Genomic DNA, 56,020 nt, shown 5'->3' with positions numbered 1-56,020 from the left:
AACGTCCGCTCGTCGTTGGTGTCCACGGTGAGCACCGTGGAGGCGAGCTTTCTCAGGTCGGGGGGGATCTCGCAGTCGCCCACGTCCTGCGAGGCGATCACGACTGTCATGCCGAGGTGGTGCGCGAGCCGGGCGACGTCTGCGCCGCCGGAGACCGGTTCTACGACGAGGACGGACGAGCCGACCGGATCGAACACGGACTGACCTCCACTTCCGGGTTCATGACTGCTTGGCCGTAGTGTTGACTACCAGCTCCCCCTCTCCGATCACTATCCGTACGTCGATCGAGGCCAGCTCGCCGAGAGTGCCCAGGTGGGTGCCGCCGCAGGGGAGCCGGGCGTGACCCGGGGGCAGCTCGCAGCTCCACCAGCGGCGGGAGTTGATCCAGGGCCCGTCGGTGTCGATCGCGATCCGCCCGCCGCCGGCGATCCACTCCGCCAGCCGGGCCGTGACGCCCTCGCGCACCGCGTCGAGCCGCCCGGAGAGGGCTTCGGCGTCGAAGCCCGCCTTGCGGAGCGACTTGCCGAGGCGGTAACGGTCGACGCTCTCCCAGGGGGTGATGCTCGACCGGGTGATCGCCGTCTGGTCGAAGTCGGGGCTGCCGAGACAGTCCGTACGCGGGACCTTGCGCCACAGGTCGCGCAGCTCCGTGTTCAGGGCGAGGGACATCAGGTGGCAGGCGGTGTGCGCGGCGCTCAGGCTCGACCGCCGCGCCACGTCCACCGCCAGGCCCGCCTGTTCGCCGGCGAGATCCGCCGGGTCCCCGTCCGGCGGCGTCTCGAGGACGTGACCGACCAGGAAGGACCAGCCCGGGTCCGTACGGCGGGCGGGGATCGCCTCCGCCCGGTACAGCGTGCCGTCCGGCCCGGCCGCCATCGTGACGGCGTCGACGACGGCGTGCTCCCGGCCCCCGAGCGTCAGGGTGCCCCGGTCGCCCGGCTGGTCGGGCCAGGTGTGGTCGAGCGGGTGGAACGGCGTCCGGTCGGTGACGATCACGAACGGGCCGTCGTCGCCGGCCGCCTCCGCGAGGACGACGGTGGCCTCACAGGCGCTCACGCCCTGCGGGAACAGGGCGACGGTGCTCGGGGCCGAGGTGGTTTCGCCCATGGCGCGGTCCTTGTCCTTACACGAAAGGGATCAGACGGCGAACGCGGTGTCGATGATACGGCCGCGCATTCTCCGGTGTCCGGCGGACGGAACGAGGTCCCGGACCACGCAGACGCGCTGGAGCCATCGGTCCCGGCCGTCGTACCTGGGGGTGAACTCCGAGCGGCCGTGGACGGCCCTGCGGTTGTCGACGATCAGCAGGTCTCCCGTGTCGAGGCACACCCACCGCCTGACCTCGTGGAGCACCGCGTGCAGCCGCTTCAGGGCGGCGTCCGCCTCGGGCACGATCCCCATCATGAGGTCGGGGTCGACGGTGAGATAGGGATCGAAGGGGTCGCCGTAGAGCACCCGCAGCAGCGGCCCGTTGCCCTTCGTGCCGTGGGAGCTGCCGAACGAGTAGTCGATCCCGGTCCGGTAGAGGGGCTCGCTGAGGATCGCCCGCTCGCGGAGGCTCAACCGGGGCAGGGCCATCCGCAGGCTGGCGCTGATCGTCCTGGCCGCCCCGTCGTGGTCGGGCCGCAGGCAGTGCAGCAGCACGTAGTCGGGCATGAAGGGGTGGAACGCCGTCTCCGTGTGGTAGTCGAGCAGGATGGCCGAGCTCTCGGAGGAGAGCTTCGCGGCGTTGTGGGGCGTCGGCACCACATTCTGGAACAGCAGGCCGTTCTTCTCCTGCCGGTAGCCGATGGGCTCGCCCAGCGCCTGCGCGAAGGCCGCCAGCCACAGCTCGCTGAGCGGGTTGGCGAAACGGACGCGCGCCTTCGGGTCGGCGGGGGTGGGGGGCAGCCCGGGGTCCACGGGCAGGCCCTTCACCAGCAGGACGCCCGAGTCGGTGCCGTGCTGGCGGAACCGGCTCACCGCCTGCCTGACTACGCGCGGCATCTCGTGGAACCGCAGTTCGGCCTCGCGGAGGAACGCCTCCTCGTCGGTCTCCGAGTCGGGCAGGAACCCGTCGGCGAGCCCGGTGAACAGGTGGGCGTAGACACCGGCGTCGACGACGTGCGGCCCGGGCTCGTTCTTCAGGTTCTCCGTGGAGGAGAAGTCCCGGCCGGAGAACCGGTAGGCGCCGGTCACCTCGGCCGCCCGGTCGGCGGCCGACCCCTGGTGCCGGCCGTCCAGCAGCCAGGAGAGCAGGTTGAGCAGGAGCCGCGCGTTGTCCTCGCGGCCGAGGAAGGGACGCGCGAACATCTCGGCGTTGCCCACCGCGGCGACCCTGCCCGCCCCGTGACGCGCCGTCCCCAGGAAGATCTGGCCGTCCTTCTCCACCAGGCCGGTCAGCGGGAGGCGGGCGCCGACGGGCTTGGGCCGGTAGAGGTACGCCCGGGAGACGCCCTCCAGCGCGGGGTGCGTGCCGGTGACCCCGGCCGCGAACTGGTAGGGCCGCACATGGGGCTGCGCGGGATCCGCGGGGTCGCCGATCGCCAGATGGCCCGAGACGAACCCGAACGGGGCGGGGCCCCGAGGCGGCCGCGGCCACTCCCCGTCCCCGAGGATCAGCACCGCGCCACCCTCCTGGACGTACCGGTCGAGGGCCTCGCACTCCCCGGGAGTGAACACCGCTCCGTCGACGCCCGGAGCGGGAATGAGCACGAGGCCCAGGCCCTTGAGCGCGTCCCCTTCGAAACCGTTCTCGAGAGCGGCCACCGTTCCGCCGAGGAGGTCGACGGCCAATTCTCCGAGGTCGGCGACGACACTGACCTCGGAGAAGTCGGCGGCCCGGCCGGCTCCCGATTTCCGCTGAATGTCGAACCTCCACACCGCAGCGTGCACCAGATCGATACCGATCACCATGTCGGATCCTCCAGGTGAGACTTCGCGAGGTGAGACTTTCGCGTCCATCGGAGAGGCTAGAGGACGAAGTTCGGATTTCTGTACATTCCTCGTATAGTGGCGGGAGCTTTCCGGGCCTGTCCGGGGCGGTAGGCATCGCGACCGTGCGCGCCGCCTATACGGCGCTTATACAACGGCCGCCTAGCCTCATGTCCCAGCACGTCGCCCGGAGGAAACCGTTGATGTCGATCGAAGAGCCCGCCGCGCGGAAGACGGACGCGCAGGCCGCATGGATCGCCGAGTCGGGTCTCGTCGTGGTGGCCGCCGTTTTCGGGCTTACTTTCGTGGTAATTCAGGACGCCATAGAAAACGTGCCGCCGTGGTCGTTCGTGGCTCTCCGTTTTCTGCTGGCGGCCGGTGTGGTGGCCGTTCCGTACGCCGCGCAGATCGCCCGGCTCTCGCGTTCGGGATGGGGCGCCGGGGCGGGCCTGGGCCTGCTGCTGGTCGGCGGGTACGCGTTCCAGACGATCGGTCTCGTGTACACGACCGCGTCCAACTCGGGCTTCATCACCGGTCTCTACATCGTGTTCACCCCGCTCATGGCCGCGTTGCTGCTTCGTCAGCGGGTCACCCGCTGGAGCGCCCTGTGCATCGCGACCGCCGCCGTGGGCCTGCTGCTCCTCTCGGGGTACGGAGGGGCCTTCCACCCGCTGGGCGACGCGCTCACCCTGGCCTCCAGCCTCTGTTTCGCGCTGCACATCATCGCCATGGACCGGGCGGTCCGCCTTTTCCCCACGGGAGCCCTGGTCGCGGTGCAACTGGCGACGTGCGGAACGCTCGCCCTGTGCATCGCACTGATCAAGGAGGATTTCCGCCTGCCCGGCGAATGGGACGCCTGGGGCGCGATCGCGTTCACCGGGCTGGCCGCCAGCGCCTTCGCCTATTTCGTTCAGGCGTACGCGCAGCGGCGTACCTCGCCGACCCGGGTGTCCGTCATCCTCGGGATGGAACCCGTCTTCGCCGGCGTCTTCGGATATTGGCTCGCGGGAGATCGTTTGACGCCGCTGGGCTGGGCGGGCGCCGCGACCATGGTGATCGGCGTGCTTCTCATGGACGTCAAGCCGTCCCGCATGTCGCTGAAGTGGGGGCGAAGCGTTTTCACAGGCCGCCCGCAGGCTTTTGACATAGTATTTACCCGCCATGGCCGGGGGAGAGCAGCATCCAGATCTGCGGTTCCGCATACTCGGACCGCTGGAGCTGACGGCGAATGGCTCCCAGGTCACCTTGAAGGGCCAGAAGGTGCGAACGCTCCTGGCCCTTCTGCTCTGTTATCCGAACACGGCCGTACCGGATGACCGGCTGATCGACGGGCTGTGGCCGTCGGACCCGCCGGCGTCCGCGGCCGCGAACCTGCGCGCCTACATCCGCGGCCTGCGGACGACGCTGGGCGACCCGCGCCGCATCACCCGAGTCGATCGCGGCTACCTCCTCCACGTACGGCCTCCCGAGGTGGACGCCCTGCGGTTCTCCGCCCTGGTCGCCGGGAGCGAGGAGGCGGCCGCCGGCGGCGACGTCGCGCGGGCGGCGGAGATCCTCCGCAGGGCGCTGGACGAGTGGACCGGCGTGCCCTTCGCGGGGCTCGACGACTGCCCCGCGCTGCGGGCCGAGGCCGCGGTGCTGGAGGAGCAGCGGTTCACGGCGGTCGGCCAGTGGGTGGAGCACGAGCTCGCGCTCGGCCGGCACGCGGACATGATCCCCGTCCTGGTCCAGCTCGTCGAGGAGTTCCCGCTGCGTGAGTCGCTGCGCGGCCGGCTGATGGAGGCGCTGCACCGGTCGGGCCGCCAGGCGGAGGCGCTGCAGCTCTATCGGGACACGCGCGCCCTCCTCGTCGAGTCGCTCGGCATCGAGCCCGGCCCGCAGTTGCGGGAGCAGGAACAGGCGATCCTGCGAGAGGCCGTGGCGCCGGGCGAGGAACCCGCCGCCGCCTCCCCGCGCCCGTGCAACCTCCCGGCCGACACCCCCGACTTCACCGGCCGGGCCGAGGAGATCGCGCGGATCACCCGCTGGCTGACCTCCGAAGACCGGGTCGGCCCGTCGATCGTGGCGGTGTCCGCCCGCGGCGGCGCGGGCAAGACCACCCTGGCCGTACACGTCGCCCACCGGTTGCGGGAGGACTTCCCGGACGGGCAGATCTTCGTGCCGCTCCGCGGGGCCGAGGCGGCGCGCCGCATCCCGCCGGGCGTCGCGCTGGCCGGCTCGCTGCGCACCCTGGGGGTGCCCGACCACCGGCTGCCCGAGCACATCGAGGAACGCAGCGCGATGCTCCGGGAGGTGCTCTCGGAGCGACGTGCGCTGCTGATCCTCGACGACGCCGCGGACGAGAGCCAGGTGATGCCGCTCATCCCGGGCACGAGCGGGTGCGCCGTCCTGATCACGAGCCGGCACCGCCTCACGGCCGTTCCGGGCATCCGGCGGCTCGAACTCGAGTCGTTCACCGAGGAGCAGGCGATCGACTTCCTGCAGCGGATGCTCGGCGACGACCGCATGAGGAGCAGCCCGGAAGCCGGCGCGCGGCTCGTCCGCCTGTGCGGGCGTCACCCGCTCGCGCTGCGCATCGCGGGCGCGCGGCTCGCCGCCCGGCCGCACTGGCCCGTGCGCCGCATGGTCGACCGGCTGGCCGGAGAGCACCATCGGCTCGACGAGCTCGTGCACGGCGAGCTGGACGTGCGCGCCAACCTGATGCTCTCCTACGCGGCGCTGGGGCCCCGGGCGAGGCTCCTGCTCATGCTGCTCGGCAGTCTCGACCTCGTCGAATACGAGGAATGGGCGGCGGCGGCGCTGCTGGACTGCCCGCTCCGGGAGGCCGAGGACCTCCTGGACCAGCTCGCCCACAGTCACCTGGTCACCGTGGCGACCGGAGACCACAGCCAGCCCCGATACGGCCTGCACGATCTGGTCCGCATCTTCGCCCGGCAGCAGGCGCAGGCGCAGCTTCCCTGCGAGGAGGTGCGCGCCGCCCTGGAGCGGGCCGTCGCGGCCCTGCTGACGGTGACCGAGCACGCCCACACCCAGCTCGCCGGCCACGACCATCTGGTGCTGCACAGCACGGCCCGGCGCCGGCCGATGGCGGAAGAGCACCTCAGGGAGATCGTCACCGATCCCGTGACCTGGTGCGAGGCCGAGCTGCCGAACATCCAGGGAGCGGTCCGGCAGGCGGCGCACCTGGGTTTCGACGACCTCTGCTGGGATCTCGCGGTGACCGCCGCGCCCCTCCTGGAGGTCCGCAAACACCACGACGAGTGGGAGCAGACGCACGAGATCGCCCTCGACGCCACCAGGGCCGCCGGCAACCGCCGCGGCGAGGCGGTCATCCTCGCCGAGCTTGGCGAGCTCAGCCTGCACCGGCACGACTACCGCGCGGCGGCGAACTTCATCGGGCAGGCCGCCACGATCTTCACGGCGTTGCGCGACCGGCACGCCGAGGCCATCACCGAGCACAAGCTGGCCGTGCTCGACCGTCTCGGGGGCCGGCTGCACGACGCCCTCTCCCGCGCCCGGCGCAGCGCCGCCGCCCTGAGCGCGCTCGGCGACGTCGGCAACGAAGCGCTCGTGCTCCGCCAGGTCGGGCAGATCCATCTCCAGCTCGGCAACCACGAAGAGGCCCGGATCAACCTGGAGCAGGCCCTGCAGATGGCGCAGAAGGCGCAGGGCGCCCGCCTGGCCCAGCAGGTGAACTACCGGCTCGGCGAGCTCAACCTGGAGTGCGGCGAACCGGCCGAAGCCCTCCCCCGGTTCGAGCGCGTCCACGAGTTCTGCCAGACCATCGAGGACCAGGTCGGCATGGCCCACGCCCTGTACGGGATGGGCCGGGCGTGGGCCGCCCTGACGCGATGGGACACCGCGCACCGCACTCTCACGCTCGCGCTGGCGCACGCGAGGGCGGCGGGCGAGCGGGTCGTCGAGGCCGACGTGCTCCACCACCTCGGACGGGTCGCCCGCAGCCGGGGGAGAACGGAGGAGGCGGCCGAGTCCTTCGCCCTCGCCGAGGCCATCTGCCGGAACCTCGGCATCACCCCGACCTGGCTCGGTGAACCCGAGGCGGCGTTCCGTACGTGACGGGAGCGCCTGGCCGAGTGGGGGACGTCCGGCTGGCCGGGTTCTCGCCCCCCCAGGGCAGGTCGCAGGACAAGTCGCAGGACAAGGAGTCTGATGTCACATCTTCTGTCGCTCCGGGAGTTCACCGGCGAGCAGCTCGACGCGCTCGTCCGCAAGGCATTGGAGATCAAGCGGAATCCCGAGGCGTACCGGAGCGCACTGGCCGGAAAAGGTCTCCTCCTGCTGATGCAGAAGACCTCGACCCGCACCGTCCTCGCGTTCACGGCGGCCGTCCACCAGATGGGCGGCTACGCCGTACGGCTCAACTGGGACGAGAGCAACTTCGCCATCTCTCCGCTGGACCTCGAAGCCAGATACATCTCCACCACGGCCGACGCCGTCATGGCCCGCCTGCGGAGCTTCGACGACATCGCCGCGCTGGCCGCCAGCAGTTCCATCCCCGTCGTGAACGGCTGCTGCTCCCGCTACCACCCCTCCCAGGTCGTCGCCGACTGCCTCACGGTCCTGGAGACGGCGGGCCGCCTGGAAGGGACGCGGCTCGCGTACGTCGGCGTGCACAACAACGTGACCAACTCGCTCCTCGCCGGCTGCACCAGGCTGGGAATGCGGGTCAACCTGGTCACGCCGCTGCGGCACGACGGCGCGATCGACGACGAACTGGTCGCCGAAGCCGAGGCCACCGGGCTGGTCGGCAGGTTCGACACGGTCGCCGCGGCGGCGGCCGAGTCCGACTTCGTCTACACCGACACCTGGGTCGACATGGAGCACTTCGACGACCCGGACTACCAGGAGGAGAAGCGGCACCGCATCAAGCTGATGTCGTCGTTCCAGCTGAACCGGGAGAACCTGGGCGGAGCGGACCCGTGGATCATGCACGACATGCCGATCCATCCGGGATACGAGATCTCCAGGGACCTCGTGGACGCCCCGAAGTCGGTGATTTTCCAGCAGGCGGAGAACCGCCTCTACGCGGCCAAGGCGATCCTGCACGAACTGATGACCACGTGACCCGCGCCGCCGGCATTTAAGCGGTTTAGTGAGTGGCCGAAAATGCCTTGTGTTCCGAATAGTTGTCGCTTACGTTAAAAAAAACCCCTTGTGTGCAGCGATCCCGGAGGGGAAGTGGCAGTGCAGACGAGAAGGTTATTCGCCACCGCGGCCATGCTCACCGCCGCGTGCGTGCTTGCCGCCTGCTCCTCGGACGCGGGGAGTAAAAGTGCGGCAGGTGCGAGCGACAGCGGAAACGACACGACCGGAAACAAGGCGAGCAACTGCACGAACACGATCGGCAAGAAGAACCTGCCGGTCGTGACCTTCTGGGGCTGGTATCCCAACATGCGGCTCGTCGTCGACAACTTCAACAAGCAGAACAACGAGGTGCAGGTCTGCTGGACCAACGTCGGCCAGGGCGGTGACGAGTACGACAAGTTCCAGACGGCCATCTCGGCGGGCACCGGCGCACCTGACGTGATCATGATCGAGGCGGACCGGATCCCGACCTTCCAGATCCAGAAGGCGCTCGTCGACATCAAGAAGTACGGCTACGACGCCGTCAGGGACAACTACGGCCCGGGGGCGTGGAAGGACGTCTCGATCGGCGGCGTGGTCTACGGCGTGCCGGTCGACGGCGGGCCGATGGCGATGATCTACCGCAAGGACGTCTTCGACAAATACAAGATCACGCCGCCGAAGACGTGGGCCGAGTACGAGCAGGCGGCGCAGAAGGTGAAGGACGCCGGGGGCCCGCTGTTCGGCGACCTCGGCGCGAACGTGCCGGCCGTCATGATGGCGCTGCAGATCCAGAAGGGCGCGAACCCGATCACCTACGACCCGGCGCGGCCCGAGTCGATCGGCATCGCGCTGAACGACCAGGCGTCCAAGGACGTGCTGGACTACTGGGGGAACCTCGCGCGGAAGGGCCTGGTCGGGACGCAGGACCAGTTCACGCCGGAGTACATCTCCGGTGTGGTCAACGGCAAGTACGCGACGTACATCTCGGCGGCCTGGGCGCCCGGATATCTCACCGGCGCGGGCGTCGGCAAGGGCAAGGACACCGGCAAGTTCGCGGTGGCGCCGCTGCCGCAGTGGGATCCCGCCAACCCGGTGCAGGTGAACTGGGGCGGGTCGGCCTTCTCCGTGACGAGCCAGGCGAAGAACCCCGAACTCGCGGCGAAGGTGGCGTACGGCCTCTACGCCGACGACGCGTCGCTCACCGACGGCTGGACCAACCAGATCATCTTCCCGCTGAACCTCAAGGCGCTGCGCGATCCGGAATTCGTGGATCTGAAGGTGTCGTTCTTCGACGGCCAGCAGGCGAACAAGGAGGTCTACGTCCCCGCGGCGAACGCCTACAAGGGCATGACCTACAGCCCGTTCGGCCAGTACTACTTCGACGCCTTGACGAAGCAGATCGGCGCGGTCATCGAGGGCTCGGTCACCGGTGCGCAGGCGGCCGACCGCGTCCAGGAGGACGTGGCGAACTACGCCAAGGAGCAAGGCTTCACCGTCCAGTGACACCACGGGCCGACCCGCCGTCCTCGACCTCCCGGAGCCCACGATGACCCTGCTGATCGAGGAGAGCGCACCGAGCACCCGAGAGAAAACGCACAAGGCTCGCGGCACGGTGCGTCTCCGTGAGCACCTGATGGGGTGGCTCTTCGTCGGGCCGTTCGCGCTCGTCTTCCTGGCGCTTCTCATCGCGCCGCTCGCGTACGCGCTGTATCTCAGCCTCTTCCGCAAGAAGCTGATCGGCGGCACCAGTTTCGTCCTGTTCGACAACTACGTGAAGGCGTTCACCGACCCGAGTTTCCTCTCGGGGGCGTGGTTCGTGGTCCGCTTCTCCCTGGTCGCCATCCCGCTGCAGATCGTCGTCGCGCTCGCGATGGCCCTCATCCTGGACGCCGTCACATCCGCGTTCGCCCGGTTCTCGCGGTTGATGATTTTCCTTCCGTACGCGATTCCCACCGTCATCGGGGCGGTGATGTGGGGGTTTCTGTACAGCAGGAGCTTCGGGCCGCTCTCCGACGTCTTCGGGTTGTTCGGCGCCACCGCGCCCGACTTCCTCGGCGGCAACCTGATCTTCTACGGCCTGGTCAACGTCGTCACCTGGCAGTGGGCCGGTTACTACATGATCATCCTGTACGCCGCGCTGCAGGGCATCGACCCGGCGCTCTACGAGGCGGCCCGCATGGACGGCGCCGGCAGACGGCAGATCGCGCTGCGGATCAAGATCCCGCTGATCGCCCCCGCGCTGCTCCTGATCCTGGTCTTCGCGCTCATCGGCACGCTGCAGTTCTTCAACGAACCACAGTTCCTGCGATTCCTCGCGGCCGGCACGATCGGACCGGACTTCACCCCCAACATGTACGCCTACCAGCAGGCGTTCGCACTCGCGAACTTCAACTACGGGTCGGCGATCTCCTTCGCCCTCGGCGGGATCGTGTTCGCCGGCGTCTACGCCTTCCTGTTCTTCACCCGCAAGCGGAGGAGCTTCCTGTGACGACCGGCCGCTCCCGCGCACGCCGCGCGCCACAACGCCACCTGCCCCTGCAGGTGCTCCTCGGCTTCCTGGTCGTCTACTTCCTCGTGCCGTTCTGGTGGGTCGTCGTCAACAGTTCCAAGGACGCCCCCGGCCTCTTCGGCGGCGGCAACACCCTGTGGTTCACCGACCGGATCGACTACTTCGGCAACCTCAGGCAACTGTTCACCTACGACGGCGGCATCTACGGCAGGTGGATCCTCAACTCCACGCTGTACGCGTTCGCGGGCGGGATCGGCGCCACGATCCTGGCCGTCATGGCCGGCTACGGCTTCGCCAAGTACCGGTTCGCCGGCCGGCGCCTCAGCTTCTCCGTCCTGCTCGGCGCGTTGATGGTGCCCGCGACCGCCCTGGTGATCCCCACCTTCGTGATGTTCTCCGGGCTCGGCCTGACGAACACGATATGGGCGGTGATCCTGCCGTCACTGCTCAACCCGTTCGGCGTCTACCTGATGCACGTGTACGCGCGGGACGCCGTTCCCGACGAGATCCTGGACGCGGCGCGGGCCGACGGCGCGGGTGAGGTGCGGACGTTCCTCCAGGTCGCGCTCCCGCTGATGCGGCCCGCCGTGGTCACGGTGCTGCTCCTGTCGGCCGTGGCGTCCTGGAACAACTACTTCCTGCCCGTCGCCATGCTCTCCGACAACCGCCTCTTCCCCGTCACCGTCGGGCTCGGCCTCTGGCAGGGGATCGCCTCCGCGAACAACGCGGGCAGCACCTCCCTCTGGAGCCTGATCATCCTGGGCGCGCTCGTGTCGGTGATCCCGCTCATCGTCGCGTTCTTCACCCTCCAGCGGCACTGGCGTGGCGGACTGGCCGTCGGAGGCCTGCGCTGACGCGGCCGACCCTATCGCCAGCCGGTCCGCTGTCGTAGCCAGGTCAGCGCCACCCTGCCCTGCGCGAGCTGGAAGGCCCGCAGGGTGGGCAGACCGGGCGGCGGGGGCAGGAGCCCTCGCTGCAGGAAGTATCCGGTGATCGCGGCGAGAACGGCGGTGACGGCGCCGGGGTCGGCGTTCCTCGCGACCGGGTGGCCGTCGAAGACCTGGGCCGGTGGCGGCCCCCCTTGCATCGTCACGCTGGGCAGCATCCCGACCAGGTCGAACCACGGCGCGGCCAGGCACGCGTGCGGCCAGTCCACCACGAGCACCCGGCCGTCGCCGGTGAGCAGCAGGTTGTCCGCCCGCATGTCGGCGTGGGCGAGGCAGGCGCCTTCGGCGGCCTCACCCCAGTGCTCCTCCAGCTCCGCCAGCCGCGGCAGGTGCCGTACGGCCCAGGGGTCGAGCACGCCGGTCAGGTCCGCGCCGTCCGCGGCCAGCCGCCGCCAGCCCCGGAACTCGTCGCCGAACCTCTCGGCGGCGGCGGGCACCCGAATCGGGGCGGGGGTGAGCGCCTCGGCCATGCGGGCCAGCGCGCCGAGCACGAGGGCCAGCTCGTCCGGCTCCCACGGCTGGGCGGGCAGGCGCCCCTCCACGTCCTCGAACAACAGCACCACCCAGCCGTCCTGGTCGAAGGAGGCGAGCAGCCGGGGCGCGGGCACGCCGGCCGGCAGCGCGGCGGCCACCCTGGCCTCGGCGCGGTGGAACGCGGGGCTGTCCGGGTTGGGCTCCGGGCCGACCGCCTTGACGAACGCCCTGCCGCCGCCCGCGAGCCGCAGCCGGGCCGCCACACCCGGTGAGAAGCCTCCCGGCTGCGTGACCGCCTCGGCGACCCGGTCGCCGAGATGCCGTTCGACCGCGAGCCGCAGCTCCTCGGGCACCGCCGACCACGGGATCCGTACGCCCTCGGCGGGCGGCGGAGACTGCTCCTCACTCATCCCGGCATGATCCGGCCCCCGTACGCCCACGGCAATCGAGTTTCCGGCCCCGGCACCTCATATCGGCGTTTCACGGATGCCGCGCGGCGGGCTAGGAGTCGCCCGTCACGTGGCTCAGTTGGGCGAAGGCATGGTCCGCGTCGGCGACCGCCTCGGGCCGCACGTCGTGCGCGGTCCGCCCGTCGGCGATCTTCTGCCAGTTGGTCCGGGCCAGTACGCGTCGAACCGCGATCACCTGGGCGGCCTGCAGCCGGCCTCGGACACCCGGATCGAGGACGGCGGCCAAGGCGTCCTCGTCGTCGAGCATGTACTGCAGGAGCCGTCCCGCCAGGCTTGGGGTGGTGAACACCAGCCGATGAAACGCCACCACCTCGGGATGATCGTTGAGGCCGGTGACCGGCTCGAAGCGATCGAGGCCATCCCGGAAGTGCCGGTGCAACGCCGTCATCGGTGCGATACCGGGGGGCCGGTCACGGACCACGCGTGCGGCCTCACCGCTGTGGTCCGCGAAGCGGTGCAGGATCAGGTCTTCCTTGCTGGCGAAGTAGCGGAACAGCGTCGGTTTCGACACCTCGGCCATCGCGGCGATGTCGGACACCGATACCTGGTCGAACCCGCGCGCCAGGAACAGCGAGATCGCCGCGTCGGCGATCGCGTCCCGGGTTCGTCCCTTCTTGCGGGCCCGCAGCCCGACCGGCTCGCTCACCTTGTCAGGGTATCGTTCGTTACTCAGTTGCTTTTTTAACTCGGTAACGAAAAGATGGCGAGCATGAAGCAGACCGACACCCGCCGCACTTCGCCGACGACGGCGAGGCTGCCATGACACCCACGGGAGGGCCTCCGGTTCTCGTCACCGGCGCGACCGGACGCATCGGCCGCGCCGTGGTCGATCTGCTGACCGACGCGGGCGTGCCGGTCCGTGCCCTCGTACGCCGCTCCGAGTCGGCGGCGACACTGCCTGCCGACGTCGAGATCGCCACCGGCGATCTCACGGTGCCCGAATCGCTCGACGCGGCGCTGCACGCCATCGGTACGGTCTTCCTGGTCTGGACCGCCCCGCCGCAGACCGCGGCGGCTGTCGTCGACCGGCTGGCCGCCCACGCACAGCGGGTCGTCTACCTGTCCGCGCCACACCGGACCCCGCATCCGTTCTTCCAGCAGCCGAACCCGATGGCGGCGCTGCACGCCGAGATCGAGCGGCTCATCGCAGCCAGCGGACTCGACTCGACGATCGTCCGGCCGGGGATGTTCGCGTCGAACGCCCTGCTCTGGTGGTCCGCCGCGGTCCGTGGCGAGGGCGTGGTCCGGTGGCCGTACGGCGCGGCCGAGACCGCCCCGGTCGACGACCGGGATGTGGCCGCGGTGGTCGCGCGGACCCTGAGCGAGGGCGGACACTCCGGCGGCGACTACGTCCTGACCGGCCCCGGGTCACTCACCCAGGCCGAACAGATACGCATCATCGGGGAGACGCTGGGCCGCCGGCTGACGTTCGAGGAACTGTCGCCCGACGAGTTCCGGCGCGAGACCCCAGAAGCCTCGCGCCCGGCCGTGGACATGCTCCTGGCGGCGTGGAACGCCGCGACGGGACGCCCGGCATACGTCACCTCGACGGTCTCCGACCTTCTCGGAAGGCCGGCGCGAACCTTCCGCCAGTGGGTCACCGACCACGCCACATCCTTCACCGGGAACCGATGATTTGACCATCTGTCCATTGGTATCGCCGGCCTTAGGCTCGTCCGATGCCTCGTGCACTCATCCTCGGCGGAACCGGCATGCTCGGCCGGGCCACCGCGCTCCGCCTCCTCGCCACCGGATGGCGGGTAACCGTCACCGGTCGCGACCCCGCCAACATGCCGTCCGAGGTCGCTGCCGCCGGGGCCGAATTCGTTCCGGCGGACCGCGCCGACGCGGGCCGGCTTCGGGCCGCCCTCGCTGACGGCGCGGAGCTGCTCGTCGACTGCGTCTGCTACACCGCCGCCGACGCGCGACTCCTGCTTCCGTTGGCCAAGGACGCCGACTCGACGGTGCTCATCTCCAGCAAGGCCGTCTACGTCGACGCCCACGGCAACCACCCCAACTCCGACGTCGAGCCGCGGTACGACGGGCCGATCCGGGAGACGCAGGCCACCATGGCGCCCAGCGACGTCGACCACAACTCCCGGGAGGGGTACGGCGCCAACAAGGTCGCGGCCGAGCACGTGGCACTCGACAGCGGTCTGCCTGTCACCGTCCTGCGCCCCTCCTTGGTCCACGGCGTAGGCGCGGCCTTCCCGCGCGAGTGGGTTTTCGTCAAGCGCGCCCTGGACCGGCGTGCCGCTGTGCTGCTCGCCCGCCGTGGGAGTGGAACCGTGCACCCGACGGCCGCGGTCAACGTGGCCGCGCTCATCGAGACCGTCGCCCATGCGCCGGGCGCCCGCGTCCTCAACATCGCCGATCCGGACGTCCCGAGTGCCCTCGACATCTCCCGCGCGATCGCCCGGCACCTCGGACACGACCGGGAGGAAGTGCTGCTCGACGACTCGGCGGACCCGGACCTCGGCCTGACCCCGTGGGACTCGGCGCATCCGGTCGTGCTTGACATGTCGGCCGCCGTGGAACTCGGATACCGGCCCGCGGGGGACTACGCGACAACGGTCGCCGCCGAGGTCGACTGGCTCGTCGACGCCGTACGGAACGGCGGCCGAGCGGGAATTTTGCCCAGGGCGGACGACCCGCGTTTCAGCCGATTCTTCGACTACGCGGCCGAAGACAGGTTTCTCGCAGGACGCCGACGCGACACTTGATCACCCATCGGTCCGTTGAGGAGCATCCGGTGCCCGAGACAGGCGGAGATGGGTGGCCACCTCGGCGACGAGGTCTTCGACGGGACGGGTGCCGTCCACCGAGAGCGTACGCAGCCCGTAGGCGGCGGCCTGCCGGCGGACCTCCTCATCCCACAGCGCGTCTCGGGCGAGGCGCTTGGCGAGCATTTCTTCTGGATCGTGGGATCCCCACGTCGCTCCTGCCCGCAGACGGTCGGCATAGCGCATGGCCAGAACACGCCGGCGGAACTCGGGGGAAGGCAGCAGGAACACCGCCTGGTGAAAGCCGGCAAGCAGGGGTGCGACGTCGCGAGGCAGGACGCCGAAGTAGTCGACCAGGACGATCCGGTCGTCGGGAAGGGCAAGGAGATCCTCGGTGAGGAAGCCGATCATCTCTCCGTGCAGGCTTGGCATCGACTGGAACACCTCCTGCGCCGACCGGCCCGCCCACGCCTGTCCGGGCGCAGCGCCTGCCAGGGCGTGCAGGTGAGGGTGACGCTGCTGCGTGCTCCGGGTCACCCAGTCGTGTTCCGCTCGGTCACCGTCGTAGCGCCGGGCGTCGTGCCGGCGGGCCAGCGCCATGGTCACTGTGCTCTTGCCGGCTCCTGTTCCACCGGCGATCCAACGTACGTGCGCCAGAGCTTCGGTGAGCGTCCTGTCGCTCCCTGGGGCGGTGCGGGGAGGCTTCATGCACACGAGTGTCCTCAGGTATCTCGTGTGATCACAGTCTTGTTCTTCACATGCACTGGGATCGAAGATGAGAGAGAGGGCGAGCTCGTTCAGCCCACGACCTGAATTTTCCGCGCGGCGCGCACGCCTCACCGGCGTCGTCGGCTGTCTATCGCTGGGATCGGCGTATCCGGAGAAGGCGATCTGTCGGAACGGGTCGAAGATCTGCTGGTGGAACGGTAATCGGTCGGTGTGATCGCTACGCTCCTGGACAGGGGGGGCGTCGCCTCGCCGACGAGCTCTTAGGGGCGCCCGGGTTGTCACCCACATTCGAGATCACCGCCTCGGCCAGGCGTGACGCGGGCGTCCCCGGGCGCGAGGCCCTTCGGGCACGGGCTGGCCACTCCTATGGCCAAGCAGTCGATCGACCCAGCGCCCCGCAGGAGACCGCGTACGGGATGTCAGGCTCGGTCCTCAGGGTGGCGATGAACGCGGCCGGCTTCACCGGGCCGTGTTGCCAAGGGCGCACACGAAGCGGCGGAGTGTGGCGGCCCCCCGAAAGCGCCGCGTATGACGGTGAAAGCTAGTGTAGATGCACATAAGTGGTGATTTGCCCCATTATCGCACTTATGCCGGGAGGTGAGGTGGCGGCCGCGAAAGTCAGGTCCGAGGGCCACGCTGAGCAGCCGCAGGCGGAGCGGCTCGGCGTTGTGCGGGCCTCGGACAAAGGGCAGTGGAGCTCGCAGACGCTGACGCTGGCTCTCCAGCAGGCGACGACGAGCCTGGGCGGTCTGGCCGCCCTCGTGCACAGGTGCGATTCCGCTACCGGTTCCCTGCACCTGGCGGCGGCCAGCGGGCTTCTCCCGGAGGCCGCCGAGGCGTGGGCAGATCTTCGCACCGTGCAGGACGTGGCGCCCACACGCGCCGTGCGGCGTGGTGGCTACGTCTGGGTGTGCGGGGACAGCTTGGGGATTGGGGCAGTCGGTACGGCGGCACTGCCCCTCCCAGGCGCAGACGGGCCGGTCGGGGTGTTGTCCGTGCTTACGGCAGGGCCCGCCGAGCCGGACGACGAGCAGCGTTCTTTTCTCGGTGCGGTAGCGGCATGGGCCGCCGCGCGCCTGGAAGGCTTGCCCGGCACGGCGCCGGGCCTTACTTCGGCGGCAGGGTCCGAGCAGACGGTCCGGATGGGCGAGCTCACCGCGGCGCTCGCCGAGGCCGTCACCAGCCGGGACGTCGTGCAGGCCGTCGCGGACCATGTCCTGCCACCGTTCTGTGCCGACGGGCTCGTGGTCTGGCTGATCGAAGGCGACCGAGTGGATGTGGTCGGCGCCGCCGGGTACCCGCAGGAATTCCTCAGTCTTCTCGACCGGGTCCCGCTCACCGAAACCGCATCGGTGACCGATGTGCTGGCGACCGGTACTCCCCGGTTCATCGGATCGCGCGATGAGTTTCGCCGGCGCTATCCAACGATGGCGATCGTGGCGGAGGCGTCACCGAAGAACGCCTGGGCGCTCCTGCCCGTGATCGCCTCCGGGCGGGCCATCGGCGTATGTGTGGTGTCGTTCACCCGGGAACGTGTCTTCAGCGACGAGGAGCGCACCCTGCTGACGGCGTTGGGCGGTCTGGTCGGCCAAGCGCTGGAACGGGCCCGGTTGTACGACGTGGAACACGCCCGCGCGCAGGAACTGCAGCGCGGCCTGCTTCCCCGGGAGCTTCCCCGTCTCCCCATGGCCTGCGCCGCTGCGCGCTACCTGCCCGCGGGCCGGGGCGAGGAGGTGGGCGGCGACTGGTACGACCTGATCCCGCTGTCCGGCGGCCGGGTCGCCATGGTGATCGGCGACGTCATGGGGCACGGCATCACCGAGGCAGTCACCATGGGTCGCCTGCGCACCGCTGTACGCACCCTCGCCGACCTCGACCTGCCGCCCGACGAATTGATCGGCCACCTCAACGACCTGGTCAGCGACCTCGGTGACGACTTCTACGCCACCTGCCTGTACGCCGTCTTCGATCCCACCACCCGGACCTGTACGCTCTGCCTGGCCGGTCATCCCCCACCGGTCATCGTCCACCCCGACGGCACCGTGCTGTGCCCCCGTCTGGCCGCCGATCCGCCGCTGGGCGCCGCGGAACCGCCCTTCGAGATCCACGAATTGCATCTAGCTGAGGAGAGCCTGCTGGTGCTCTGCACCGACGGTCTGGTCGAATCCGCCACCCGCGACATCGACCAGGGACTGGCTCAGCTCTGCCGGATCCTGGCCCAGGCCGTGCCCCGCATTCCTGACCTCTGGTCGGGAGGCCAGTGCGACGACGTCGGGCGCCTGGAGGATCTCTGCGACACGGTCGTTTCGGCGCTGCTGCCCGCCCGCGAACAGACCGACGATGACGCCGCCCTGTTCATCGCCCACACTCACGGTACCGCCGCCGACGATGTCGCCACCTGCAGCCTCCCCGACGATCCCAGGGCAGCCGGACAGGCCCGCAGATATGTCCGCAAACAATTGGCCATCTGGGGACTGGACGATCTGACGGTCACCACCGAACTTCTGGCCAGCGAGCTCGTCGGCAACGTGATCCGGCACGCGAAGGGCCCAATGCGCCTGCGCCTGCTGCGCAGCCGCTCTCTGATCTGCGAGGTCTACGACGGCAGCCTCAGTACCCCACGCATCCGCCACGCCTCCTACACCGACGAAGGCGGCCGGGGCCTGCAGTTGGTGGCCGCCCTCTCCCGGCGCTGGGGCGCCCGCTACCTCTATGACGGCAAATGCATCTGGACCGAGCAATCCCTCCCTGCTGACGACAGCGCGAAACGGCCCCTCGGGTGAGATGGACTCTCCTCCGAGCCGCGGGCCGCGTTGATCTACCTCCACATCCGTTCTGGCACGACGGCCCTCCTCATCGGTGCTCCGAGGGGGTATCTGCCAGGATGCGTTCCAGGGTGCGTTGGCCTATCTGGCTCATGGCCGGGTTGGTTTCCAGGTAGTACCAGACGAGCCCCATCGCCTGTTCGAAGGCCCACGCCTTGCCTCGTTCCCATTCAAGGTCTTCGCACTCGAGGTCGAGGCGGAGCACCTGCCGCGGCCCGGCCTCGAGCAGATGCCAGGCACTCACGAGATCCAGAGCAGGGTCGGCCGGTCCGAAGCCGCCGACGTCGAGAATCCCGGCCAGCCGACCAGCGGACACGAGGATGTTGCCGGGAATGAGATCACTGTGGGTCATCACGTCGGCTGCTTCGCGTGGGAGACGTCGAAGGTCTTCCCACATCCGGCGAAGCCGGCGAACGTCCAGGAGCCGTTCGCTGTGCTTGAAACAGGTCTCCATCCACGCGTCGTGGGCTTGAAGGTCGCCTCCCCGGCCTCTGCCGGCGAACGTGCGGCCACGTGTGTCGATCGCGCGCAGGTCATTGATGAGATCGGCCAGGTCGTGGGCGAATGCGACCGATTCGGCCGGGTCCTCGTCGGTGGCCACGACACCGGGCAGCCACGTCTGCACCGACCACGGAAGCGGGTATCCCGCGCCGGGTTCGCCGAGCGCGACCGGCTCGGGCGTGGGAAACCGCGTTCGACCCGCCAGCTCGCGCGCTGCTGCCGCTTCGGACTCCAGCCGGCGCCGCGTTGGGCCGATGTCTCCGGGGAGTAGGGGGAACCGAGCTGCGAAGCGGTCGCCGATGCGAAAGATGGCGTTGACAGTTCCATGGGCGGCGATGCGGGTGATGGGCAGGCTTCGCCACTCAGGGAACTGCCCGTCGACCAATATGCGCACCGTCTCCAGGGTCACCGTCAGCTGGTTGGCGTGCATCTTCACGCCGGCAGCCTTCCTCGTCCCAGTCTTCTTCTGCAACGTGTTTCGGCTCTGCGGACCTCAGTGGCGGGAGGATGAGGAGCAGGATAGAGAGTATGGGCGAGCCTGCTGGTAAGTATTCGATCACCATGCCGCGTGACATCGCCGAGGCCGCCCGATCCCGGAGTGGCCCCTCTGGGCTGTCCGCCTACGTCACCGCCGCCGTCGCCCGCCAGATCGAGCGCGACAACCTCAGTGAACTCATTCAGGTCGCCGAGGCCGAGCACGGCCCCTTCACCGACGACGAGGTCCAGGCGCTACGCGACCAACTCCACCGGGCCCGGCAGGGACAGGGCAATGATGAGCGGCTACGTGACCCGTCCTCTCGCCGTTCCGGGCGGCACTCTCGTCCTCGACAGTGAGGGACTGGCCAAGGCTGTCCTGCGCGACCGTGCGGTCACCGCACGGCTCTCTCTCGCTCGTGCTGACGACCTCCGCGTCATCACCTCTGCCGCCACTCTTGTCGAGGTAGTCCACCCTCGCGTCAATTGGCCGGCTCTGGAGTGGACGCTGTCCCGCCTTGTCATCGAGCCGGTCACCGAGCCAATCGCCCGTCATGCCGCCACACTTCTGTCCAACGCCGGCTTGCACGGGCACAAGCACGCCATCGATGCCATGCTCAGCGCCATCGCCCTCGCTGCCCCGGGCCCCGTCACGGTCCTCACCTGCGATCCTGAGGACCTCGCTGCCCTGTGCGGTGGGCGCGTCACTGTCATCAAAGTTTGAGTCGTGATCCTGTCCCGTTGGCTCTGGCAGGGTAGTCATGACGCAAATGGCACGCGGAGATCGATGACATCAAAGCCCAAGTGCCGAATCGTCGGTCTACCTCGGCTTTCACCGTGAGAGCGGGTGATGGGCATCGAACCCCCGCTGTCAGCTTGGGAAGTCTTTCAAGATCACACCACCTGAGCTGGGCAAACACTGACCTGGGCCTATGGCCGTCGAGTCACTGTGAGTTCCCGTAGCTTCCCGCTGATCACCAACCGAACGGGCACGCTCTGACCTTCTGATCGTGGCTGGACCGTACATCTGAACCGCCAGATATTTGGGTGGACGCGTTATCCCAAGGTGGCCGAGAATTCAGCAGATAGCGCATGCCCCTTTTGTCTCATCGGTGCCGGTGCCGGTGCCGGTGCCGGTGACGTAGACGGGGAGCTTGTCGCCTCTCGCACTGCCAACGTCTTCGTCCTGCCCGTCCCTTCACAGCGAGCAAAGAACCTTGGTCACTGTCTCGTGCTTCCGACTGCTCACGTGACGAGTCTTCATACTGCCCCTCGCGATCTTTTGGCTGAGCTGTTCGACGTGGTGGGCCAAGTGACCGCCGCCGTTCGGGAAGCGTTTGGAGCACCCGGGAGCATGGTTCTGCAGAACGACAACATCCCAGGCCAGACGCTTTCTCATCTCCACGTCCCTGTGATCCCTCGTTCCCCCGATGACGGATTCATCCTTTCGGACCCAGGTAAGATCGAGATTCCCTTCGAGGTCCGAGCGCAGCAGGCGGCTCAGCTCCGCAAGGCGCTCAGCAAGCGATCGTCGAGGGACCTCAAGAGCTGACGTTTCCGTCCGGGTTGAGCTCGAAGGGCCAGGGTTGAGGAACAAAGTCCCGGACCGCCATCGACCGGCAGATCATCCGGCGCGATGACGACGAGGGCGACGGCCCAGCCGGGCTGCCAGTTCCGGTGAGCTGACCAAGGGCTAATGGCACGCTAATGGCACGCGAAGATCAAAGAGCTTCGGAAACAATCAAGGCCCGGGTCTGGGTTCACGTCCTGACCTGGGCATTCGTGGGTGGAGCGGGTGACGGGAATCGAACCCGCGCTGTCAGCTTGGGAAGCTGATGTTCTGCCATTGAACTACACCCGCGTGACGGGCTGTGGAGCCCGTCGCTGCCCCTACTGTAGCGGATTCGGGGCGTGTTCCTGCAGTCCCGACGCGAAGATCCCCGGCACCGGCGCTCAACGGGCCTACTAGCCTGGCACCGTGCTGCTTTCCGATCGTGACCTTCGCGCCGAGATCGAGTCGGGCAGGGTGAAGCTCGACCCCTTCGACCCGGTGATGATCCAGCCGTCCAGTGTCGACGTACGTCTGGACCGCTACTTCCGGGTGTTCGAGAACCACCGCTACCCGCACATCGACCCGGCGATGGAGCAGCCCGACCTGACCCGGCAGGTGGAGCCGGAGGGCGACGAGCCGTTCATCCTGCATCCGGGGGAGTTCGTGCTCGCCAGCACGTACGAGGTGATCAGCCTTCCGGACGACATCGCCTCGCGGCTTGAGGGCAAGTCGAGCCTGGGCCGGCTGGGCCTGCTCACGCACTCCACCGCCGGGTTCATCGACCCCGGCTTCCAGGGGCACGTGACGCTCGAACTCTCGAACGTCGCCACGCTGCCGATCAAGCTGTGGCCCGGCATGAAGATCGGCCAGCTCTGCATGTTCCGGCTCAGCTCGCCCGCCGAGTTCCCGTACGGTTCGGACCGGTACGGCTCGCGCTACCAGGGGCAGCGGGGGCCGACGCCAAGCCGGTCGTTCCTCAACTTCCACCGGACGAGGATCTGAGCCGAACCACGCAACAAGTGTGTCACGGGAGCCGTTCCGGGCAGCTCGGAGGGGAAGAGTAGGTTACAAGCGGGCCTGCATGGCCTGAACTTCGCATTTCCACTGGTAACCCGTACCCTTCTCTGCGGACCGTCCCCGCACACTGGAGAAACGACGTGCGCCTGCGTCTCACGCCCCGTGAGGACAGCTACTACGACTTGTTCGCCGACTCGGCGAACAACCTCGTCACCGCATCGCGTCTGCTGGTCGAGATCATCAGCGACGGTTCCGACCGTGACGCCCTGGCCGAGAAGATGCGCGCCTGCGAACACGCGGGCGACGAGCGCACTCACGCCATCATGAACCGGCTCAACGAGAGCTTCATCACGCCCTTCGACCGCGAGGACATCTACCGCCTCGCGTCGAACCTCGACGACGTGATGGACTTCATGGAGGCCGCCGCCGACCTGATCGTCCTCTACCAGATCGACCACCTGCCCAAGGAGGTCGTACGCCAGGTCGAGGTCCTGGAGAGGGCGGCCGAGCTAACCGCCGACGCGATGCCGCGCCTGCGCTCGATGCAGCACCTCAACGAGTACTGGATCGAGATCAACCGGCTGGAGAACCAGGCCGACCAGGTCTACCGCCGGCTGCTGGCCAAGCTGTTCAGCGGTGAGTACGACGCGCTGACCGTCATGAAGATGCGTGAGGTCATCGAGCAGCTCGAGCTCGCCGCGGACGCCTTCGAGCACGTCGCGAACACGGTCGAGACGATCGCGGTCAAGGAAAGCTAAGTGGAGCTCGCGCTTGTCATCAGCGTGGTCGTCATCGCGCTGGTGTTCGACTACACGAACGGCTTCCACGACGCCGCGAACGCGATCGCCACGTCGGTCTCCACCCGGGCGCTGACCCCCCGGGTGGCGCTGCTCATGGCGGCGATCATGAACTTCATCGGCGCCCACCTCGGCACCTCGGTCGCCTCGACCGTGGGCAAGGGGATCATCGACGCCCCGGACGGCAGGCACGGCCTGATCATCGTCGGCGGGGCGCTGTTCGGCGCCATCGTGTGGAACCTCATCACCTGGTACTTCGGCCTGCCGTCGTCGAGCAGCCACGCCCTGATCGGCGGGCTCGTCGGCTCGGCGCTGGCAGCGAGCGCGTCCGTGCACTGGAGCGGGGTGATCGAGAAGGTCGTCATCCCCATGGTGCTGTCCCCCGTCGTGGGGCTCCTCCTGGGCGCGATCATCATGATCGCCATTTTATGGATCTTCCGTAAGGCCAACCCCCACAAAGCCAGCAAGGGGTTCCGGTACGCCCAGACGCTGTCGGCGGCCGCGATGGCCCTCGGCCACGGCCTGCAGGACGCGCAGAAGACGATGGGCGTGATCTTCCTCGCCCTGGTCGTCGGCGGCTACGCCTCTCCCGACTCGCACATCCCCGAATGGGTCATCACCTCCTCGGCGCTGGCGATCTCCCTCGGCACGTACGCCGGCGGGTGGCGGATCATGCGTACCCTCGGCCGCCGGATCATCCACCTCGACCCTCCGCAGGGCTTCGCGGCCGAGGCCGCCGCGGCGGGCGTGCTCTACACGGCGGCCCTCGGGTTCGGCGCGCCCATCTCGACCACCCACACCATCACCAGCGCCATCATGGGAGTCGGCGCGACCAAGCGGCTGTCGGCCGTACGGTGGGGCATCGCGGGCAGCATCGTGACCGCGTGGGTCCTGACGATCCCGGCGGCGGCCGTCGTCGCCGCGATCGGCTACTTCATCCTCAACCTCATCCTCGGATGACCCGGCGGGCCGGCGCCCCTCGGGACCGGCCCGCCGACGTCACCGGCGGTACATCACGTCCGTGATCCACCGGGTGAACCCGAGCGACTCGTAGAGCCGGACCGCCGCGGCGTTCTCCTCGTCCACGTAGAGCGTCACCCGGGCCAGGCCGAGGCCGCGCAGGTGCGCGAGCCCGGCGAGCGTCAGCGCCCGGCCGAGGCCCGTGCCGCGCTCGCCGGGCCCGACCCCCACGACGTACACCTCGCCGATCGGCTCACGGTCCTCGCCGTCGCCGTCCCGGTGCACCTTGGTCCAGTGGAAGCCCACCGGCGTGTCGCCCCGTACGGCGAGGAAGAAGCCCGCGGGGTCGAACCACGGCTCGCGTTCGCGCAGCTCAAGGTCGTCGATGGTCCAGGAGCCCTGCTCGGGGTGGGCGGCGAAGGCCTGCGCGTTGAGCGCGAGCCAGGCCTGCTCGTCGCGCCCGGGCTCGAACGTGCGCAGCCGTACGCCTTCGGGGAGCGGGGCGGTGGGCAGAGGCTCCGCCAGCGGCCGGCGCATCCGCCACAGCGACCGCGCCCGGGTCAGACCCGCGCTCGCGGCGAGGCGGGCGGCGGCGGGCAGGTCGCCGTGCGCCCACAGGCGGATCCTGCCGCCGCTCGTCTCCAGCACCGCGTCCAGCAACCGCCTGCCCAGGCCGAGCCCGCGGAGGGCCGGACGCACCACGAGTTCGCCGCTCGGTCCCTCCTCGGGGCCGCCCGGGTCGCCGGGCGGGTCGAGGTGGGCGAAACCGGCCAGGTCGCCGTCCTTGTGCAGCAGTACGGCTCTCGCCCCTGGCACGCCGCCGTAGCGCACCTGGAGCATCACGTGCTCGTTGAGCGGCCGCACCCCGTCGACCTCGGCGGCCGCCTCCACCAGAGCGAGCACGGCCGTAATCCGCTCGTCATCGAGCCTTTCCGTGATCTCCACGCGTACGTTCATGTCTCGCACCATAGGCGAGGGACCGGCGCGCCCCGGCGGCGGGCTTCGGCAATACACGCCAGGTGTGGCCTCCCTGAATCGTAATCTTTGCGCCATTTCCCGATCAGATCGCCGTTCTACTGTCGGGGGTCATGACCCGAGCATCCCTGACGCGACTGGCCGTCGCCGGCGCCGCGATCCTGAGCGCCGCGGCTCTCACCGTGAGCCCGGCCGCCGCCGATCCCGCTTCCCAGGCGGTTTCCCATGGAACGAACCACGGGCCGAAGCCCCCGGCCGGCCACGGCCACAAGCCCGACCCCTCCGTCTCCGTCCGGCTGCTGACCATCAACGACCTGCACGGCAACCTGGAGCCCCCGACCGGGTCCAGCTCCCGGATCCTCGACCCCAACGGGCCGCTCACCGACACGGACGGCTCGCTCACCGGCATCGCGGGGGCCAAGTACTCGATCGCCGGCGGCGCCTCCTACCTGGCCGCGCACCTCAAGCAGCTGCGCGACCGCAACACCCTCCTGGTGGGCGCGGGCGACCTCATCGGCGCCTCGCCGCTGCTGTCCGCGGCCTACCACGACGAGCCGACCGCCGCGCTGCTCGACACGCTCGGCCTCGCCACCTCCTCGGCGGGCAACCACGAGTTCGACGAGGGCATCAACGAGCTCAAGCGCATCATGAACGGCGGCTGCCACCCGGTCGACGGCTGCTCCCCGGCCGGGAAGTGGAAGGGCACGAGCTTCGACTACCTCGGGGCCAACGTGCTGAAGGAGGCGAACGGCGACTACGCCCTGCCGCCCTACTTCGTCAAGAAGATCAACGGGATGGACGTCGCCTTCATCGGCCTCGTGACCCAGACCACTCCCAGCATCGTCACCGCCTCCGGCATCGTGGGCCTCAAGTTCACCGAGGAGATCGCCGCCGCGAACAAGGTGTCGAAGCTCCTCACCCACAAGGGCGTCAAGGCGCAGGTCGTGCTGGTGCACGAGGGCGACAACATCACGCCCAACCAGGACCCCAGCTCCTGCCCGGTCGTCCCCGGCGCAGGCTCGCGGATCGCCAAGGGGCTCGACCCGCAGATCGACCTGGTCATCAGCGGCCACAGCCACCAGGCGTACGTCTGCAAGGTGAAGGACCCGGCCGGTCAGGACCGCGTCTACACCCAGGGCTCCTCGTTCGGCCGCGCGATCACCCAGATCGACTTCAAGATCGACCGTAGGACCAAGGACGTCGTCCGCTCCAGCGTCGTCGCCAAGAACAACGTGGTGACCCGCACCGTCACCCCGGACGCCGACACCGAGACGTACATCAACACCTGGAAGGAGCGGGTCTCCACCGTCGCCAACAGGCCGATCGGCAAGATCACCGCCACCATCGGGCGCGGCACCAACGTGGGTGAGACCCCGCTCGGCGACCTGATCGCCGACGCGCAGTTGGAGGCGACCAAGACCGGCGGCAACGCCGAGATCGCGCTGATGAACCCGGGCGGCGTCCGCGCCGACCTGACCTTCCCGCAGAGCGGCGCGGAGGGCGACGGGGTCGTGACGTACGGCGAGGCCTTCACGGTGCAGCCGTTCAACAACCTCATGCAGGTGGTCACGCTCACCGGGGCCCAGCTCAAGGCGCTGCTTGAGCAGCAGATCTGGAAGGTCGACCCGACCACGGGCGGCATCACCCAGCGGATCCTGCAGCCGTCCTCGTCGCTGACCTACACCTTCGACACCACCAAGCCAGAGGGCTCGCGGGTCTCCGACATCAAGATCAACGGAACCGCGGTGACCGACGCCCAGCAGATCCGGGTGGCCGCCAACAACTTCCTCGTCGGCGGTGGCGACGGCTTCACCGTCTTCACCCAGGGCACCAACCTGTGGAGCGGCCCGCTGGACATCGACGCGTTCGTCGCCTACATGGGCGCGCACTCGCCGATCGCCCCGCCGGCCACCGGACGGATCAACCTCATCCGGTAGGAAGCGGACGCCAGAAGGCCCGCCCCCCGCCGCGGGGGCGGGCCTTCAGGCCCGGAGTCAGCGTCTGACGGGCTCGGCCTCGGCCTGCTGCTCGCCGCCGCGGTCGGGCACGAACCGGTAGCCGACGTTGCGGACCGTGCCGATGAGCGCCTCGTACTCCGCTCCCAGCTTCGCCCGCAGCCGCCGTACGTGGACGTCCACGGTCCGGGTGCCGCCGAAGTAGTCGTAGCCCCAGACCTCCTGGAGCAGCTGGGCCCGGGTGAAGACCCGGCCCGGGTGCTGGGCGAGATACTTGAGCAGCTCGAACTCCTTGAACGTGAGGTCGAGCGCGCGGCCGCGCAGCCTGGCCGTGTAGGTGGCCTCGTCGATCGACAGGTCACCGCTGCGGATCTCGTCGGGGACGTCCTCCGTGGCGGCCAGCGACAGCCGCCCGACGGACATCCGCAGCCGGGCCTCCACCTCCGCGGGGCCGGCGGTGTCGAGGATGACGTCGTCCACGCCCCACTCCGCCGTCATCGCCGCCAGGCCGCCCTCGGTCACGATCGCCATCAGCGGACAGGTGACGCCGGTCGTGCGCAGCAGCCGGCACAGGCTCTTGGCCTGCACGAGCTCACGGCGCGCGTCGACCAGAATGGCGTCCGCGGGCGGCGCGTCGATCAGAGCGGAGGCCTCGGCCGGGGCGACCCGCACCGAGTGGAGAAGCAGTCCGAGTGCCGGGAGCACCTCCGCCGACGGCTCCAGAGCGTTGGTCAGCAGGAGCAGATTGCTCACATGAGCCTCCTCGCACCATGTCGGCTCGGCGCCGTTTGCAGCACTGGAAACCGCGACAGCCGTACAAACATGTAAGGACCCGGGGGCCACATCGCCCGAGTCCATTAATTCGTAGGGTAGCCCACACGAACTTTGCGTCCAATCCGCGTCACCCGTGTGAACAACACGTCACGTGGTTTAAGACCGTAACGTGACGGTGACGGAGAGCTTTCATGGAGGTGACATGGATCGGACGCCTACCGAGACACGCGGATCGAGACACGCGGATCGAGACACGGCGTACGAGGGGAGCGGGCTGAGCATGGCCACGGGGACGATTCGCTACTGGGCGGCGGCCAAGGAGGCCGCCGGTGTGCCGGAGGAGGCCGCCGCCGCGGACACGCTGGCGGACCTGCTCGCGGGGATCGGGCGGAACGCGGCCCTGGAACGCGTGCTGCGCCGGTCGTCCTTCCTGGTCGACGGCGCCCCGGCGGGCACCCGCGACCCTGCTGCGATCACGTTGCCTGAGGGATTCGTGGTAGAGGTTTTGCCCCCATTCGCCGGGGGATGAGCGGCACGTGCCTCTCCCGTCAAGCTTCACCCCCCGCGGCGTACGCAGCGAATGGGCGCCACTCCGGACGTTGTCCGTTCTCAGGCAAATCTCGCGGGCAGGGGCACTACGCTGATCGTACGGGCGCTTTCGGAGGAGTCGGATGCGCAAGCTGGTCGTGGCCGTGGTTCTGCTCGCCATCCTGCTCGTCGTGCTCGACCGGGTGGCCGTCGTCGGCGTGCAGCGGGAGATCGCCCGCCAGATCGAGGCGCAGTACGACCTGGCGCAGCCGCCCTCGGTGCAGGTGAAGGGCCTTCCGTTCCTCACGCAGGCGTTCTCCGGGCGCTACGAGGAGATCGCCATCGGCATCGGCCAGGTGGAGCGGGAGGGCGTCCGGCTCGAACGCATCGACGCCACGCTCCACGGCGTGACCGCCCCGCTCGCCGACCTGATCCAGAACGCCGCGGCCACCAAGATCAAAGCCGACCGGGTGGCGGGGACCGTGGTCATCTCGCGCCGGACCCTGTCCGCCCACGCGCCGGCCGGCATCAAGGTCGAGGGCACCGGCGACGACAAGCTCCGCGTCTCGGGCAACGTGACCGTGCTCGGGAACCAGGTGCCGGTCACCGCCGACATGAAGATCGAGACGATCAAGGACGGGATCCGGCTCACGCCGGCGAACGTGCGGCTCGCGGGCGCGATTCCGGTGCCCAACCCCGAGCGGCTCATCTCCTTCACGGTCCCGGTGAAGAACCTGCCGCTGAACCTGCGGGTCACCCGCGTCACCTCGACCAGTGAAGGACTCGCGGTCCAGGGCACCGCAAGTGATGTCTCCTTCAGGTGACGGCTCACGTGACGGCTCGCGTGAGGCTGGTCACACCGCCGAACCACTCCGCCGCTTCGTACGTGAAGAAGGTGTGAGTCCAGCCGGAACCGCCGACGAGGAGCTCGTGCGCGCGCTTTTCGATGACCACGCTGGGCCGTTGTACGGCTACGTGCTGCGGCTGACCGGCGATCCGGGCAGAGCGGAGGACGTGGTGCAGGAGACGCTGCTCCGGGCCTGGCGCAACCCCGGGGTGCTCGAAGGACGCCCGGTGCGCGCCTGGCTGTTCACCGTCGCCCGCAACATCGTCGTCGACCAGCACCGGGCCCGCCGGTCCAGGCCGCAGGAGACGGGGGACGAGGCGCTCGCCGTGCTGCCCGCCGACGACGAGCTCGACCGCGCCGTCGAGTCGTGGGGGGTGGCGGAGGCGCTGGCCTCGCTCAGGCCGGAGCACCGTGAGGTGCTCATGGAGACGTACTACCGGGGGAGATCGGTGAAGGAGGCGTCGGAGGTCCTCGGCATCCCGCAGGGGACGGTCAAGTCGCGGACCTACTACGCCCTCCGAGCGCTCAAACTCGCCCTGGAGGAACGGGGGCTGGCACCATGACCTGCGAGGAGGTGCGGATCTCACTCGGCGTGCACGTCCTCGGGGCGCTTGACGCGGAGGAGGCCGCCGAGGTCGAGGCCCACCTGGAGACCTGCGCGGAGTGCCGGGCGGAGCTGGCCGCGCTGTCGGGGCTGCCGCCCCTGCTGGCGCTCGTGTCGGCCGAGGACGTCGAGCGCGCCGCCGCGCCGCCGCGCGCCGTGCTCGACCGGCTGGTCGCCGCGTCGGCGAGGAGAGGGCGCCGGTCCCGCGTGCTACTGGCGCTCGCCGCGTCCGTCGTCGTCGCGGCCGTGGGCGGCACGGCCTGGCTGTCGGCGGCGCAGACCGCGTCGCAGGACACCGTGGCGGGGTCGGCCGTCGCCGCACCGGAGTACGCGACCGCGCCCGACGCCGGGGCGGGTAGCGCGGCCGCCGCCGGCGCCGCCTCTGACGCCGCCGCGGCCCAGGCGCCCAAGGCCGGCAACGACGAGATCCCGCAGATCTTCAACGCCCAGGCCTCACCTGTGCCGTCGCCCGGCACCGTGGCGAGGAAGGTCGAGCAGCCGCCCGCGGAGGCGACCGTCACCGCCTCACCGGAGGCCCGCGGCAGCAACGGCGACATGCGGCTGACCGTACGGTTCGTCCCGCACGAGGGCGGGACGCAGGTCGTCGCGAGGGTCGCCGGGGTGCCCGCGGGGACGGTGTGCGCGCTCCGCGTGATCGGGAAGGACGGCACCGTCTCGGTCCTCGGCACCTGGACGGTCGAGCGCGGGGAGTACCGCGGGCCGAAGATGGTCTTCGAGGGCTCGACGGCGCTGAGCCCCGGCCAGATCGAGCGCGTGGAACTCGCCGGCGCCGACGGCCGCACACTGGTCGCCGCGAGGCTCTGAGCGTCCTGTGACCTTTCTGTGACACGGGCCGGGAATCAGCCCCGGCGTACGGAGGGTTGCAGACGGCGATGGCAGGCATCGCGACCCGGATGGCCACGCTCGTCCCGAACGTGGCCGCCGGGCCGGTTCTCGGACGGCGCGACGGGAGGACGCGGGCAGTGGAACACGCCCCGGCGACGAGAGGCGAGCTCGGCCTGATCCTGGCCGCCGACCTCGGCGCCGAGCTGGGGGAGCGGGCCACGCTCGTGCAGTTCTCCACCGCGTTCTGCCAGCCCTGCCGGGCGACCCGCCGGATCCTCGGCGAGGTGGCCGGCCTGGTGCCGGGCGTGCGCCACGTCGAGATCGACGCGGAGTCGCGCCTGGATCTGGTCCGGCGGTTCGAGGTGCGGAGCACCCCCACGGTGCTCGTCCTCGACGGCGCGGGAAACGTGGTGAAAAAGGCGTCCGGCCAGCCGCGCAAGGCCGACGTGATCGCCGCTCTCGGCGTCGCCGTGGATGGAACGTCTCATGGTTCATCTCATCCATCGGACAAGGTGTGACAGATGTCGAGACGGAAGGTACTGTCGTGGCCATGACTCCCACGACAGAGCTGCTCACGAAGCGGCGGGCGGTGGACTTCTGCCGCGTCGCGACATCGCTCTGTCGCATGGCCTGAGGGTGATTCCTGCGGCGTGACGCCGCGCTCCGAGAATCCTTCAGGAGTTTCCCACGATGCACATCGACCCTCGTGGCTCCCGATCCGACGCGGCCGCATCCACGGCCGCCCTCGCGCGCCGAAATCTCGGTGCCGCCGGGGTGGATCGCCGGGCCGGGGTCCACGCCGGTGGGACTGATCGGGTTCGCGTGGAGGATCACCGTACAGGCCCTGGGTGCGGCAGCGGCACCGCCGGCCGCCTTCCCCAACGCAGCGTCCGGGTCCGCCCGGGCTGCGCAACGTACCTGCTCATCCGCCGTCTACAACCTGGGAGAATCCAATGAGCCGCTCCGCCGTTCTGGTGGACGCCGACTGGGTCGAGGCCAACCTCGACACACCGGGTGTCGTGCTCGTCGAGGTCGACGAGGACACCAGCGCCTACGACAAGGGCCACATCCGCGGCGCCGTGAGGATCGACTGGAGGACCGACCTGCAGGACCCGGTCCGCCGCGACTTCGTCGACAAGGCCGGCTTCGAGGCGCTGCTCTCGTCCCGCGGCATCGCCAACGACGACACCGTGATCCTCTACGGTGGCAACAACAACTGGTTCGCCTCCTACGCCTACTGGTACTTCAAGGTGTACGGCCACGCGAACGTCAAGCTGCTCGACGGCGGGCGCAAGAAGTGGGAGCTGGAGTCCCGCGAGCTGGTCAAGGACGCGGTCGAGCGTCCCGCCACCCAGTACACCGCCCAGGAGCCCGACAACGACATCCGCGCCTTCCGCGACGACGTCGTCGCCGCGATCGGCAAGCAGAACCTGGTCGACGTGCGCTCGCCCGACGAGTTCACCGGCAAGCTGCTCGCCCCTGCCCACCTGCCGCAGGAGCAGGCGCAGCGCGGCGGCCACGTGCCGACCGCCCGCAACATCCCGTGGTCGAAGGCGGCCAACGACGACGGCACCTTCCGCTCCGACGACGAGCTCCGCGAGCTCTACTCCGGCGCCGGCGTGGACCTCGCCAAGGACACCATCGCCTACTGCCGCATCGGCGAGCGCTCCGCGCACACCTGGTTCGTGCTGCACGAGCTGCTCGACCAGCCCAACGTCAAGAACTACGACGGATCGTGGACCGAGTACGGCTCGCTCGTGGGCGTGCCGATCGAGTTGGGAGAGGCCCGCTGATGACCACCACACAGGGTTGCGCTGCTCCTGAGCAGACCGTCGCGCTACCGGCCGGCATCGACCTGTCCAACCAGGCCGTGATCCAGGGCGTCGTCACCGGCGCCGGCACGGCGTACGCCCGCCTGCTGGACCACAGCGGCGAGTTCACCGGCGAGGTCGTCGTCTCCGACGAGGGCGTCTTCCGCTTCTTCGCCGCTCCCGGCCAGTGGACCGTCCGCATCATCGCCGGCGGCGGCGTCACCAAGGACGTCGCCGTCGAGGCCAAGCTCGGCGAGGTCGCCCAGCTCTCGGTCGCCGTCTGATCCACCGCTTCACCCCGAAGGCCGGTGCGTTCCCGCGAACGCACCGGCCTTCGTCATTCCAGCCCCAGGATGAGCCGGACGCGTTCGGCGACGGCGGTCATCTCGCCTGGGGCCAGCAGCCCCAACGGCCGTCTCAGCCGTTCCTTGCGCACTGTGTGCAGCTCGGTGCAGTTCACATAGGACTCGTCGTACTTCTTGAGGCCGGAGTCAGGGCCGACCGGCACGTGGGTCTCGGGTGGCCCCGGCGTCCCTGTGATCGGTGCCACCGTCAGGCCGGAGAGCGGCCGTGCTATGCGGTTGACGGTGAGGACGACCACCGGATGGGGACCGATCCCGGCCGGGAAGGCGCAGACCCAGACCTGCCCCCGCAGGGGAGGCAGTGACGTCACCACTCGGCGGCGTCCGCGGCCGCGAACTCCTCCTCGGTGGGAGCGGGATCACCCTCCGGCGGCGGTGCAGAGCGCTGACGGTAGAACAGGGAGATGTTCTGCGCCATCGCTTCGGCTTTGGCCTCATGATGCAGGAGTCGCAGGCCCTCGCGCAGCGCGTCCGATGTGGACGGCAACTCGAGCAGCCGCATCGTCTCGCGGAGCTCTTCCCATTCTTTGCCGCTCAGCCGGACCTGCGCTTGAGCGGGCTGCTTGTGTGCCGCTTCCATCACCCCTCCTGTCGTGCAGCTGCACGACAATTATGCTCCTCGTCGCGCCGTAGGGGGAAGCGGGAGCCGATAGCATGCGGCAGGTGTCCGGAACGTCCGCACTGCCCGCGCCCCGCAGGTTCGCCTGGATGCTGTCGCCGTACGCGTTGCCGCTGCACGCCCTGCGGATCCTCGCGAAGTGCGCGCTCCCCCTGATCATCTGGTTCTCGCTCGGACGGCTCGTCCGGTGGGGTCTGCTCCTGCTGGCCGCGACCGTCTCGCACGGCTCGTGGTACCAGGCCCGGCTGGTCCTGGTGATGTTCCTGTTCACACTCGTCGTGATGACGTCCCTCGCCACGACCGTCGGCATGCTGTACGTCGTCCGCGAGGCGTTGCTGGAGACCCGGGCCCGCCGTGCCGGCGGCGAGGCCAAGGAGAGCCTGCTGGGCGCCCTCAACCGGACCGCCCTCGTCTTCGCCGGCATCTACACGACCTGGGGGTTCGTCAAAGAGGACGCCCGCGACTTCGTGAACATCGACATGATGCGGCAGCCGGACCGCTACGTGCTCGACGCGGGCAGCGGCGACGACAGCGGGGTGATGGCCGGGCTGATCAACCTGGACCCGAAGGTCTCCCTCGCGACGATGGCGGTCGCCTACGGGGTGAAGTGGTACTTCGGCCGCCGCCACGAGGCGGGGAACGGCCGGTTCTCCGGCGTGCTCGCCACCTTCGGCGAGCTGGCGTTCGCCTTCTTCGGCATCAACGCGGTCGCGGCGGCCGTGGGGGCGCGCTCCGACTGGATCGGCGGCCGGTCCGCCGTCGCCGGCTGGCACGACCTCATGGCCGGGGCGGAGGGCGGCATCCCCGGCTGGCAGCAGGTCTCGGAGTGGCTGGGCGAGGTCTGGCCGTACGTGATCGACGCCCTGGCCGTCCCGCTCGCGTGGCTGACGGTCGGCATCCTCGTCTACGGCGCGTACGCGGAGGACACGCAGACGACGATCAGGGGGACGCGCCTGGAGCAGGCGGCGGTGCACCTGGAGCGCACGCACGACTGGACGAGGCGGGCGCTGGCCAAGCTGAGCGCCGGGTGGACAGGCCGCTGGATCCCGCTGCTGAACTCCCTGCGCCTGACGGCCCGCGGGGGCGCGCCGCTGTTCGGCCTCTTCGCGCTGTGCTACGTCGGACTGCACATCGGCGGTGACTTCCTCGGCAGGGCGGGCCGCTATCTTGCCGCGAGCGAGGAGCCGTACCTCTGGTTCGCGACCGACGTGCCGATCGACTACGTGACCGATCTGATCGTGACCCTGGTGACCATGTGCCTGATCGCCGCCACGTTCGACCTGGCCGCGACCCGGGCCCGGACGGAGGGTGGAGCGGAGGGCCGGGAGCCGGTCACCGCCGGAAGCGCAGAACCTGGTCGTCCTTCTCCGTCGAGCTGAAGGCGTCCTTGACGAAGTCCGCCGCCGACTGCCCGGGCACGTCCCGGTAGGTGCTCGGGCGGATGGTGACCTCGACCTGGTCGGCCACCGAGGGCGGGACCACCCCGAGCATCTCCATCCGGTACGGCGTGCCGACCTTGTTGTCATTGACGTCGGGCGGCGTCTCGTTGTTCAGCGTCTCCACCTGCCAGGTGCGCCCGGCCCGGTCGGTGAGCTTGACATCCGCCGGCGCTCCGTGGCGGATGGCGCCCTCGGCGTCGAGCGCGGTCCTGGTGGCCACGATCTTCATCCACTGCCGGTCGGACCGGTCTCGCTTGCCGCTGGGGTCCTTGATCTTCTCGACGGTGGCCTGCCATGACACGTGCTGCACGGTCCCGGCCTGGCCGGGCGGCACGACGTGGACGGTGTAGTCCGGACGGCCGTACTCGAAGGCCCGGTAGCCGAAGACCGAGGGGGCCGCGACGGCGAGCGCGACGGACAGCACCGCGCCGCCGATCAGCAGGCCCGTCCGCCGCCGTACGGGAGAAGCGGGCGCGTCCGTTGCTACGGGGAGGTCCGCGCCGGGCGGTTCCGCCGGCACGCCGTACGCCGGGGCGGCGAGGGGAGGCGCTGTGGGGGAAGGCGCCGCGGGGGGAAGGGCTGTGGGGGCGAGAGCCCGGGGCGGCGGCTGCCGGTTCGTCCGCAGCGCGGGGAACGGCTGGGTGGACCCGTCCTCGCCCTCGGGCTCCGGAGGCGGCCACACGCGCAGGTCCGTGGGCGGGGCCAGCTTCCCGGGAATCGGGATGGACGGCGGCGCCGTCGGCATGGGCCGCGGCGGCAACGCGCCGCTGTAGGTGATGTCCGAGGCGATGTCGGTGGGCTGGTCGGCCGGAGGCGCGAACCAGTCGCGGGCGTCCTGGTCGTTCCTCGGCGGATTTCCGTCCATGGGCGTCTCGGTCATCGGCTCGGGCCCGCCAGTGTGTGGTAGTCCTCCGCCTGCGCGATCAGCCGGTCGGCGGCGGCGCCCGACAGATCCAGGTCGACCTGCGCCTCGGGCGCGGAGTTGTCGACGACCAGCGGGCTGACGGGCGGGATGAAGACGAGGCTCGCACCCGGCACCGCGTCCTTCGGCACCTCGAAGACGAGTGTTCCGCTCGTCCAGAATCCCGGCTGGATGTACCGGTTGAACAGGGTCAGGCTCTCGTCGACCTTGTCGGTGGGCAGGTAACGCCGGCCGTCCTCGGTCAGGAGGACGGGCGGGCTGAGCTTGCTCAGTTTCATGGGCTCGCGGGCGCTGGTCGCGGTGACGTCGATCAGCAGGAACAGATGGCTCGTGCCCACCTTGGTCACCTTGCCGGAGTAGTCCGTCGTGTCCACGGCGCGGGCGGCGGTGACCGACACGACCTTCACGGAGAAGCGCTTGGTCGCCACCGTCTCGCCGATCCGGCCCTTGTAGGTCAGGAAGGAGGCGCGCTGCTCGAAGGGCATCGCGAAGTTCTGCTGCGCGTAGACGGCCGCCGCCGCGAGCACGACGCCCGCCACCCCGGCGGCGAGACGCCGGCCCAGCCCGCGCCTGCGGGGCCGCCCGGCGGCGGCCCGGCGGGACGTACGGCTCTCCGTCTGGACCAGAGTCATCAGCTGGCCTCCTTCCGCACCGGAAGGGTGATCCGCGTGGCGACCTCGGGCTCGAACGGGCCGTCGTCCTCCTTGTACTCGCCCTTGAGCATCCAGTCACGACTCTGATTGAGCAGTCCGAGTGGCTCGTTCGCGAACGAACCCAGGTCGAGGCTGATCTCCTCGGGCGCGGTCGCGGTGGGCTGGAGTTCGTACTTCACCACGACCGTGGTGGTGATCCCCGGATGGAGCTGCTGGCTTTCGATGCCGTAGCTCAGCACGGAGGCCCGCGGGCCGTACTCGCTCTTCATCTCGGGGCGGGTCCGCAGCAGGGAGCCGGCGAAGGTGCCGGTCTGGCTGAAGCCCTTGCCGGGCTGCGGCACCATGCCGACCGAGGCGGTCTCGTCGCCCATGTTGGTGACCTTGACGACGAGCTCCAGGTAGCGCTTGGCGTCGCCGAAGCTGCCCTTCTCCGTGGTGTCGATCGCCTTGATGAACTGGGTGCGGAACTGCCCCTGGTCGATCGTGTCGCCGGGCGAGGCCGTGGGCGGCGGCTTGTCCGGTGCGTCGCGCAGGCCGCCGAAGGCGGCGGTGACGCCGATGCCCACCACGGCCAGCGCGGAGGCGACCGGGACCAGCACCGGGCGTCGTCGGCCGCCGCCATTGGGGGATGACGTCATGGCAAGCGATGGTAGTACGATCACAATCGCCCCATGGGCCCCATAGGTTCCAGGCGCCGGCGGGAAATAGGTCCGAATGGCGAGAAGCTCGCCCTGACAGGGCTTCCAGATCCTACGCTGTGACCTTAGGCGGACATGGAGGGCCCGTGGGCGACCCGCACCCCGAGCATGCCCAGTTGCAGGCGGACCGGATCTACCTGGGCTGGCAGTACGCTCTGCTGTACCCCGATCCGGGGCCGCCGCCGAAGCGGCCGGCGCGCGAGGACGTCGCCGAGCCTCCCGCCGACACCACCGACTGGGTTCACCGGGAGCGCCTGCAGAAGGATCTGCTGAACCATCCGGTCCGGTTGTTCCGCACGTTCATGGCCGTGCTGGCCGCCGGGATCCTCGTCCTCGGCGTGAGCGGCCTGCTCACCTGGTCGTTCGTGCTGCTCGGGCTGGTCGCCGCGGGCGGCGTGGCCGCCATCTGCACCTACGCCATCCGGCAGGGCGACCGTACGGTCAACGAGCGGCTCGACGAGCGCCGCCGTAAGGCGCTGCGGGAGCAGGAGCGGCGGCAGCGGGAGATTGTCACCGCCCAGGAGGAGCACGCCGCGAAGTACCGCGACTGGGCCGAGAAGAAGAACCGCTTCGACAAGCAGATCACCTGGTACGCCGTGGCGGTGCCGGACGACATCGACCGGGTCGACGTGGCCGGCGGCACGCTGGCCGGCTGGTCGGCCCTGGTCACGCTGATCGGCGCGACCCGCCTCTACAGCGGCGGCCACCTCACCGTGCTCGACCTGTCCGAGGGCGCGATCGCCAAGGACCTCATCGAGCTGGCCCGCCGGGGCGGGGACGACCCGCTCGTCTGGGTGCTTCCGGTCGACCTGCCCAAGCTCGACCTGGGGGCGACGCTCAAGCCCGAGGCGTTCGCCGACGTGCTCGCCCACGTGGTGAGCGTCAGCGAGGAGACCAGCAGGGACATCGGCTTCGACAACGCGATCCTGGAGCGCGTGCTGGAGGTCCTCGGCGAGAACGCCACGATCAGCCAGGTGACCGCCGCGCTGCGGGCGCTCGCGCAGGTGGGCGACCCGCGCGACGACATGAAGTACGGCCTGCTGACCGCCTCCCAGCTCGAACGCATCGGCACGCTGTTCGGCCGGGGCGTGGCCGACCGGGTGGTCATCGAGCGGGCCTGGGCGCTGGAGTCCCAGTTGCGCAAGCTGGAGACGCTCGGCTCCGAGGCCGTACGGCTGCCGCCCGCGCGGCTGCGGGTGGTCAGCATGGACCGGCAGGCGGGCGTGTTCGGCAACCGGGTGCTCGGCACGTACGTCGCGACCGCGCTCACGCACATCCTGCGCCAGTCGCCGGCCAGCGAGCGGCCCTGGTACCACACGATCATCGTCGCGGGTGCGGACAAGCTCCGCGGCGACGTGCTCGACCGGCTGATGGACGCCTGCGAGACCTCGCGCACCGGGCTCGTCCTCACCTACCGCAGCCTCACCCCGACCGTACGGGAACGGCTCGGCCGGGGGCACGCGGCCGTCGCGTTCATGCGGCTGGGCAACGCCGAGGACGCCCGGGTGGCCAGCGAGCACGTCGGCACCGAGCACCGCCTCGAGCTCGCCCAGCTCACCGAGACGTTCAGCACGGCGGTCCACGCCCCGAGCGGGTTCTACACCTCCACCGTCGGCGAGGGCCGCACGGAGGGGGAGGACATGCGGGAGGGCGACCTGCGCGAGGACATCACGGAGTCGACCGAGTGGGGCCGGCGCGCGCCCACGGTGGCCGACGGGGTCCTGCAGCGGTCGCGGGAGTTCCTGGTCGAGCCGCACCAGCTCCAGCAGCTTCCCACGACGTCGGTGATCGTCACCTACTCGACGGCGGAGGGACGCCAGGTGCGCCTGGCGGACGCGAACCCGGCGATACTCACCTTCCCGAAGACGACGCTGGGGGAGTTCGAGGAGATCCGCCGGGCCGCCCTGACGCCGCGCGAACCCGAGCCCGAGCCGGAGCCCGCCGAGCCCGCGCTGCCCGAGGTCCCCCCGAACCTCGGCCCTCCGCCGTCCCGCCTCGACTGGCGCAAGCGGCCATGACACGGTCCGCGGCCGGTAAGGGCATCGTCAACCACGGTGTGCGGGCCTGATCGTTGAAGGAGTCTCTTCCCTGTTCGTCGTCGACTGAGGGGTCTCATTGCATCCGTTCCCTCTGAGCGGGCCGTGGTACCGGATCCAGGCGATCACCGCTCCCTCGCGCACTTCGTCCGCGGAGTGGGACTTCGTCACGGTGCTCCCCGCGGTCCTGTCCGCCGCGCAGCGCAACCGGCCGTTCGTCATCGGCTGGCTGTCGCGTGGGTCGGGTGCCCCGCTGGAGCTGATCACCAACGCGGGACCGCTCACGCCGCCCAAGCCACCGCGCCGGGCGGCCTCGGCCCCGGAGCCGCCGGTCACCGGCCCGCAGCCGCTGCTGTTCCCCGGCGGCGCGCGGGGCGTGGAGATCGGCGACGAGTGGCTGGCCGACCTCGCCGACCTGGTCTGGACGCCGTGCCCCGGCCGCCAGGCCCCGCCGCTCTACGGCAGGCGCGAGCCGGAGCCGGACGAGCCCAAGCGGCCCACGCTCTTCGAGTCGACGCTGGTCACGCTCATGTCCCGGCCGTTCGCCTGGGTGGTCGTCGCCGAGCCGACCGACCTGCTCGACGCCGAGGTGGCCCACCTGCGCACCCAGCTCAACGTGCTGCGGCAGTACGGCGACGCCTCCGAGCGGTCGCGGTTCGACGCCGAGCGGGCCGAGCGCCGGATGCAGGAGCTGGACGCGTTCCGCGAGGCCGGTCTGTGGAACGTACGGGTGCTGGCCGGCGCGGCGGGCCCGGACGAACTGCGCCAGATCGCGCCGGTGCTGGTCGGCTCGGTGGAGATGAGCCACCACCCGTACCGGCTGCGCAGCGCCATGACGCTGCCCGCCCTGTCGGGGGACGGCGCGAGCGAGTCGGTGTACGGCTTCGCCGAGGCGCTCGCCGTCGACCTGCAGGACTCGGCCGACGGCGCGGCGGCGCCGTTCGCGGCGACGGCGGGGGCCCTCGCCGCACTTGCCGGGCTGCCGCGCCGGGAGGTGCCGGGGGTCCGGGTGCTCGACGCCGGCTTCTTCGACGTGACGAGCGAGGCCGACGTGGAGGGCTCGGCGGAGTCGATCGACCTCGGTGCGATCGTCGACGGCCAGGACCGCGCCGTCGGCGCGTTCCGCGTGCCGCTCGCGACGCTGAACCGCCACGCCTTCGTCACCGGCGCCACCGGCTCCGGCAAGTCCCAGACCGTACGGCACCTGCTGGAGCAGCTCACGATCGCGGGCATCCCCTGGCTGGCCATCGAACCGGCGAAGTCGGAGTACGCCGCGATGGCCGGCCGGGTCGAGCACCTGGCCCCGCTGACCGTCATCAACCCCTCGGCGCCGGACAACGTGCCGATCAGCGTCAACCCGCTCGCGCCCGAGCCCGGCTATCCCGTGCAGGCGCACATCGACATGGTCAGGGCGCTGTTCCAGGCGGCCTTCGACGCCGAGGAGCCGTTCCCGCAGATCATGTCGCTGGCGCTGCAGCGCGTCTACGAGGCCAACGGCTGGGACGTGGTGACCGGCGGCGGCATCCCGGGGGCCGCCGTGCAGCCGGCCGTGCCGACACTGGAGCAGCTCCAGCAGCACGCGCTGGAGGTAATCCAGGAGATCGGCTACGGCAACGAGGTCCAGGCCGACGTCGAGGGCTTCATCAGCCTGCGCCTGCGCAGCCTGCGCGTCGGCAGCGCGGGCCGGTTCTTCGAGGGCGGCCACCCGGCCGACATCGGCGGCCTGCTCCAGCGCAACGTGGTGCTCGCGATCGAGGACGTCGCCAACGACGAGGACAAGGCGTTCCTCATGGGCACGCTGATCATCCGGATCGTCGAGCACCTGCGGATGCGGGCCCGCTCCGAACCGCGGGCCGAAGACGGCGTCGGCGGCCTGCGGCACGTCATCGTGATCGAGGAGGCCCACCGGCTGCTGCGCGACCGGGGCTCCCAGCGGGCCTCCACCCACGCCGTCGAACTGCTGGCCGGGATGCTCGCCGAGATCAGGGCGTACGGCGAGGGCATCGTCGTGGCCGAGCAGATCCCGACCAAGCTCGTCTCCGACGTGGTGAAGAACACCGCGCTCAAGGTCGTGCACCGGCTCCCGGCCGAGGACGACCGCGCGCTGGTCGGCGCGGCGATGAACCTGAGCGAGGACCAGTCGCGTCAGGTCGTGTCGCTCCAGCCGGGCTTCGCCGCGGTGTTCGCCGACGGCATGGACCGCCCGCTGCGCGTGCGGGTGCCGCTGGGGGAGGACCGCGAGCGCGAGACGCTCGGCCCGGTCCCGCCGATCTGCGGCCGCCGCTCGGCCGCCTGCGGGCGCGAGTGCCGTACGGGCAAGGCCTGCACGCTGGTGGAGTTGCGCGAGGCAGACCTGCTCGCGGTGGCCCCCGAGTGGGCTTGGCTGCGCATCTGGACCGACACGGCCGTCCTGGCGTTCGTGACGAACCGGTCGCTGCCGGGCGTGCCGCGCGTGCTCGCCGACATCTGGGCGGAGCTGCCGGTCAAGCGGCGCGAGTGCCTGCTGGCCACGCTGGTCGAGCGGTCGGTGTCGCGCCGTGCCTGGTCGCTGCGCACCTGGTTCGACCCCGCGCTGCTCACCGAGAAGGCCGCCGAGGTCGCGGCCGGGCTGCTCGCGGCCGGCCAGGCGGACGGCGCGGAGGGCGAGCCGCCGATGCGCGCCGGCGAGCGGCCGGGCGCGGCCTGGGTCATCCCGCAGGTCCGCTGGCTGCACGAGGTGGACCGGTTGTTCCCGTTCGGGCATCCCGCGCCCAACCTGCGCAGCCCGGCCCCGGCGATGGAGTATCCGCTGTTCGGCACCGACCCCTCCGGCCGGCCGTACCCCCACCAGGGGGTCAACGGCGCCGAGCCGGCCGACGGCGCGGTGGCGGTCGGCGTGCGCACGGAGCTGCTGGGCCACCGGGCCAAGGCGCTGCGCCACCACCCGCTGTCGATGGAGGTGGACCGCAACCGCGCGCTGGCCTGGCGGGTCATCCTCGGCGACGACGAGCACGAGGGCATCCAGCGCGACGTGACGACGGTCGCCATCGGCGTCGAGCCCCGCGAGCGGGTCAAGTACGTCGCCCAGACGATGAGCGCGGGCTGGCTGGAGACCGTCCTGTCCTGGCCCCGCCGGTTCGTGCTGCCCTTCGACGGCGACACCCCCGCCGAGCTGTCCTTCGGATCGTGATTTCAAGGAGGGGCACTAGGATCTGGGCATGAGTCAGCTTCCGTTGCGGGCCCAGCTCGCCAGTGCTCTGGGCCGTACGGCCGCGACGCTGTCCAGGGCCACCGGGCGCGGCGACGGCTCGGTGATCGGCGGCAGGGTGGGCCTGATGCTGGAGCCCGACCTGCTGCGCAAGCTCGCGGCCGACCGCAAGCTCGTCCTGGTCAGCGCGACGAACGGCAAGACCACGACGACCCGTCTCATCACCTCGGCGCTGCAGGAGCTCGGCGACGTGGCGACGAACGCGTTCGGCGCCAACATGCCCGCCGGGCACGTGTCGGCGCTCGCCTCCAGCAAGGGCGCGCCGTACGGCGTGCTGGAGGTGGACGAGAAGTACCTCCCCGAGGTGCTGGACACCACCGAGGCCGGGATCGTCGCCCTGATGAACCTCAGCCGCGACCAGATGGACCGGGCGGCCGAGATCTGGCTGCTGGCCCAGAAGTGGCGCCGCGCACTCGCCGGCCGGCCCGCCCACGTGATCGCCAACTGCGACGACCCGCTGGTCACCTGGGGCGCCTCCACCGCCGCCCGGGTGACGTGGGTGGCGGCCGGGCAGCGCTGGCGGGAGGACTCCTGGTGCTGCCCCGAGTGCGGCGGCCCGCTCGACCGGGCCGGGTTCGGCAACGGCGGGCAGAACCTGACCGCCGCCCAGCTCGCCGACACCAGCTGGGCCTGCCGCGAGTGCACCTTCCACCGTCCCGAGCCCAACTGGGTGCTCGACGGCGAGGACGTGATCGACCCCCGCGGGCAGCGCTGGCGGCTGGACCTCCAGCTTCCCGGCCAGGCGAACCGGGCGAACGCCGCCGTCGCGCTGGCCGTCGCCGAGACGCTGGGCCTCGACCCCGGCCGGGCGCTGCCCCGGCTGCGCACGGTCACCTCGGTCGCGGGCCGCTACACCACCGTCGAGCGGGAGGGCAGGTCGCTGCGGCTGCTGCTGGCCAAGAACCCGGCCGGCTGGCTGGAGGCGTTCGACGTCGCCGACCCGGCGCTGCCGATCATCCTGTCGGTGAACGCGCAGGGGCCGGACGGCCGCGACACCTCCTGGCTGTGGGACGTCGACTACCGCATCCTGCGGGGCCGGCCGGTGCTGGTCACCGGCGAGCGCCGGCTCGACCTCGCGCTGCGGCTCGCCGTCGCGGAGGTGCCCTTCCAGCTCTGCGACTCGTTCGAGCAGGCGGTGGCCGTCCTCGCCCCCGGCAAGATCGACGTGATCGCCAACTACACCGCGTTCCAGCAGATCCGAGCGGAGTTCGGCCGTGCCGTCTGAATTGTCCATCGTCTGGATCTATCCCGACCTGCTCAGCACGTACGGGGACCAGGGGAACGTCCTGGTGCTGGAGCAGCGGGCCCGGGCCAGGGGGATCCCCACCCGGACCATCCACGTGCGCTCCTCCGACCCCGTGCCGCAGCAGGGCGACATCTACCTGATCGGCGGCGGCGAGGACCGGCCGCAGATCCTCGGCGCCGAGCGGCTGCGCCGCGACGGCGGTCTGCACGCCGCGATCCAGCGGGGTGCGGCCCTGCTGGCGGTCTGCGCCGGCTACCAGATCATGGGCACGGTGTTCGGCGGCGAGGAGGGCCAGCCGGTGTCCGGCGTCGGCCTGCTCGACATCAGCTCGGGGCGGGGCGAGCGGCGCGCGGTCGGCGAGCTGGCCGCCGATGTCGACCCCGCGCTGGGGCTGCCCACGCTGACCGGGTTCGAGAACCACATGGGCGTGACCCGGCTGGGGCCGGGGGTGCGCCCGCTGTCCCGGACGGTCGTCGGCACCGGCAACGGCGACGGCACCGAGGGCTGCTACGCGGGCCGGATCATCGGCACCTACCTGCACGGCCCGGCGCTCGCCCGCAACCCCGCGCTGGCCGACCTGCTGCTGAGCTGGGTGACCGGGCCGCTGCCCGCGATCGACGACGGCTGGTACCAGGCGCTGCGCGACGAGCGCCTGCGCGCGGTGCTGCCCGCCTGACACGCCCGCGCCCCCGGTCCCTCAGGGACCGGGGGGTGCTCCAGGAGCCCGCAGCAGGATCAGTAGACGAGCGCCTGCACGCCCTCGCCCAGGATCTCCTCGACGAACGTGGGGGCCCCCGCGATGCGGACCCCGTCGATGACGTCGTCCACCGTGATGTCCCTGCGGGCGGCGCACTGCGTGCAGAGTGTGACCCGGCCCGCCGCCAGGACGGCGGCGAGCAGGTCCTCCAGCGGTGCGGCCTCGGCCAGGGCGAACTCCTTGGCCCGTCCCGGCAGGGCGAACCAGGAGGACTCGCCGGTCAGCCAGAGCGAGACCGGGACACCGCTCGCCAGCGCCGCCGCCGCGACCGTGAAGGCCTGGTTGCAGCGCTCCGGGGCGTCCGCCCCGGCCGTCACCTTGATCACCAAAGATCGTGCCATGACGGAAGCCTAGTCCGCTGGGCCGGTCTGCCGTCACTCACTTCCCGCCGCGCACCAGGTCGGGGCGGAAGGCGAGGATGAGCCCGAGGGTGGTGTAACCCACCAGCAGGTGGGCCGCGCCGACGACGTCGGAGACGGGAGTGCCGAAGATCGCCAGCGTCGGGAGGGTTACGACCACCCAGCTCTCGGCGACGAGCGGCCACAGGCGGGCCGCCCCGCGCCACCGGCCGGTGATGGCGATCTTGACGCCGAGCACGAACATGCCCAGCATCGACAGCGGCCAGAACGCGTCGAGGATCCCGAGCCAGACCGTGTCACGCGCGGCCGGGAAGAGCCCGTGGACCAAGCTCCACACCATGGCCAGCGACATCAGCACCCGCTCGGCCTGCACCATGCCGCGCGCCACCCGGCTCACGCCGGTCGCGCCGGTACGGAGCATGATCGTGAGGAGGCACTGGGCGCCGATCTGGAACGCCAGGCCGGCGAGGTCGGTGATCATCAGGCCCGGGTCGCCCGCGACGTCGAAGCCGTAGACGAAGCTGACGGCCGACCAGGTCAGCGCGCCGGTGGACAGGCCCAGGGCCAGCCGGCGCACCGTCGACTCGGAGAGCCCCTTGGCGGGAGCGGCGGCGGAGGAGGCGGTGGGAGCGGTGGCGCCCGGGACGTGGGAGGTGCTGGTCATCGGGATTCCTTCGATTCGGGGGGGGCGGGAGCGGCGGTGGGATCACCGCGGCGACGAGGACGATCCTGCTGGGCCGCCGCCCCAGGCCGTCAGGGCGCGGCGTCCCGATTCCGGGCCCGTGTCGTGTCCCAGGACGGACGGGACGCGCGTCCCGGACGAGATGGCGGAGACGGCGAATCCGATCCGCGAGCGAACTCCAAGGCGGCAGGCGGCATCTAAAGGAATGCACAACGGCGGATCCGCCGCCAGAACCATGGCCTTGTCAACGGCTGTTTACCGGGAGTGGCGGCCGATTGATATGTGCCGCCTATCCCGAACCACGCCACCGATGACAGGAGAAAGAGATCATGCGAATCGGCAAAAAGCTCGCACTCCCCATCGCGGTGACCGCAGGAATCGCCTCGCTGCTCCTGCCCACCGGCGGAGCGGCCATCGCTTCGGCGTCGGCCGGGGCGCAGGCGCTCCGCGGAGGCAGCAAGACGTACACGCTGACGCACATCGACGCGCGCAACTCGATCACCGACAACTGGCGCTCCACCAGGAACAACCGGGCGGGCGGCCGGGCTCAGGCGTGCGTCCGCGCGAGCGGCTACCGGTTCGACCCCTGGTTCGAGAAGCCACACCGGTTCAACCAGGGCTGGTTCTTCTCGCTGCGCAAGCCGAACAGCGACCGCATCTGGGCGAGCAAGGACTACAAAGGCGCAGTCCGAAGCGTGTGCAGCCCCTGGGTGAACCGGCGCGGCACGTTCTACACCAGGGTCACCGTCCACTCGGGCAGCCTCCTCCAGAAGGCCCAGGTTTGGCAGTACTGGAACTAATCCGACGAAATCTCGAACCGAGAGGAAATGGACATGCGGAATCGCGCCATCCCCCTGCTCCTGGTGCTGTCGTCGCCGGTGCTGCTCGGTCTCAGCGGCGCCGAAGCGGCCCAGGCGAGCGTGCGTACCGAGGCCGGTGCGCGGGCCGGCAACAGCAACTACTCGGCCCTGTACGAGATCAGCGCCGTCAACCGGTATGGGGACAGGTGGAGGTCCACCCGGAACAGCGGATACGCCCACGGGAAGGCGCAGTCGTGCGTCCGCACCCAGGGCTACGACTTCTTCGCCGACCGGCCGAACGAGAAGCCGCGCGGCTGGTTCTTCTCGCTGCGCAAGCCGAACAGCGACCGCATCTGGGCGAGTAAGGACTACAAGAGCAACGTCAGAAAGGCGTGCAGTCCCCGGGTCAACCGGCGCGGGACGTTCTACACGCGGGTGACGGTGCACCCCAAGATCTACCTGCGTAAGGCGGAGATCTGGCAGTACTGGACCTGATGGACCGGGTCGCCCCCGAGGAGGTGGATCACATGGCACATCGACCGAACCGCTCGACGAACCGTTCGCCGAACCGTTGGCCACGGGCAGCCGTGCTGACGGTGGCCCTGGCGGTCCTCGCCACCTCCTGCGGGGCGTCCCCTCCCGCGGTGAGCGACTCTGCCCCGCAGGACCCGGCGCTCGCCGCGTCGCCGGCGCCGCCCCAGGCGGCGCTCGCGGAGTACCGCGCGGCCGGAGACTCCTGGCGGCTGGTCGCCTTCACCGGCGATCAGGGCGGCCACTGCCTGTCGGTCGAGGGGACGGCGCACGAGGGGCTGCCCGAGTGTGACTTCGAGGTCACCGAGGACGCGCCCGTCAACGCCGCCATCTGGGCGATCGACGACCACGACCTGGTGGTGTACGGCCGGGTGGCCCCCGAGACCGTACGGCTCTACGCCGTGCAGCGCGCCGGGCGCGTCCCTCAGGCGCTGCACCGGGATCCGATCAGTGGCGAGGTGTATTTCGCCACCTTCATCCGAGACCGTGACATCCGCGACATCGTGGCGGTCTCAGCGGATGGTCGCCGCCACGGCTACGCCAAGAAGATCGAGGACTTCCTCGGCCACGACGAGTGATCGTCCGGCCGTTCGCTCACCACCCGATACGCGCACTAGGGACATCCCGCGCCGGCTGCGGCACACTGCTTTGGTGCAGTTTGTGATGGTTCGTTGGCCTGTGCGCCTGAACATCGCCGGGCTCGCGTTCCTCGTGGTCGCGGTGGCCGCCGCGGTGACGGCGGCGCTGGTCGGCCTGCGGGTGCCGCAGGCCCACCGGGCCCTGCTCGACCTGCCTCCGGCGGGTCCCGACGCGTTGGTGGGCGTCGCGCTGGCCACCGCCGGCACGGCGGTGCTCACCCGGCACCCGCGCCATCCCCTGGGCCGGCTCATGGCGGTCTTCGGCGCCTGGTGGGCGGTGGACGACGCGGCCGCCTCCTGGCTCGCCTACGCCACCATGCACCACCCCGCGCTCCCGGGTGGGTCCGCGGCCCACTTCGTCTACCAGCGGCTCGGCGCGGGCCTGTTGCTGCTGCTGCCGCTGGTGCTGCTGCTCTACCCCGACGGGAAGATGCCCACGGGCTGGTGGCGGGGGATCACGCTGGTCAGCCTGGCCCTGACGAGCCTGCTCCCGCTGGTCCTGGTCGCGGCGCCGTCCGCGGTCGCGCAGGCGACCTCCGACTCCCGCCCTATCCCCGCGCCGCTGACCGCCCTCGACCTCGACCCGCTCCACGTCCCGCTGCCGGACGCCGTCTGGACCGGGGCGCTCCTGGTGGCGCAACTGTGCGTCCCGCTGAGCCTCGTCGCGCCGTTCGTCGTGGTGGTGCGGCGTTACCGGAGCTCGGCCGGCGTCGGCCGGGCGCGCATGCGCTGGCTGCTGTGGGCGGCCGTGGCCGACCTGCTGGTCATGCTGACCATCCGGCTGCTGCCGAACGAGTTCGGCACCGTCGGCCTCGACACCGCCCTGGCCATCACGGCCGCATCGGTCGCGGTCGGGATCGTCAAGCCGGACCTCGTCGACATCGACCGGCTGCTCGGCGGGACGGTGGTGTACGGCGCCCTGCTCGCCCTGACCCTCCTGCTCGACCTGCTGGTGCTCGGCGGCGCGGGCCGCCTGCTCGGGCCGCGCCTGAACGAGGGGGAGCGGCTGGTCATCGCCGTCTTCGCGGTGGCCATCCTGTACGCGCAGCTACGGCACCGGCTGTGGCGGCTGGTGCGGCGCTGGGTCGTCGGCGAACGGGACGATCCCTACCGGGTGATGTCCGGGCTCGCCGAGAGGCTTGAGCGCGCCGACGACTCCGGGACGCAGCTCCTCACGCTGGCGCGGACGGTCGCGCGGGCCTTCCGCACGCCGTACGTCGGGGTGGAGATCGAGCAGGTCAACGGCGAACGGCTGCTGGTCGAGGACGGCGAGCGTCCCGCCGGAACACGCGCCCTGCCCATCACCTACCGCGGCGAGGAGATCGGCCGGCTGCTGCTGCCCCGCCAGGCGCCCTCCCGCACCCGGCTCTCCTCGAACGACGAACGGCTGCTGGCCGACCTGGTCCGGCAGGCCGCCGCGGCCGCCCGCGCCGTACGCCTCGCGGAGGAGTTGCAGGCCGGCCGCGAGCGCCTGGTCGCGGCGGTGGAGGACGAACGCCGCCGCCTGCGCCGCGAGTTGCACGACGGTCTCGGGCCGGCCCTGGCCGCGGTCGCCTCCCGGGTCGACACCGCGCGGATCACCGGCCGCCGCTCGCCGGAGGAGGCCGACCGGATCCTCGGCCTGGCCCGGCAGGAGCTCAGCGGGATGCTCACCGAGGTGCGGCGCCTGGTGCACGGCCTGCGGCCGCCCGCGCTCGACGACGTCGGCCTGGTCGGGGCGATCCGGCAGCAGGCGGAGCGGCTGCGGACCCCGGGGCTGACCATCCGGGTCGAGGAGCACGGCGACCTGTCCGACCTCCCGGCGGCCGTCGAGGTGGCGGCGTACCGGATCGCGTCCGAGGCCCTCACGAACGTGGTCCGGCACGCGCGGGCCACGGAGTGCGTGATCACCCTCACCCGCGACACCGAGGAGGGATGCCTGGACGTCGTGACGACCGACGACGGCGTCGGCCTCGGCGCCGGAGTGGTGAGCGGCGTGGGTCTCGTCTCCCTGCGCGAACGGGCCGCCGAACTCGGCGGGTCGTGCGGCGTGACCTCCGCCGGATCCGGCGGCACCCGGGTGCGGGCGAGGCTGCCCATCGGACCGCCCGCCCCCAGGCGAGAGGCCGTGGCACAGGAGACGACGACGGAAGAGGTAGGGATATGACCGGAAAGCCCCCGGTGAGGGTGCTCGTGGTGGACGACCACCCGGTGTTCCGCGAGGGCTTCGCGGCCCTGCTGGGCAGCATCGACGAGGTCGAGGTCGTCGGGACCGCCGCGACCGGCGCCGAGGCCGTCGAGCAGGCCGCCCGGCACGAGCCCGACGTGGTGGTCATGGACGTCTCGATGCCCGGCATGGACGGCATCGAGGCCACCCGCCACATCCTGCGGGAACGCCCGGAGACCGGTGTCGTGGTGCTGACCATGTCCGAGGAGGACGGCACGATCTTCGAGGCGCTCCGCGCCGGCGCGCGCGGCTACCTGCTCAAGGGCGCCGAGCCCGAGGAGGTAGTGCGCGCGATCACCACCGTGTCCGGCGGCGGCGTGGTGTTCGGGGCGGTCCTCGCCGGGCGGATCACCGAGTTCCTGACCCCGAGACCGCAGAGTGGCGCCGCCGCCGCGGCGTTCCCCGGCCTCACCGCCCGCGAGCACGAGGTGCTCGACCTGGTGGCCGCCGGGCTGTCGAACGGCGACATCGCCGCGCGGCTGTTCCTGTCCCAGAAGACCGTGCGCAACCACGTGCACGCGGTGCTCGGCAAGATCCAGGCGGCCGACCGGGCGGAGGCGATCATCCGGGCGCGGGACGCCGGTCTCGGCCGCTGAGCCTCCCCGCCGCCTCTAAGCTCGTCTCCATGGACGTACACCCCGACCTTGAGCCGATCGCCTTCCTCCTGGGCCGCTGGGAGGGGGCCGGCGTGATCGGCTATCCCACCATGGAGAGCGCCAACTTCGGCCAGGAGGTCGTGTTCGGGCACAACGGGAAGCCGTTCCTGAGCTACCGGAGCCGCAGCTGGCTGCTGGACGCCGAGGGCAACAAGGTCAGGCCGCTGTCGACCGAATCCGGCTTCTGGCGCATCCAGCCCGGCCGCCAGATCGAGGTGTGCCTCGCGCATCCCACCGGCATCGTCGAGATCTACGTGGGAGAGGTCGTCTTCCATAAGATCGAGCTGCGTACGGACGTGGTCGCGCGCACCACGACGGCCAAGGAGTACAACGCGGGCCACCGGCTCTACGGCCTGGTGAACGGCAACCTCATGTACGCCTACGACATGGCGGCGGTGGGGCACCCGCTGCAGTCGCACGCCTCCGCGGAGCTCAGGCGGACCGGCGACTTCGACGAGCAGGCCTGACGGGAGCAGAGGTCGCGTTAGCCGGGGAAAAGAGAAACCCCGGGCGCGCTCCGCCTCCTGAGGAGACGGGCCGGCTGGACCATGGCCGGGGACATTCGTCCGCGGCCGCCGGCTGCCCGGGGTTCCGGTGACTGTCGAGGATTCGCCGGGACGTCGTACGACATCCAGACGGAAGGTCCAGATGGACGAGTCCTAGCGGACAGCCACCTCGCTAGCCCAATAATGATCAACCATTGTTTGGACCACCTCCCTTCTGCGTGCCTTCAAGTTATGCGAGCGATCCGCGAAGGGGCAAGCGGATTATCGGCCGCCCCGGTGGCGTGGCGGAGCCCGATCTTGACGCCACGACCTAAACTTCTGGTCATGGCCGAGACTTGGCACGAGGAGCTGCGGGCCCGCGGCTACCGGATCACCCCCCAGCGCCAGCTCGTGCTGGAAGCGGTCACCGAGCTGGGGCACGCGACGCCGGAGGACATCTGCGCCCGGGTGCAGCGGACGGCCAGAGGGGTCAACATCTCGACCGTCTACCGAACCCTCGAACTGCTGGAGGAGCTCGGGCTCGTCACCCACACCCACCTCGGCCACGGCGCGCCGACGTATCACCTCGCCTCCGAGGCCGATCACGTCCACCTCGTCTGCCGGGGCTGCGGCGAGGTCACCGAGGTGGCCCCTCCACTGGTGGACGGCCTCGTCTCGGCCCTCGACGCGGAGCTGGGCTTCGCGACCGACGTCCGCCATCTGACCGTCTTCGGCACCTGCCGGAAGTGTCGCTGACCTTCCGGTACGCCGGGAATGCCCCAATTGTGGGCGGTGCTACGTCCTCATGCCGGTAGCGTTGCGGTGAGACATCTTGGCCGTCGTCAGGAGTACACGTGACCGTTCCCGCGGACGCCGCCCGGCGGCGCATCGTTGAGATATTCACAGCCGAGGAGGGGCCGCTGCTGCGGCGGTGGAGCCAGGTATCAGGCGTGCCGGTCGACGAGCTCCGGGACCTGCACCAGGCCTTGCGCACGGCCCTCGTCGGCGACACCGACCTCGCCGACGTACGCGGCCTGCTCGGCGAGCTGTCCCGCGCCCGCGCCCGGCAGGGCTACACCCCCTCCGACACCGCCCGGGTCGTGTTCTCGCTGAAGGAAGCGGTGTACGAACAGGTCGAGGCCGACGGGCAGAGCGACGCGCTGCGCGGCTTCGCCTGGCTGTCGCGACTGATCGACGATCTCGGACTGTTCACCTTCGAGACCTACTCCGCCGCGCGTGAGAAGATCATCATTGATCAGGCCGAGCAGCTTCTCGAACTCTCGACGCCCGTCGTGAAGCTGTGGGAGGGCATCGTCGCGGTGCCGCTGGTCGGCACGCTCGACTCCGCCCGCACGCAGGTGGTGATGGAGAAGCTGCTGCAGACCCTGGTGGACACCGGCTCGGAGCACGCGGTGATCGACATCACCGGTGTGCCCGCGGTCGACACCGAGGTCGCGCAGCACCTGCTCAAGACCGTCGTCGCGGCCCGGCTGATGGGCGCGGAGTGTGTGATCTCCGGCATCCGCCCGCAGATCGCGCACACCATCGTCACGTTGGGCATCGAGTTCGGCGACATCGTCACGAAGGCGTCGCTCGCCGACGCCCTCGCGTACGCGCTGTCGCGCAGCGGCGTGCATCTCAAGGGCGCCGCGACCACCCGGGTCGCGGTCAGGGCGGAGCGCGACTGATGGAGCGCGTGCCGATCCTCAAGCTCGGCGACATCCTGATCGTCTCCATCCAGATCGATCTGGACGACCAGAGCGTGCTCACCCTCCAGGAGGACCTGGCCGACACGGTCGTGTCCAGAGGAGCGCGCGGGGTGATCATCGACATCACCGCCGTGGAGATCGTCGACTCGTTCATCGGCCGGATGCTGTCCACCATCGCCGCGATGACGCGGATGCTCGACGCCGAGACCGTGGTGGTCGGGATGCGTCCCGCCGTGGCGATCACGCTGGTGGAGCTGGGGCTGTCGCTCGGCGGTGTGCGCACGGCCCTCAATCTCGAAAAGGGAGTCGTGATGCTGGAGCACGCGAGGAGCGCCGAGGGGTGAGCGGGCCGCAGGAGATGCCCATCGCCACCAACGGTGACGTCGTACTGGTCCGCCAGAAGGTCAGGAGCGTGGCGGCCGAGATCGGGCTCTCCCTGGTCGACCAAACCAAGATCGTAACCGCCGCCAGCGAGCTCGCCAGGAACGTCCTGGTGCACGCCGGCGGCGGGCGGGTGGAGGTCGAGAAGGTCTCCACCGGCCTGCGGCCGGGGCTGCGGCTGGTCTTCTCCGACGAGGGCCCCGGCATCTCCGACATCGCGCAGGCGATGACCGACGGCTTCACCACCGGAGGCGGTCTCGGGCTCGGCCTGAGCGGGTCGCGGCGGCTCGTCGACGAGTTCGACCTGGTCTCCGCCCCCGGAGAGGGCACCCGCATCACGGTGACCAAGTGGTCCCGTTGAGTGGCCCAGTGGCAGGACCGTTAGGCGAACCGGGTGAGGGCCGCGTGGCCGGCCGTCACGAGGACGTCTGGGTCCGCGCCGCCGACCCCAGCGTGATCGGCGCCGTCCGCAGGTCAGCGGTCGCGCTCGCGACCGCCGCCGGGTTCGACCAGAACCGCACGGGCCAGGTGGCCGTGGCGGTCACCGAGGCGGTCTCGAACCTGGTCAAGCACGCCGAGGACGGCGTCGTCCTGGTGCGCGCGCACGGCGAGCGGCCGGGTGTGGTCGAACTGGTGACCGTCGACCGCGGACCGGGAATCGCCGACCTCGGCCGCGCCCTGCGGGACGGCTTCTCCACCTCGGGAACCCTCGGCATCGGGCTGGGCGCCATCGCCCGGATGGCCTCGGCCTGGGACGTCCACAGCATGCCGGGCCGGGGCACCGTCCTGGTGACGCACTTCACCGCGGACGGCCCGCCCGAGCCGCCGCTGCGCGCGAGCGGGATCCGCCGCCCGATCGGCGAGGAGACGGTCTGCGGCGACTCCTACGCCGTGGTCGACACCGGCGGCGTGATCACGGCCGTCCTCTGCGACGGGCTCGGCCACGGCGCCGCCGCCGCGTACGCCTCCCGCGAGGCGGTCCGGATATTCCTGGACGACCCCCTCGCCCCGCCCGTCGCCGCGCTGGAACGCGTGCACCGCGGGCTGGGCCACACCAGAGGGGGCGCCGTGGCCGTCGTCCGGGTCGAGCACGAGACCGTGTCGTACGCCGGGCTGGGCAACATCTCCGGCTGGATCGCGCACGCCGAGGGCCGCCAGGGCATGATCTCCCTGCCGGGCATCGCCGGGCACAAGGGCAGGCGCCCGCAGCAGTACGAGTACGCGCTGCCGTCGCACTCCACGGTGGTGCTGCACTCCGACGGCCTCACCGACCGCTGGGACCCCGCGTCCTTCCCCGGCCTGTTCGCCCGCACCCCGGCCGTGATCGGCGCCACCCTGCTGCGCGACGCCGGCAGCCGAAGGGACGACGCCTGCGTCGTGGCGCTGAGGCAGCGGCCGTGACGGGCGAGGTGCTCACGCGCGCGGACATCAGCGGAGACCAGGACGTCTTCGCGGTCCGGCGGCTCGGCAGGCGGATCGCCGAGCTCGTGGGCATGGAGTCGCAGGACCAGATCCGCATGGCGACCGCGCTCAGCGAGATCGGCCGCGAGGTGCTGGCCTCGGGCGCCGAGGGGCACGTGACCTTCAGCCTGGCCGTGGACCGGGTGGTCGTCACCGTCGAGTACGGCGACGGGCACATGCGGCCCAGCGAGGGCCTGACGCTCGCCGGCCGCCTGGTCGACGAGGTCACCCTGGCCGTGGAGGAGGGCCGCGTCACGCTGGTGAAGCGGGTGCCCGGGCACCGGCGGATACCGTCGGCCGCCGAGGTACGGGCCGAGCTGGCCCCGCTGGCGCCCGCCACCGCGCTGGACGAGCTGCGCGAGCAGAACAAGGAGCTGGCCCGCACGCTGGAGGAGGTCCTGCGGCTCAACGGCGAGCTGGAGGAGACCAACCAGGGCGTGATGGCGCTGTACAACCAGCTGTCGGCGGAGCTGGAGGAGACCAACCGGGGGGTCGTGGCGCTCTACGCCGAGCTGGACGAGAAGTCGTCCCAGCTGCGCAGCGCCGCCGAGGCCAGGCAGCGGTTCTGGGCCAGCGTGAGCCACGAGCTGCGGCTGCCGCTCACCTCGATCATCGGGCTGGTCCGGCTCATGGTCGGCCATGGGGGCCAGCCGCTGAGCGAGGAGCAGGAGCACCAGGTGAACCTCATCGGCGGCAGCGCGGAGACGCTGCTCGGCCTGGTGGGGGAGCTGCTCGACCTGGCCAAGGCCGAGTCGGGCCGGCTCGACCCGGAGCCGTCGCTGGTGGACGTGGTCGCACTGGCCGAGGCGCTGCGCGGGACACTGCACACCGCCGTACGGGCGGAGGGGGTCGGCCTGGTCATCGAGGTGTCCCCCGAGGTCGGCGAGATGCTCGTCGACGAGGTCATGCTCACCCGGATCCTGCGCAACCTGCTCAGCAACGCGCTGAAGTTCACCCAGGAGGGTGAGGTGCGGCTGAGCGCCGAGGTCGACCCGGCGATGGCCGAGGTCGTCTTCACCATCTCCGACACCGGCGTCGGCATCCCCGAGGAGTTCCTGGAGCGCGTCTTCGAGGAGTTCTTCCAGGTGCCCGGGCCGCTCCAGCTCAAGGCGAAGGGGACCGGCCTCGGCCTGCCGTACGCCCGCAGGCTCGCCGAGGCGCTCGGCGGCACACTGGAGCTGTCGAGCACGCAGGGGGAGGGGACGACGGTGGAGCTGCGGGTGCCGCACCGGATGGCGAGCCCCGAGATCGGCCATGTGCTGGTGGCCGACGACGACGCGGGGTTCCGCGCGCTCGCCCGGCGCCTGCTGTTCGGCTTCGCCGCCGTCGTGGACGAGGCCGCCGACGGGTACGAAGCCCTTGAACGGATGCGTGAGCACGTCCCGGACATCGCCCTGGTCGACCTGTTCATGCCTCGCCTCGACGGCGCCGCCCTGCGGCAGCGGATGGCCGAGGACGAGATCCTCCGGGAGGTGCCCGTGGTCACGGTGTCGGGAGCGCTGGACGAGCAGGAGAGCGCGCATCTGTCGCTGAGCAAGCACGGGCTGCGCCGCGACCGGCTGCTGGAGACGGTCAGGGAGGCGGTCAGGGAGGCGGTCGCCGCGCGGCGCGGAGGTGGGGCCGGTGATTGACGCCGCGGCGACCGTGCTCGTGGTCGACGACCTCCCGACCAAGCGCTACATCCTGTCCAGCTGGCTGCGGCGGGCGGGGCACCGCGTGGTGGAGGCCGGCGGCGGCGAGGAGGCGCTGGCCCTCGTCGGGACGCTCAGGCCGGACCTGGTCGTCCTCGACGTGCGGATGCCCGACCTCGGGGG

At 70.5% G+C, this 56,020-nt stretch carries 57 protein-coding genes and 1 tRNA gene (2 of these 58 only partly in view); 41 read left to right on the top strand and 17 right to left on the bottom strand.

Going from position 1 to position 56,020, the window contains the following annotated elements; translation table 11 throughout:
• The 3 genes in view from F5972_RS04050 to F5972_RS04040 are tightly spaced (at most 30 nt apart) and all read right to left on the bottom strand, a layout consistent with a single transcriptional unit that may run on beyond the window.
• On the bottom strand, positions 1 to 197 hold the 5' end (the start) of the coding sequence (locus F5972_RS04050) for an ATP-grasp domain-containing protein (RefSeq protein WP_150931116.1). The gene continues 1,051 nt to the left of window position 1, outside the view; the window shows 197 of its 1,248 coding nt (coding positions 1-197); it begins with the start codon at positions 195 to 197; its stop codon lies off the left edge, out of view.
• Between the two features lie 22 nt (positions 198 to 219).
• Entirely contained in the window at positions 220 to 1,107 is an 888-nt protein-coding gene (locus F5972_RS04045) for an alanyl-tRNA editing protein (protein ID WP_150931114.1), read from the bottom strand.
• A gap of 30 nt (positions 1,108 to 1,137) precedes the next feature.
• Positions 1,138 to 2,895 carry a TauD/TfdA family dioxygenase gene (locus tag F5972_RS04040; RefSeq protein WP_191909929.1) on the bottom strand — a complete coding sequence of 586 codons (1,758 nt, stop codon included), beginning with the start codon at positions 2,893 to 2,895 and terminating at the stop codon, positions 1,138 to 1,140.
• A gap of 221 nt (positions 2,896 to 3,116) precedes the next feature.
• On the opposite strand from F5972_RS04040, the gene F5972_RS04035 reads away from it, so the two are divergent.
• The 6 genes from F5972_RS04035 to F5972_RS04010 all read left to right on the top strand — a co-directional run bounded on the left by F5972_RS04035 (position 3,117) and on the right by F5972_RS04010 (position 11,364).
• Positions 3,117 to 4,229 (top strand): DMT family transporter, encoded by a 1,113-nt coding sequence (locus F5972_RS04035; protein WP_191909928.1) that lies wholly within the window; start codon positions 3,117 to 3,119, stop codon positions 4,227 to 4,229.
• Positions 4,174 to 6,990 carry an AfsR/SARP family transcriptional regulator gene (locus tag F5972_RS04030; protein WP_191909927.1) on the top strand — a complete coding sequence of 939 codons (2,817 nt, stop codon included), beginning with the start codon at positions 4,174 to 4,176 and terminating at the stop codon, positions 6,988 to 6,990. The genes F5972_RS04035 and F5972_RS04030 overlap by 56 nt, the downstream gene beginning before the upstream one ends.
• Before the next feature lie 93 nt (positions 6,991 to 7,083).
• Positions 7,084 to 7,998, top strand: coding sequence for a Rossmann-fold NAD(P)-binding domain-containing protein (locus F5972_RS04025; RefSeq protein WP_150931106.1), 915 nt, complete (start codon positions 7,084 to 7,086; stop codon positions 7,996 to 7,998).
• Between the two features lie 120 nt (positions 7,999 to 8,118).
• Positions 8,119 to 9,504 (top strand): ABC transporter substrate-binding protein, encoded by a 1,386-nt coding sequence (locus tag F5972_RS04020; RefSeq protein WP_150931104.1) that lies wholly within the window; start codon positions 8,119 to 8,121, stop codon positions 9,502 to 9,504.
• A 43-nt stretch (positions 9,505 to 9,547) separates the two neighbouring features.
• Complete coding sequence (locus tag F5972_RS04015) at positions 9,548 to 10,489, top strand: carbohydrate ABC transporter permease (protein ID WP_150931102.1); 942 nt, start codon at positions 9,548 to 9,550, stop codon at positions 10,487 to 10,489.
• Entirely contained in the window at positions 10,486 to 11,364 is an 879-nt protein-coding gene (locus tag F5972_RS04010) for a carbohydrate ABC transporter permease (protein ID WP_150931100.1), read from the top strand. Before F5972_RS04015 ends, F5972_RS04010 begins: the two co-directional genes overlap by 4 nt.
• A gap of 11 nt (positions 11,365 to 11,375) precedes the next feature.
• Here the strand turns inward: F5972_RS04010 and F5972_RS04005 are convergent, their stop codons facing one another.
• Together F5972_RS04005 and F5972_RS04000 are read right to left on the bottom strand one after the other, a co-directional pair.
• Complete coding sequence (locus F5972_RS04005) at positions 11,376 to 12,341, bottom strand: aminoglycoside phosphotransferase family protein (protein WP_150931098.1); 966 nt, start codon at positions 12,339 to 12,341, stop codon at positions 11,376 to 11,378.
• A gap of 91 nt (positions 12,342 to 12,432) precedes the next feature.
• Positions 12,433 to 13,047 carry a TetR/AcrR family transcriptional regulator gene (locus F5972_RS04000; protein ID WP_150931096.1) on the bottom strand — a complete coding sequence of 205 codons (615 nt, stop codon included), beginning with the start codon at positions 13,045 to 13,047 and terminating at the stop codon, positions 12,433 to 12,435.
• 113 nt (positions 13,048 to 13,160) lie between these two features.
• On the opposite strand from F5972_RS04000, the gene F5972_RS03995 reads away from it, so the two are divergent.
• Positions 13,161 to 14,036, top strand: coding sequence for an NAD(P)H-binding protein (locus F5972_RS03995; protein WP_150931094.1), 876 nt, complete (start codon positions 13,161 to 13,163; stop codon positions 14,034 to 14,036).
• Positions 14,037 to 14,080: 44 nt separating this feature from the next.
• Entirely contained in the window at positions 14,081 to 15,124 is a 1,044-nt protein-coding gene (locus F5972_RS03990; RefSeq protein ID WP_150931092.1) for an NAD-dependent epimerase/dehydratase family protein, read from the top strand.
• Here F5972_RS03990 and F5972_RS03985 read toward each other — a convergent pair whose 3' ends face one another.
• The gene (locus tag F5972_RS03985; RefSeq protein ID WP_150931090.1) at positions 15,125 to 15,730 is read right to left on the bottom strand and encodes a hypothetical protein; all 606 of its coding nucleotides are present in this window, start codon (positions 15,728 to 15,730) and stop codon (positions 15,125 to 15,127) included.
• A 725-nt stretch (positions 15,731 to 16,455) separates the two neighbouring features.
• Here F5972_RS03985 and F5972_RS03980 point away from each other — a divergent pair.
• A complete protein-coding gene (locus F5972_RS03980) occupies positions 16,456 to 18,636 on the top strand; it encodes an ATP-binding SpoIIE family protein phosphatase (protein ID WP_225311132.1) in 2,181 nt (726 codons plus the stop codon).
• A 70-nt stretch (positions 18,637 to 18,706) separates the two neighbouring features.
• Here the strand turns inward: F5972_RS03980 and F5972_RS03975 are convergent, their stop codons facing one another.
• Positions 18,707 to 19,609 carry an aminoglycoside phosphotransferase family protein gene (locus tag F5972_RS03975; RefSeq protein ID WP_150931318.1) on the bottom strand — a complete coding sequence of 301 codons (903 nt, stop codon included), beginning with the start codon at positions 19,607 to 19,609 and terminating at the stop codon, positions 18,707 to 18,709.
• Positions 19,610 to 19,707: 98 nt separating this feature from the next.
• Here F5972_RS03975 and F5972_RS03970 point away from each other — a divergent pair, with 98 nt between their 5' ends.
• The 3 genes from F5972_RS03970 to F5972_RS39250 all read left to right on the top strand — a co-directional run bounded on the left by F5972_RS03970 (position 19,708) and on the right by F5972_RS39250 (position 21,205).
• Positions 19,708 to 20,013 carry a CopG family transcriptional regulator gene (locus F5972_RS03970; protein WP_225311131.1) on the top strand — a complete coding sequence of 102 codons (306 nt, stop codon included), beginning with the start codon at positions 19,708 to 19,710 and terminating at the stop codon, positions 20,011 to 20,013.
• A complete protein-coding gene (locus F5972_RS03965) occupies positions 19,949 to 20,377 on the top strand; it encodes a type II toxin-antitoxin system VapC family toxin (RefSeq protein ID WP_225311130.1) in 429 nt (142 codons plus the stop codon). The genes F5972_RS03970 and F5972_RS03965 overlap by 65 nt, the downstream gene beginning before the upstream one ends.
• Positions 20,378 to 20,719: 342 nt before the next feature.
• Entirely contained in the window at positions 20,720 to 21,205 is a 486-nt protein-coding gene (locus tag F5972_RS39250; protein ID WP_225311129.1) for an HIT family protein, read from the top strand.
• 235 nt (positions 21,206 to 21,440) lie between these two features.
• Here F5972_RS39250 and F5972_RS03955 read toward each other — a convergent pair.
• Positions 21,441 to 21,514: transfer RNA gene (locus F5972_RS03955), tRNA-Gly, on the bottom strand.
• A 117-nt stretch (positions 21,515 to 21,631) separates the two neighbouring features.
• Here F5972_RS03955 and dcd point away from each other — a divergent pair.
• The 3 genes from dcd (at position 21,632) to F5972_RS03940 (ending at position 23,979) form a co-directional block, all read left to right on the top strand.
• Entirely contained in the window at positions 21,632 to 22,207 is a 576-nt protein-coding gene (dcd, locus tag F5972_RS03950; protein WP_150931084.1) for a dCTP deaminase, read from the top strand.
• 155 nt (positions 22,208 to 22,362) lie between these two features.
• Positions 22,363 to 22,980 carry a DUF47 domain-containing protein gene (locus tag F5972_RS03945; protein ID WP_150931082.1) on the top strand — a complete coding sequence of 206 codons (618 nt, stop codon included), beginning with the start codon at positions 22,363 to 22,365 and terminating at the stop codon, positions 22,978 to 22,980.
• Positions 22,981 to 23,979, top strand: coding sequence for an inorganic phosphate transporter (locus F5972_RS03940; protein WP_150931081.1), 999 nt, complete (start codon positions 22,981 to 22,983; stop codon positions 23,977 to 23,979).
• Positions 23,980 to 24,018: 39 nt separating this feature from the next.
• Here F5972_RS03940 and mshD read toward each other — a convergent pair whose 3' ends face one another.
• Positions 24,019 to 24,936, bottom strand: coding sequence for a mycothiol synthase (gene mshD, locus F5972_RS03935; protein WP_150931079.1), 918 nt, complete (start codon positions 24,934 to 24,936; stop codon positions 24,019 to 24,021).
• Between the two features lie 131 nt (positions 24,937 to 25,067).
• Between mshD and F5972_RS03930 the strand changes: the two genes are divergently transcribed.
• Entirely contained in the window at positions 25,068 to 26,891 is a 1,824-nt protein-coding gene (locus F5972_RS03930; RefSeq protein WP_150931077.1) for a bifunctional metallophosphatase/5'-nucleotidase, read from the top strand.
• 57 nt (positions 26,892 to 26,948) lie between these two features.
• Here the strand turns inward: F5972_RS03930 and F5972_RS03925 are convergent, their stop codons facing one another.
• Complete coding sequence (locus tag F5972_RS03925) at positions 26,949 to 27,662, bottom strand: winged helix-turn-helix transcriptional regulator (protein ID WP_150931075.1); 714 nt, start codon at positions 27,660 to 27,662, stop codon at positions 26,949 to 26,951.
• A 301-nt stretch (positions 27,663 to 27,963) separates the two neighbouring features.
• On the opposite strand from F5972_RS03925, the gene F5972_RS03920 reads away from it, so the two are divergent.
• The 7 genes from F5972_RS03920 (at position 27,964) to F5972_RS03890 (ending at position 32,603) form a co-directional block, all read left to right on the top strand.
• Entirely contained in the window at positions 27,964 to 28,212 is a 249-nt protein-coding gene (locus F5972_RS03920) for a MoaD/ThiS family protein (RefSeq protein ID WP_150931073.1), read from the top strand.
• A gap of 142 nt (positions 28,213 to 28,354) precedes the next feature.
• Positions 28,355 to 29,035, top strand: a complete 681-nt coding sequence (locus F5972_RS03915; RefSeq protein WP_150931072.1) for an LmeA family phospholipid-binding protein — start codon at positions 28,355 to 28,357, stop codon at positions 29,033 to 29,035.
• Positions 29,036 to 29,108: 73 nt separating this feature from the next.
• Positions 29,109 to 29,621 carry a sigma-70 family RNA polymerase sigma factor gene (locus F5972_RS03910; RefSeq protein ID WP_225311128.1) on the top strand — a complete coding sequence of 171 codons (513 nt, stop codon included), beginning with the start codon at positions 29,109 to 29,111 and terminating at the stop codon, positions 29,619 to 29,621.
• On the top strand, positions 29,618 to 30,487 hold the full coding sequence (locus F5972_RS36915; protein ID WP_191909926.1) for a zf-HC2 domain-containing protein: 870 nt from the start codon (positions 29,618 to 29,620) through the stop codon (positions 30,485 to 30,487). The genes F5972_RS03910 and F5972_RS36915 overlap by 4 nt, the downstream gene beginning before the upstream one ends.
• A 197-nt stretch (positions 30,488 to 30,684) precedes the next feature.
• A complete protein-coding gene (locus F5972_RS03900) occupies positions 30,685 to 31,026 on the top strand; it encodes a thioredoxin family protein (protein WP_225311153.1) in 342 nt (113 codons plus the stop codon).
• Between the two features lie 435 nt (positions 31,027 to 31,461).
• Positions 31,462 to 32,301 (top strand): sulfurtransferase, encoded by an 840-nt coding sequence (locus F5972_RS03895; RefSeq protein ID WP_150931070.1) that lies wholly within the window; start codon positions 31,462 to 31,464, stop codon positions 32,299 to 32,301.
• Entirely contained in the window at positions 32,301 to 32,603 is a 303-nt protein-coding gene (locus tag F5972_RS03890) for a DUF1416 domain-containing protein (protein WP_150931067.1), read from the top strand. The genes F5972_RS03895 and F5972_RS03890 overlap by 1 nt, the downstream gene beginning before the upstream one ends.
• Positions 32,604 to 32,656: 53 nt before the next feature.
• Here the strand turns inward: F5972_RS03890 and F5972_RS03885 are convergent, their stop codons facing one another.
• Both F5972_RS03885 and F5972_RS03880 read right to left on the bottom strand, forming a co-directional pair.
• Complete coding sequence (locus tag F5972_RS03885; RefSeq protein ID WP_150931065.1) at positions 32,657 to 32,995, bottom strand: type II toxin-antitoxin system PemK/MazF family toxin; 339 nt, start codon at positions 32,993 to 32,995, stop codon at positions 32,657 to 32,659.
• Entirely contained in the window at positions 32,989 to 33,261 is a 273-nt protein-coding gene (locus F5972_RS03880; protein WP_225311127.1) for a hypothetical protein, read from the bottom strand. Before F5972_RS03880 ends, F5972_RS03885 begins: the two co-directional genes overlap by 7 nt.
• A gap of 83 nt (positions 33,262 to 33,344) precedes the next feature.
• Here F5972_RS03880 and F5972_RS03875 point away from each other — a divergent pair, with 83 nt between their 5' ends.
• Entirely contained in the window at positions 33,345 to 34,679 is a 1,335-nt protein-coding gene (locus F5972_RS03875) for a hypothetical protein (RefSeq protein ID WP_150931062.1), read from the top strand.
• Here F5972_RS03875 and F5972_RS03870 read toward each other — a convergent pair.
• Genes F5972_RS03870 through F5972_RS03860 form a run of 3 tightly spaced genes read right to left on the bottom strand, consistent with a single transcriptional unit; the run spans position 34,633 to position 36,952 of the window.
• Positions 34,633 to 35,604, bottom strand: a complete 972-nt coding sequence (locus tag F5972_RS03870; RefSeq protein ID WP_150931060.1) for a hypothetical protein — start codon at positions 35,602 to 35,604, stop codon at positions 34,633 to 34,635. The two genes, F5972_RS03875 and F5972_RS03870, sit on opposite strands and share 47 nt — an antisense overlap.
• A gap of 11 nt (positions 35,605 to 35,615) precedes the next feature.
• Complete coding sequence (locus F5972_RS03865) at positions 35,616 to 36,293, bottom strand: DUF4352 domain-containing protein (RefSeq protein WP_150931058.1); 678 nt, start codon at positions 36,291 to 36,293, stop codon at positions 35,616 to 35,618.
• Positions 36,293 to 36,952: a hypothetical protein gene (locus F5972_RS03860; RefSeq protein ID WP_150931056.1), complete on the bottom strand. Its 660-nt coding sequence runs from the start codon at positions 36,950 to 36,952 to the stop codon at positions 36,293 to 36,295. The genes F5972_RS03865 and F5972_RS03860 overlap by 1 nt, the downstream gene beginning before the upstream one ends.
• A 146-nt stretch (positions 36,953 to 37,098) precedes the next feature.
• Here F5972_RS03860 and F5972_RS03855 point away from each other — a divergent pair, with 146 nt between their 5' ends.
• The 4 genes from F5972_RS03855 (at position 37,099) to F5972_RS03840 (ending at position 44,217) form a co-directional block, all read left to right on the top strand.
• On the top strand, positions 37,099 to 39,030 hold the full coding sequence (locus F5972_RS03855; RefSeq protein ID WP_150931054.1) for a hypothetical protein: 1,932 nt from the start codon (positions 37,099 to 37,101) through the stop codon (positions 39,028 to 39,030).
• A 97-nt stretch (positions 39,031 to 39,127) separates the two neighbouring features.
• Positions 39,128 to 42,217: an ATP-binding protein gene (locus F5972_RS03850; RefSeq protein ID WP_150931053.1), complete on the top strand. Its 3,090-nt coding sequence runs from the start codon at positions 39,128 to 39,130 to the stop codon at positions 42,215 to 42,217.
• Positions 42,218 to 42,245: 28 nt separating this feature from the next.
• Positions 42,246 to 43,520, top strand: coding sequence for a MurT ligase domain-containing protein (locus F5972_RS03845; RefSeq protein ID WP_150931051.1), 1,275 nt, complete (start codon positions 42,246 to 42,248; stop codon positions 43,518 to 43,520).
• Positions 43,510 to 44,217, top strand: a complete 708-nt coding sequence (locus F5972_RS03840) for a type 1 glutamine amidotransferase (RefSeq protein ID WP_150931049.1) — start codon at positions 43,510 to 43,512, stop codon at positions 44,215 to 44,217. Before F5972_RS03845 ends, F5972_RS03840 begins: the two co-directional genes overlap by 11 nt.
• Before the next feature lie 59 nt (positions 44,218 to 44,276).
• Here F5972_RS03840 and F5972_RS03835 read toward each other — a convergent pair whose 3' ends face one another.
• A complete protein-coding gene (locus tag F5972_RS03835; protein ID WP_150931047.1) occupies positions 44,277 to 44,639 on the bottom strand; it encodes a DsrE family protein in 363 nt (120 codons plus the stop codon).
• Positions 44,640 to 44,676: 37 nt separating this feature from the next.
• Positions 44,677 to 45,321, bottom strand: coding sequence for a hypothetical protein (locus F5972_RS03830; protein ID WP_150931045.1), 645 nt, complete (start codon positions 45,319 to 45,321; stop codon positions 44,677 to 44,679).
• Positions 45,322 to 45,668: 347 nt separating this feature from the next.
• Here F5972_RS03830 and F5972_RS03825 point away from each other — a divergent pair, with 347 nt between their 5' ends.
• From F5972_RS03825 to F5972_RS03765, 13 genes are all read left to right on the top strand, one after another.
• Complete coding sequence (locus tag F5972_RS03825) at positions 45,669 to 46,139, top strand: hypothetical protein (RefSeq protein ID WP_150931043.1); 471 nt, start codon at positions 45,669 to 45,671, stop codon at positions 46,137 to 46,139.
• Positions 46,140 to 46,172: 33 nt separating this feature from the next.
• Positions 46,173 to 46,634, top strand: a complete 462-nt coding sequence (locus F5972_RS03820; protein WP_150931041.1) for a hypothetical protein — start codon at positions 46,173 to 46,175, stop codon at positions 46,632 to 46,634.
• A 32-nt stretch (positions 46,635 to 46,666) separates the two neighbouring features.
• Positions 46,667 to 47,248 (top strand): hypothetical protein, encoded by a 582-nt coding sequence (locus F5972_RS03815; RefSeq protein ID WP_150931039.1) that lies wholly within the window; start codon positions 46,667 to 46,669, stop codon positions 47,246 to 47,248.
• 100 nt (positions 47,249 to 47,348) lie between these two features.
• Positions 47,349 to 49,454 (top strand): sensor histidine kinase, encoded by a 2,106-nt coding sequence (locus F5972_RS03810; protein WP_191909925.1) that lies wholly within the window; start codon positions 47,349 to 47,351, stop codon positions 49,452 to 49,454.
• Positions 49,451 to 50,110: a response regulator gene (locus F5972_RS03805; protein WP_150931035.1), complete on the top strand. Its 660-nt coding sequence runs from the start codon at positions 49,451 to 49,453 to the stop codon at positions 50,108 to 50,110. The genes F5972_RS03810 and F5972_RS03805 overlap by 4 nt, the downstream gene beginning before the upstream one ends.
• Before the next feature lie 29 nt (positions 50,111 to 50,139).
• The gene (locus tag F5972_RS03800; RefSeq protein ID WP_150931033.1) at positions 50,140 to 50,637 is read left to right on the top strand and encodes an FABP family protein; all 498 of its coding nucleotides are present in this window, start codon (positions 50,140 to 50,142) and stop codon (positions 50,635 to 50,637) included.
• Positions 50,638 to 51,000: 363 nt separating this feature from the next.
• A complete protein-coding gene (locus tag F5972_RS03795) occupies positions 51,001 to 51,411 on the top strand; it encodes a Fur family transcriptional regulator (protein WP_111697701.1) in 411 nt (136 codons plus the stop codon).
• Between the two features lie 98 nt (positions 51,412 to 51,509).
• Positions 51,510 to 52,343: an STAS domain-containing protein gene (locus F5972_RS03790; RefSeq protein ID WP_150931031.1), complete on the top strand. Its 834-nt coding sequence runs from the start codon at positions 51,510 to 51,512 to the stop codon at positions 52,341 to 52,343.
• Positions 52,343 to 52,708, top strand: a complete 366-nt coding sequence (locus tag F5972_RS03785; protein WP_191909924.1) for an STAS domain-containing protein — start codon at positions 52,343 to 52,345, stop codon at positions 52,706 to 52,708. The genes F5972_RS03790 and F5972_RS03785 overlap by 1 nt, the downstream gene beginning before the upstream one ends.
• 14 nt (positions 52,709 to 52,722) lie before the next feature.
• Positions 52,723 to 53,106: an anti-sigma regulatory factor gene (locus F5972_RS03780; protein WP_150931307.1), complete on the top strand. Its 384-nt coding sequence runs from the start codon at positions 52,723 to 52,725 to the stop codon at positions 53,104 to 53,106.
• Between the two features lie 44 nt (positions 53,107 to 53,150).
• Positions 53,151 to 54,146 (top strand): ATP-binding SpoIIE family protein phosphatase, encoded by a 996-nt coding sequence (locus F5972_RS03775; RefSeq protein WP_150931029.1) that lies wholly within the window; start codon positions 53,151 to 53,153, stop codon positions 54,144 to 54,146.
• Positions 54,143 to 55,837: an ATP-binding response regulator gene (locus F5972_RS03770; RefSeq protein WP_150931027.1), complete on the top strand. Its 1,695-nt coding sequence runs from the start codon at positions 54,143 to 54,145 to the stop codon at positions 55,835 to 55,837. Before F5972_RS03775 ends, F5972_RS03770 begins: the two co-directional genes overlap by 4 nt.
• Positions 55,830 to 56,020, top strand: the start of a protein-coding gene (locus F5972_RS03765) for a SpoIIE family protein phosphatase (RefSeq protein ID WP_150931025.1). It continues 1,384 nt past the right edge of the window; the window shows 191 of its 1,575 coding nt (coding positions 1-191); the start codon lies at positions 55,830 to 55,832; its stop codon lies beyond the right edge, outside the window. The genes F5972_RS03770 and F5972_RS03765 overlap by 8 nt, the downstream gene beginning before the upstream one ends.

Source organism: Microbispora cellulosiformans (assembly GCF_008728085.1).
Classification (GTDB): domain Bacteria; phylum Actinomycetota; class Actinomycetes; order Streptosporangiales; family Streptosporangiaceae; genus Microbispora; species Microbispora amethystogenes.
The sequence above is the reverse complement of the archived record's forward strand: the minus strand, read 5'-3'. Positions and strand labels throughout refer to the sequence as shown.

Excerpts from the sequence above, each read along its gene's own strand:
- F5972_RS36915 (WP_191909926.1), top strand. The coding sequence starts at position 29,618 with ATGACCTGCGAGGAGGTGCGGATCTCACTCGGCGTGCACGTCCTCGGG.
- F5972_RS03800 (WP_150931033.1), top strand. The coding sequence starts at position 50,140 with ATGGACGTACACCCCGACCTTGAGCCGATCGCCTTCCTCCTGGGCCGC.
- F5972_RS04040 (WP_191909929.1), bottom strand. The coding sequence starts at position 2,895 with ATGGTGATCGGTATCGATCTGGTGCACGCTGCGGTGTGGAGGTTCGAC.
- F5972_RS03895 (WP_150931070.1), top strand. The coding sequence starts at position 31,462 with ATGAGCCGCTCCGCCGTTCTGGTGGACGCCGACTGGGTCGAGGCCAAC.
- F5972_RS03815 (WP_150931039.1), top strand. The coding sequence starts at position 46,667 with ATGGCACATCGACCGAACCGCTCGACGAACCGTTCGCCGAACCGTTGG.
- F5972_RS03825 (WP_150931043.1), top strand. The coding sequence starts at position 45,669 with ATGCGAATCGGCAAAAAGCTCGCACTCCCCATCGCGGTGACCGCAGGA.
- F5972_RS03820 (WP_150931041.1), top strand. The coding sequence starts at position 46,173 with ATGCGGAATCGCGCCATCCCCCTGCTCCTGGTGCTGTCGTCGCCGGTG.
- F5972_RS03780 (WP_150931307.1), top strand. The coding sequence starts at position 52,723 with ATGCCCATCGCCACCAACGGTGACGTCGTACTGGTCCGCCAGAAGGTC.
- F5972_RS03975 (WP_150931318.1), bottom strand. The coding sequence starts at position 19,609 with ATGCACGCCAACCAGCTGACGGTGACCCTGGAGACGGTGCGCATATTG.
- F5972_RS04035 (WP_191909928.1), top strand. The coding sequence starts at position 3,117 with ATGTCGATCGAAGAGCCCGCCGCGCGGAAGACGGACGCGCAGGCCGCA.
- F5972_RS03795 (WP_111697701.1), top strand. The coding sequence starts at position 51,001 with ATGGCCGAGACTTGGCACGAGGAGCTGCGGGCCCGCGGCTACCGGATC.
- F5972_RS03865 (WP_150931058.1), bottom strand. The coding sequence starts at position 36,293 with ATGACTCTGGTCCAGACGGAGAGCCGTACGTCCCGCCGGGCCGCCGCC.
- F5972_RS03785 (WP_191909924.1), top strand. The coding sequence starts at position 52,343 with ATGGAGCGCGTGCCGATCCTCAAGCTCGGCGACATCCTGATCGTCTCC.
- F5972_RS03880 (WP_225311127.1), bottom strand. The coding sequence starts at position 33,261 with ATGGAAGCGGCACACAAGCAGCCCGCTCAAGCGCAGGTCCGGCTGAGC.
- F5972_RS03890 (WP_150931067.1), top strand. The coding sequence starts at position 32,301 with ATGACCACCACACAGGGTTGCGCTGCTCCTGAGCAGACCGTCGCGCTA.
- F5972_RS03830 (WP_150931045.1), bottom strand. The coding sequence starts at position 45,321 with ATGACCAGCACCTCCCACGTCCCGGGCGCCACCGCTCCCACCGCCTCC.
- F5972_RS04045 (WP_150931114.1), bottom strand. The coding sequence starts at position 1,107 with ATGGGCGAAACCACCTCGGCCCCGAGCACCGTCGCCCTGTTCCCGCAG.
- F5972_RS03845 (WP_150931051.1), top strand. The coding sequence starts at position 42,246 with ATGAGTCAGCTTCCGTTGCGGGCCCAGCTCGCCAGTGCTCTGGGCCGT.
- F5972_RS03835 (WP_150931047.1), bottom strand. The coding sequence starts at position 44,639 with ATGGCACGATCTTTGGTGATCAAGGTGACGGCCGGGGCGGACGCCCCG.
- F5972_RS03995 (WP_150931094.1), top strand. The coding sequence starts at position 13,161 with ATGACACCCACGGGAGGGCCTCCGGTTCTCGTCACCGGCGCGACCGGA.
- F5972_RS03870 (WP_150931060.1), bottom strand. The coding sequence starts at position 35,604 with ATGGACGGAAATCCGCCGAGGAACGACCAGGACGCCCGCGACTGGTTC.
- F5972_RS03970 (WP_225311131.1), top strand. The coding sequence starts at position 19,708 with ATGGGCGAGCCTGCTGGTAAGTATTCGATCACCATGCCGCGTGACATC.
- F5972_RS03965 (WP_225311130.1), top strand. The coding sequence starts at position 19,949 with ATGATGAGCGGCTACGTGACCCGTCCTCTCGCCGTTCCGGGCGGCACT.
- F5972_RS03990 (WP_150931092.1), top strand. The coding sequence starts at position 14,081 with ATGCCTCGTGCACTCATCCTCGGCGGAACCGGCATGCTCGGCCGGGCC.
- F5972_RS04005 (WP_150931098.1), bottom strand. The coding sequence starts at position 12,341 with ATGAGTGAGGAGCAGTCTCCGCCGCCCGCCGAGGGCGTACGGATCCCG.
- F5972_RS03860 (WP_150931056.1), bottom strand. The coding sequence starts at position 36,952 with ATGACGTCATCCCCCAATGGCGGCGGCCGACGACGCCCGGTGCTGGTC.
- mshD (WP_150931079.1), bottom strand. The coding sequence starts at position 24,936 with ATGAACGTACGCGTGGAGATCACGGAAAGGCTCGATGACGAGCGGATT.
- F5972_RS03915 (WP_150931072.1), top strand. The coding sequence starts at position 28,355 with ATGCGCAAGCTGGTCGTGGCCGTGGTTCTGCTCGCCATCCTGCTCGTC.
- F5972_RS03805 (WP_150931035.1), top strand. The coding sequence starts at position 49,451 with ATGACCGGAAAGCCCCCGGTGAGGGTGCTCGTGGTGGACGACCACCCG.
- F5972_RS03920 (WP_150931073.1), top strand. The coding sequence starts at position 27,964 with ATGGCCACGGGGACGATTCGCTACTGGGCGGCGGCCAAGGAGGCCGCC.
- F5972_RS04025 (WP_150931106.1), top strand. The coding sequence starts at position 7,084 with ATGTCACATCTTCTGTCGCTCCGGGAGTTCACCGGCGAGCAGCTCGAC.
- F5972_RS04015 (WP_150931102.1), top strand. The coding sequence starts at position 9,548 with ATGACCCTGCTGATCGAGGAGAGCGCACCGAGCACCCGAGAGAAAACG.
- F5972_RS03930 (WP_150931077.1), top strand. The coding sequence starts at position 25,068 with ATGACCCGAGCATCCCTGACGCGACTGGCCGTCGCCGGCGCCGCGATC.